The sequence below is a fragment of the Variovorax sp. 10N432 genome (genome assembly GCF_056394465.1).
This window is the reverse complement of the sequence record NZ_JBFTHX010000009.1, coordinates 1-57,671: the sequence shown is the minus strand read 5'-3', so window position 1 is coordinate 57,671 and position 57,671 is coordinate 1. Positions and strand designations below refer to the sequence as shown.

44 protein-coding genes and 1 tRNA gene (1 of these 45 running past the window's edge) are annotated in these 57,671 nt (G+C 62.7%); 27 read left to right on the top strand and 18 right to left on the bottom strand.

Annotated features, from left to right (window positions below; all coding sequences use genetic code 11):
• Positions 1 to 104 carry the final stretch of a hypothetical protein gene (locus AC1DF3_RS12920; protein WP_478139836.1) on the top strand. Its footprint begins 457 nt before the window's first position, so the window shows 104 of its 561 coding nt (coding positions 458–561); its start codon lies off the left edge, out of view; its stop codon occupies positions 102 to 104.
• Between the two features lie 6 nt (positions 105 to 110).
• On the opposite strand, the gene AC1DF3_RS12915 is transcribed toward AC1DF3_RS12920, so the two are convergent.
• The 9 genes from AC1DF3_RS12915 to AC1DF3_RS12875 all read right to left on the bottom strand — a co-directional run bounded on the left by AC1DF3_RS12915 (position 111) and on the right by AC1DF3_RS12875 (position 9,238).
• The gene (locus AC1DF3_RS12915; RefSeq protein WP_478139835.1) at positions 111 to 989 is read right to left on the bottom strand and encodes a sugar phosphate isomerase/epimerase family protein; all 879 of its coding nucleotides are present in this window, start codon (positions 987 to 989) and stop codon (positions 111 to 113) included.
• 8 nt (positions 990 to 997) lie between these two features.
• Positions 998 to 2,185: a dihydrodipicolinate synthase family protein gene (locus AC1DF3_RS12910; RefSeq protein ID WP_478139834.1), complete on the bottom strand. Its 1,188-nt coding sequence runs from the start codon at positions 2,183 to 2,185 to the stop codon at positions 998 to 1,000.
• Positions 2,186 to 2,198: 13 nt separating this feature from the next.
• Entirely contained in the window at positions 2,199 to 3,362 is a 1,164-nt protein-coding gene (locus AC1DF3_RS12905) for a Gfo/Idh/MocA family protein (RefSeq protein WP_478139833.1), read from the bottom strand.
• A 23-nt stretch (positions 3,363 to 3,385) separates the two neighbouring features.
• Positions 3,386 to 4,363 (bottom strand): tripartite tricarboxylate transporter substrate binding protein, encoded by a 978-nt coding sequence (locus AC1DF3_RS12900; RefSeq protein WP_286532805.1) that lies wholly within the window; start codon positions 4,361 to 4,363, stop codon positions 3,386 to 3,388.
• A gap of 34 nt (positions 4,364 to 4,397) precedes the next feature.
• Entirely contained in the window at positions 4,398 to 5,843 is a 1,446-nt protein-coding gene (locus AC1DF3_RS12895; RefSeq protein ID WP_478139832.1) for an enolase C-terminal domain-like protein, read from the bottom strand.
• 9 nt (positions 5,844 to 5,852) lie between these two features.
• Positions 5,853 to 6,635, bottom strand: coding sequence for an ABC transporter ATP-binding protein (locus tag AC1DF3_RS12890; RefSeq protein WP_478139831.1), 783 nt, complete (start codon positions 6,633 to 6,635; stop codon positions 5,853 to 5,855).
• A gap of 10 nt (positions 6,636 to 6,645) precedes the next feature.
• Positions 6,646 to 7,650: an ABC transporter substrate-binding protein gene (locus AC1DF3_RS12885; protein ID WP_286524367.1), complete on the bottom strand. Its 1,005-nt coding sequence runs from the start codon at positions 7,648 to 7,650 to the stop codon at positions 6,646 to 6,648.
• Positions 7,651 to 7,684: 34 nt separating this feature from the next.
• Entirely contained in the window at positions 7,685 to 8,458 is a 774-nt protein-coding gene (locus AC1DF3_RS12880; protein ID WP_286507517.1) for an ABC transporter permease, read from the bottom strand.
• Between the two features lie 132 nt (positions 8,459 to 8,590).
• Positions 8,591 to 9,238, bottom strand: coding sequence for a TetR/AcrR family transcriptional regulator (locus tag AC1DF3_RS12875; protein ID WP_286532809.1), 648 nt, complete (start codon positions 9,236 to 9,238; stop codon positions 8,591 to 8,593).
• Between the two features lie 107 nt (positions 9,239 to 9,345).
• Between AC1DF3_RS12875 and AC1DF3_RS12870 the strand changes: the two genes are divergently transcribed.
• A complete protein-coding gene (locus tag AC1DF3_RS12870; RefSeq protein WP_286532810.1) occupies positions 9,346 to 11,073 on the top strand; it encodes a thiamine pyrophosphate-binding protein in 1,728 nt (575 codons plus the stop codon).
• Between the two features lie 79 nt (positions 11,074 to 11,152).
• Here AC1DF3_RS12870 and AC1DF3_RS12865 read toward each other — a convergent pair whose 3' ends face one another.
• A complete protein-coding gene (locus AC1DF3_RS12865; RefSeq protein WP_286533111.1) occupies positions 11,153 to 11,578 on the bottom strand; it encodes an SWIB/MDM2 domain-containing protein in 426 nt (141 codons plus the stop codon).
• Positions 11,579 to 11,750: 172 nt separating this feature from the next.
• The gene (locus AC1DF3_RS12860; RefSeq protein WP_286524361.1) at positions 11,751 to 12,677 is read right to left on the bottom strand and encodes a DMT family transporter; all 927 of its coding nucleotides are present in this window, start codon (positions 12,675 to 12,677) and stop codon (positions 11,751 to 11,753) included.
• A gap of 27 nt (positions 12,678 to 12,704) precedes the next feature.
• Between AC1DF3_RS12860 and AC1DF3_RS12855 the strand changes: the two genes are divergently transcribed.
• Both AC1DF3_RS12855 and aceA read left to right on the top strand, forming a co-directional pair.
• The gene (locus tag AC1DF3_RS12855) at positions 12,705 to 13,103 is read left to right on the top strand and encodes a gamma-glutamylcyclotransferase family protein (protein WP_478139830.1); all 399 of its coding nucleotides are present in this window, start codon (positions 12,705 to 12,707) and stop codon (positions 13,101 to 13,103) included.
• A gap of 249 nt (positions 13,104 to 13,352) precedes the next feature.
• Entirely contained in the window at positions 13,353 to 14,684 is a 1,332-nt protein-coding gene (aceA, locus tag AC1DF3_RS12850) for an isocitrate lyase (protein WP_286532817.1), read from the top strand.
• Between the two features lie 238 nt (positions 14,685 to 14,922).
• Here the strand turns inward: aceA and AC1DF3_RS12845 are convergent, their stop codons facing one another.
• Entirely contained in the window at positions 14,923 to 15,885 is a 963-nt protein-coding gene (locus AC1DF3_RS12845) for a GlxA family transcriptional regulator (protein WP_478139829.1), read from the bottom strand.
• Between the two features lie 113 nt (positions 15,886 to 15,998).
• Between AC1DF3_RS12845 and AC1DF3_RS12840 the strand changes: the two genes are divergently transcribed.
• The 11 genes from AC1DF3_RS12840 (at position 15,999) to AC1DF3_RS12790 (ending at position 26,228) form a co-directional block, all read left to right on the top strand.
• Positions 15,999 to 16,310: a putative quinol monooxygenase gene (locus AC1DF3_RS12840; protein WP_286524358.1), complete on the top strand. Its 312-nt coding sequence runs from the start codon at positions 15,999 to 16,001 to the stop codon at positions 16,308 to 16,310.
• 220 nt (positions 16,311 to 16,530) lie between these two features.
• The gene (gene thrS, locus AC1DF3_RS12835) at positions 16,531 to 18,438 is read left to right on the top strand and encodes a threonine--tRNA ligase (protein WP_286524355.1); all 1,908 of its coding nucleotides are present in this window, start codon (positions 16,531 to 16,533) and stop codon (positions 18,436 to 18,438) included.
• Positions 18,439 to 18,537: 99 nt separating this feature from the next.
• Positions 18,538 to 19,161, top strand: coding sequence for a translation initiation factor IF-3 (infC, locus tag AC1DF3_RS12830; RefSeq protein WP_286507742.1), 624 nt, complete (start codon positions 18,538 to 18,540; stop codon positions 19,159 to 19,161).
• Positions 19,162 to 19,312: 151 nt separating this feature from the next.
• Complete coding sequence (gene rpmI, locus AC1DF3_RS12825) at positions 19,313 to 19,516, top strand: 50S ribosomal protein L35 (RefSeq protein ID WP_028253491.1); 204 nt, start codon at positions 19,313 to 19,315, stop codon at positions 19,514 to 19,516.
• A gap of 24 nt (positions 19,517 to 19,540) precedes the next feature.
• Complete coding sequence (gene rplT / locus AC1DF3_RS12820) at positions 19,541 to 19,900, top strand: 50S ribosomal protein L20 (protein WP_012747009.1); 360 nt, start codon at positions 19,541 to 19,543, stop codon at positions 19,898 to 19,900.
• Between the two features lie 134 nt (positions 19,901 to 20,034).
• Positions 20,035 to 21,111 carry a phenylalanine--tRNA ligase subunit alpha gene (gene pheS / locus AC1DF3_RS12815; RefSeq protein WP_286532821.1) on the top strand — a complete coding sequence of 359 codons (1,077 nt, stop codon included), beginning with the start codon at positions 20,035 to 20,037 and terminating at the stop codon, positions 21,109 to 21,111.
• A 23-nt stretch (positions 21,112 to 21,134) separates the two neighbouring features.
• Entirely contained in the window at positions 21,135 to 23,567 is a 2,433-nt protein-coding gene (gene pheT, locus AC1DF3_RS12810; protein ID WP_478139828.1) for a phenylalanine--tRNA ligase subunit beta, read from the top strand.
• Positions 23,564 to 23,935, top strand: coding sequence for an integration host factor subunit alpha (locus tag AC1DF3_RS12805; RefSeq protein ID WP_286532826.1), 372 nt, complete (start codon positions 23,564 to 23,566; stop codon positions 23,933 to 23,935). The genes pheT and AC1DF3_RS12805 overlap by 4 nt, the downstream gene beginning before the upstream one ends.
• 63 nt (positions 23,936 to 23,998) lie before the next feature.
• Positions 23,999 to 24,472 (top strand): MerR family transcriptional regulator, encoded by a 474-nt coding sequence (locus AC1DF3_RS12800; RefSeq protein WP_478139827.1) that lies wholly within the window; start codon positions 23,999 to 24,001, stop codon positions 24,470 to 24,472.
• A gap of 26 nt (positions 24,473 to 24,498) precedes the next feature.
• Positions 24,499 to 24,575, top strand: a tRNA-Pro gene (locus tag AC1DF3_RS12795).
• A 219-nt stretch (positions 24,576 to 24,794) separates the two neighbouring features.
• Complete coding sequence (locus AC1DF3_RS12790; RefSeq protein ID WP_478139826.1) at positions 24,795 to 26,228, top strand: tyrosine-type recombinase/integrase; 1,434 nt, start codon at positions 24,795 to 24,797, stop codon at positions 26,226 to 26,228.
• 31 nt (positions 26,229 to 26,259) lie between these two features.
• Here the strand turns inward: AC1DF3_RS12790 and AC1DF3_RS12785 are convergent, their stop codons facing one another.
• From AC1DF3_RS12785 to AC1DF3_RS12765, 5 genes are all read right to left on the bottom strand, one after another.
• The gene (locus AC1DF3_RS12785; protein WP_478139825.1) at positions 26,260 to 27,396 is read right to left on the bottom strand and encodes a hypothetical protein; all 1,137 of its coding nucleotides are present in this window, start codon (positions 27,394 to 27,396) and stop codon (positions 26,260 to 26,262) included.
• A gap of 183 nt (positions 27,397 to 27,579) precedes the next feature.
• Entirely contained in the window at positions 27,580 to 28,059 is a 480-nt protein-coding gene (locus tag AC1DF3_RS12780; RefSeq protein ID WP_478139824.1) for a hypothetical protein, read from the bottom strand.
• A gap of 32 nt (positions 28,060 to 28,091) precedes the next feature.
• Positions 28,092 to 28,790, bottom strand: coding sequence for a hypothetical protein (locus AC1DF3_RS12775; protein ID WP_478139823.1), 699 nt, complete (start codon positions 28,788 to 28,790; stop codon positions 28,092 to 28,094).
• Between the two features lie 31 nt (positions 28,791 to 28,821).
• Entirely contained in the window at positions 28,822 to 30,195 is a 1,374-nt protein-coding gene (locus AC1DF3_RS12770) for an NUDIX hydrolase (RefSeq protein WP_478139822.1), read from the bottom strand.
• A 51-nt stretch (positions 30,196 to 30,246) separates the two neighbouring features.
• A complete protein-coding gene (locus AC1DF3_RS12765; RefSeq protein ID WP_478139821.1) occupies positions 30,247 to 31,896 on the bottom strand; it encodes a hypothetical protein in 1,650 nt (549 codons plus the stop codon).
• Positions 31,897 to 32,059: 163 nt separating this feature from the next.
• Between AC1DF3_RS12765 and AC1DF3_RS12760 the strand changes: the two genes are divergently transcribed.
• The 12 genes from AC1DF3_RS12760 (at position 32,060) to AC1DF3_RS12705 (ending at position 55,787) form a co-directional block, all read left to right on the top strand.
• On the top strand, positions 32,060 to 32,992 hold the full coding sequence (locus AC1DF3_RS12760; protein WP_478139820.1) for a BrxR family transcriptional regulator: 933 nt from the start codon (positions 32,060 to 32,062) through the stop codon (positions 32,990 to 32,992).
• The gene (gene brxF / locus AC1DF3_RS12755; protein WP_478139819.1) at positions 32,985 to 33,443 is read left to right on the top strand and encodes a BREX-3 system P-loop-containing protein BrxF; all 459 of its coding nucleotides are present in this window, start codon (positions 32,985 to 32,987) and stop codon (positions 33,441 to 33,443) included. The genes AC1DF3_RS12760 and brxF overlap by 8 nt, the downstream gene beginning before the upstream one ends.
• Entirely contained in the window at positions 33,444 to 37,187 is a 3,744-nt protein-coding gene (locus AC1DF3_RS12750; protein WP_478139818.1) for a DUF6079 family protein, read from the top strand.
• 23 nt (positions 37,188 to 37,210) lie between these two features.
• A complete protein-coding gene (locus AC1DF3_RS12745; protein WP_478139817.1) occupies positions 37,211 to 37,462 on the top strand; it encodes an AAA family ATPase in 252 nt (83 codons plus the stop codon).
• Between the two features lie 32 nt (positions 37,463 to 37,494).
• Entirely contained in the window at positions 37,495 to 39,369 is a 1,875-nt protein-coding gene (locus tag AC1DF3_RS12740) for an RNA-binding domain-containing protein (protein WP_478139816.1), read from the top strand.
• An 86-nt stretch (positions 39,370 to 39,455) separates the two neighbouring features.
• A complete protein-coding gene (locus AC1DF3_RS12735; protein WP_478139815.1) occupies positions 39,456 to 42,236 on the top strand; it encodes a DNA methyltransferase in 2,781 nt (926 codons plus the stop codon).
• Between the two features lie 612 nt (positions 42,237 to 42,848).
• Complete coding sequence (locus tag AC1DF3_RS12730) at positions 42,849 to 45,701, top strand: DNA methyltransferase (protein WP_478139814.1); 2,853 nt, start codon at positions 42,849 to 42,851, stop codon at positions 45,699 to 45,701.
• A 98-nt stretch (positions 45,702 to 45,799) separates the two neighbouring features.
• Positions 45,800 to 48,508 carry a DEAD/DEAH box helicase gene (locus tag AC1DF3_RS12725; protein WP_478139813.1) on the top strand — a complete coding sequence of 903 codons (2,709 nt, stop codon included), beginning with the start codon at positions 45,800 to 45,802 and terminating at the stop codon, positions 48,506 to 48,508.
• Positions 48,505 to 50,499 carry a BREX-3 system phosphatase PglZ gene (gene pglZ / locus AC1DF3_RS12720; RefSeq protein WP_478139812.1) on the top strand — a complete coding sequence of 665 codons (1,995 nt, stop codon included), beginning with the start codon at positions 48,505 to 48,507 and terminating at the stop codon, positions 50,497 to 50,499. Before AC1DF3_RS12725 ends, pglZ begins: the two co-directional genes overlap by 4 nt.
• 5 nt (positions 50,500 to 50,504) lie before the next feature.
• On the top strand, positions 50,505 to 51,230 hold the full coding sequence (locus AC1DF3_RS12715; protein WP_478139811.1) for a hypothetical protein: 726 nt from the start codon (positions 50,505 to 50,507) through the stop codon (positions 51,228 to 51,230).
• Between the two features lie 190 nt (positions 51,231 to 51,420).
• Entirely contained in the window at positions 51,421 to 52,620 is a 1,200-nt protein-coding gene (locus AC1DF3_RS12710) for an IS256 family transposase (protein ID WP_478139810.1), read from the top strand.
• Between the two features lie 164 nt (positions 52,621 to 52,784).
• Positions 52,785 to 55,787 carry an ATP-binding domain-containing protein gene (locus AC1DF3_RS12705; protein ID WP_478139809.1) on the top strand — a complete coding sequence of 1,001 codons (3,003 nt, stop codon included), beginning with the start codon at positions 52,785 to 52,787 and terminating at the stop codon, positions 55,785 to 55,787.
• 67 nt (positions 55,788 to 55,854) lie between these two features.
• Here AC1DF3_RS12705 and AC1DF3_RS12700 read toward each other — a convergent pair whose 3' ends face one another.
• Positions 55,855 to 57,432: an NYN domain-containing protein gene (locus AC1DF3_RS12700; protein WP_478139808.1), complete on the bottom strand. Its 1,578-nt coding sequence runs from the start codon at positions 57,430 to 57,432 to the stop codon at positions 55,855 to 55,857.
• Positions 57,433 to 57,671: the final 239 nt, after the last annotated feature.

Here is a 57,671-nt window from a genome sequence, read left to right as displayed (position 1 = left end):
GCTTCACGCCGTACTGGTGGCTGATCCGTCCGGTCAGCGGATTGATCCGGCGCCGTCTGCTGGTGCGGATCGATGAAGCCGCCTTGCGGGCGCATCATCGATGAAGTCGTTCACACCGCGCTGCGATGCCGCTCGATGCAGGTGACCAGCGTCTCTTCGCCCGAGCGCTGCCACCAGTCCAGCGCCGAGAAGATCTCGACCTCGCTGAAACCCTCGAAGCCCGCCGCTTCGACCCAGCCGCGGATCTTGCGCAGCTCGACCACGCCGTCGCCCATCATCCCGCGGTCCGACAACAAGTCGCGCGTCGGCGTGAGCCAGTCGCAGACATGGTAGGCCAGCAGGCGTTCGCGGCCCGCCCGCGCGATCTGCTGCTGCAGCTTCGGATCCCACCACACGTGATAGATGTCCAACGCCACGCCCAGCATGCCCGAGCGTGCGGCGTCGAGTTCGTCGCACAGGTCGAGTGCCTGCTCCAGCGTGTTGATGCAGGCCCGGTCGGCCGCCTGCATCGGGTGCAGCGGTTCGATCGCGAGCGGCATGTCGACCTGGCGCGCGTAGTCGAGCGACGCCGCGATGCCGTCGCGCACCTCGCCGCGCGCGCGGCCGATGTCCTTGTAGGCGGCCTTGCCGTCGAGCGCGCCGGGGAGGGCGCCGACCACCAGCACCAGGCAGGGGGCGTCGAGCGTCTTCGCCTCGTCGATGGCACGGCGGTTGTCGTCGAGCGCGGCCCGCAGGCCGGCCCCATCGGGCGCCGGGAAGAAGCCGCCGCGGCAGTAGCCCGAGAGCCCGATGCCGTGGGCCTTCAGCTGCCTTGCGACTTTGGCCAGCCCGACGGCGGCGACCTGGTCGCGCCAGGGGCTGATCGCACGGATGCCGTGTTCGGCGCACTGGTCGATGATCCGGTCCAGCGGCACCTCGGCGCCGCGCTGCTTGCGGATCGTCGCGGTGTTGATCGACAGCCAGTCGTGGTTCTGCGAGAAGTCGCGCATGGCCGGCCTCACCCCTCGACGCCGTGCAGCGCCAGCAAGGTCTTCATGCGCCGCACCGCCAGTTCGGGCTGCTCCAGCAGGTTGGCCGCATCGGCGAGCCGGAACAGTTCCGCGAAATGCTGCAGCGAACGCGTGCTCTGCTGGCCGCCGACCATCGTGAAGTGGCTCTGGTGGCCATTGAGCCAGGCCATGAAGACCACGCCGGTCTTGTAGAAGCGCGTCGGCGCCGCGAAGATGTGGCGCGACAGCGGCACTGTGGGCCCGAGGATGGCGTGGAACTTCTCGACCTTGCCCTGCGCCAGTTCGCCCAGTGCCGCGCTCGCGGCCGGCGCGATGGCGTCGAAGATGCCCAGCAGCGCGTCGCTCTGGCCGTGGGTCTTCTCGCTGCCGTGGCCGTCGCCCGCGATCAGCTCGGCATAGTTGAAGTCGTCGCCGGTGTACATGCGAACGCCCGGCGGCAGCCGCCGGCGCATCGCGATCTCCTTGTCCTTGTCGAGCAGCGAGATCTTGATGCCGTCGACCTTGTCCGGATGGGCTGCGATGATGCCTAGCGCGGTGGCCATCGCGGCATCGACGTCCTTCGTTCCCCAGTAGCCCGCCAGCGCCGGGTCGAACATGTCGCCCAGCCAGTGCAGCACCACCGGCTGCTTGGCCTGGCGCAGGATGCGGTCGTACACCCGCTCGTAGTCGGCCGGGCTCTTCGCGACCCGGGCCAGCGCGCGGCTGGCCATCACGATCAGCTTGCCGCCCAGCGCCTCGATCGCCGCCATCTGCTCTTCGTAGCCGCGGATCACGTCATCGACGCTGCGGACCTCGTCGATGTTCAGGTGGTCGGTGCCGCAGCCCGAGGCCACCAGCGCGCCCGGCACGTCCTTCGCTGCATCGAGCGAGCGGCGGATCAGCTCCAGCGAGGTCGGCCAGTCCAGGCCCATGCCGCGCTGCGCGGTGTCCATGGCCTCGGCCACGCCCAGGCCCAGCGACCACAGGTGGCGGCGATAGCCGATGGTGGCGTCCCAGTCGACCGCGCTTTGCAGCCAGGGGTCGATGGCGGCCAGCGGGTCGGCCACCACGTGCGCCGCCGAATAGGCGATGCGGTTGAACTTGACGCCCGCGGGCGGCCGCACCGGCGCGCTGCCGCGCAGCGCGTACGGCGCCAGCGCGCCGCCGGCCACGGGGAGGGTGAGCGAGAGGGTCATGGCGATGTCCTCGTCAGATCTTCAGCGCCGGCACGTCGACCCAGCGCCGGTCCTTCCAGCTTTCGAGCGCGGTCTCGACCAGCTGAACGCCCTTGGCGCCTTCGGGCAGCGTCCACTTGTAGGGGGCGTTCTCGACCACGTGGCGGATGAAATGTTCCCACTGGATCTTGAAGCCGTTGTCGTAGACCTGCGAGTCCGGGATCTCCTGCCACTGGTCGAAGAAGTTCATGATCTGCTTCTCGTCCGGGTTCCAGACCGGTCGCGGCGTGGCGACCCGCGACTGCGCCCGGCAGGACGACAGGCCGGCGACCGCCGAACCGTCGGTGCCGTCGACATGGAAGGTCACGAGGTCGTCGCGGCGCACGCGCGTGACCCAGCTCATGTTGATCTGGGCGATCACCGGCTCGCCGTTGTGGCCCTTGAGCTCGCAGGTGGCGTAGGCGGCATCGTCGGCGGTCGCCTCGTAGGGCTTGCCGTCTTCGTCCCAGCGCTTCGGGATGTGGGTGGCACCGATGCACGACACCGACTGCACCTCGCCGAACAGGTTGTCCAGCACGTAGCGCCAGTGGCACATCATGTCGAGGATCATGCCGCCGCCGTCTTCCTTGCGGTAGTTCCACGACGGTCGCTGGATCGGCTGCAGGTCGCCTTCGAACACCCAGTAGCCGAACTCCAGCCGCACCGACAGCATGCGGCCGAAGAAGCCGGCGCGCCGCAGCATGTCGAGCTTGCGCAGGCCGGGCAGGAACAGCTTGTCCTGCACCGCGCCGTGCTTCAGGCCCGAGCCTTCGGCCAGGCGGGCGATCTCGACCGCCTCGTTGAGGTTGGTCGCGATCGGCTTCTCGCAGTAGACATGCTTGCCGGCGCGGATCGCCTTGGCCAGCAGGGTCGGGCGCATCTGCGTGGTGCCGGCGTCGAAGAAGATGGTGTCGTCCTTGTTCTCGAGCGCGGCGTCGAGGTCGCATCCCCAGCGCGCGATGCCGTGGGCCTTGGCCAGGGCCTCGATCTTCTCGGCGTTGCGGCCGATCAGGATCGGGTCGGGCATGACCTTGTCGCCGTTCGAGAGCGTCACGCCGCCCTGGGCGCGGATCGCGACGATGGAGCGGATCAGGTGCTGGTTCATGCCCATGCGTCCGGTGACGCCGTGCATGATGATTCCGAGTCGTTGTTGTGCCATGGGGTTCTCCGCTGTAAGTTGGCTTAGGGGGCTGGCGACAGGCCGGCGGCCTTCACCAGGGTGGCGTTGCTGGCGATCTCGTCCTTGATGTAGGCGTCGAACTGCTCGGGCTTGAGGGTCCAGGCGTCGGCGCCCAGCTTCAGGAAGCGCTCCTTGACCTCGGGGCTGGCGAGGGCCTTCGCGACCTCGTCGTGCAGCCGGTTGACAACCTCGCGCGGCGTCTTGGCGGGCGCCATCATGCCGATCCAGAAGTTGAACTCGGAGCCCGGCACGCCGGCTTCGGCGGTGGTCGGCACATCGGGCAGGGCGGCCGCGCGCTTCGGCGAGCCGACCGCCAGTGCCAGCAGGTGGCCTTCGCGGATCTGGCCGATGACCGGCGCGATCGGCGAGAAGTAGTAGTCGACCCGGCCCGACAGCACCTCGGTCACGGCGTCGGCCGAGCCCTTGAACGGGATGTTGGTGGCGTCTATCTTCGCCGCCAGCTTGAACTTCTCGGCGTTCAGGTGGGTCGCGCTGCCCTGGCCGGCAGAAGCGAAGTTGATCGTGCCCGGCTTGGCCTTGGCGGCGGCGACCAGTTCCTTCAGTGTCTTGATGTTCTTCGACGGCGAGATCACCAGCGCGTTCGGCAGGGTCGAGATCGGCGTCACGCCGGCGAAGTCGGCGACCGTGTCGAAGGGCAGCTTGGCGAAGGTCGAGGGACTCACCGTGTGCGACGACGAGTGGATCATGATCGTGTAGCCGTCCGGCGCGGCCGTGGCCACGGCCTGCTGGCCGATGGTGCCGCTGGCGCCGCCGCGGTTGTCGATCACCAGCATCTGGCCCATGCTGGCGCTCATCTTGTCGGTGATGGCGCGGGCGATGATGTCGGTGGTGCTGCCGGCCGCGAACGGCACGATCACGCGGATCGGCTTGGTCGGGTAGGCCGTTTCGGCGGCCGTGGCGGCGAAGGCGGCGCCGAGGGCGAGGCAGGCTGCGAGGCCGGCGCGTCGGGTGAAGGGCATGGAGTCTCCTTTGTGGCGGGGGTGAAGCGAGCGGCTACACGAGGGCAGGCGCTTGCGAGAGGGGTTGCAGGCTGTTGAAATCGGGGTCGGCGCCATGCGCGAAACCGGGTTGCGCCAGCGACCCGATCGCGATCCGGCCGCCGTGGATCGCGAGCCGCGGCGGTCCGCCGGCGCTTTCGTAGAGGTCGCCATGGGCCGCGGCGAAGGCCTGCTGCTCGGCGGCCGGGGCGTCACCGAAGCCGTCGACGTAGTGATGGCCGTTGCGCTCGCAGTGCACCAGGCCCAGCAGCGATGCCAGCGCCAGGTCCTGCTGCACGGCCAGGCCGGCCTGGCAGGTCAGGTCTTCGGCCGACATGAAGCAGCGGTCGCTGGGGTCGCGGGCCGTCAGGTTCCACTGATCGCAACGGGCGCGGTTGAGCACCGCCTTGTAGAGGCCCTTGCAGCCCTTGCTCGAGACGCCGCGCCAGCCGTGCGCGCGGCCGATCGGAAAAGCGTCGAGCGTGCCGTCCGCCTCGTCGAGCAGCAGCGGGGCCGGGGCGCCGAGCCCTGCCAGCGCGCTGTCCAGGCTGGCTTCGCGCGGCAGCGGCTGCTCGATGTAGAGCAGCGCGTCGGGCCGCGCGGCCAGCCGCGGCAGCGTGCGCAGGCCGGCGCACAGCGCCTGCAGCGCCGCCATGTCGGCGTACTGCTCGTTGCCGTCGAGGCTGAAGCGATGGCCGGGCGCGGCGGCGTCGAGCGCCTCCAGCACCGCATCGAGCCGCGCCAGGTCGGCGGCGGGGTCGCCGCCCAGCTTGATCTTGAAATAGCGGTGGCCGTGGCGGCGCACCACCGCGGGCAGGCTGACCGGCAGCCCGGCCGCATCCTCGGTGTCGCCTTCGAGCGCATCGAGCATGCCGATCGTGTGGCGGGCCTCGAGATGGGCGGCAGGCGCCAGGCGCGCCAGCCATCCGTTCCAGTTCCAGCCGCGCAGGTCGTCGGCCAGTGGCGTGTCACCGATGCCGACCAGGTTGCGCTGGAACGCGACATGCACCGGCACCTGCATGGCGCGGCACAGCGCGTCGAGCACCGCGCGATCGAGCACCGCCTGGCCGAAGCCGGTGGCCAGCGCGGTGAGCCCCGCGGCTTCGCCCTGCATCGTCAGCGCCTCGTAGTGCCGGGCGAACAGATCGAAGGCCGTCGCCGGCGCGCCGCGGGTGTAGGCCGCCGCGGCGGCTTCCAGCGCCAGCTGGAGGTGGCGGACGTTGTCGGCCTGACTCAGCCCTGGCCGCTTGTCGAACCAGCGCGGCACCATCAGCTCCGCGGCCCAGCCCTGGGCCGTGCCTTGCGCGCCGCAATCCACGGTGGCGCGCACGAACACCTGCGGGCAGCGGGTGAGCGTGACGGCGCCGAACTTGAACGGCAGGCGCAAGGTCATTGCGCGGACGCCGAAATCGACGGCGAGGATGCGCACGGCCGGCGCGCTGGGCGAGGCGGAAGCGGTCACGGCGAGCCGTCAGTGGGCGTCGAGCTGGCCCTGCGCGAAGAAATGCGCGCGCAGGGTCCGGGCGTAGGCAGCGAAGCGTTCGGTGCCCATGACGTCGAGCGGCCGGGGCCGCGGCAGGTCGATGTCGTAGATGGCGGCGATCGAGCCCGGGCGCTCGCTCATGACGATCACCCGGTCCGACAGGAAGATCGCCTCGGGGATGCTGTGCGTGATCAGCAGCACCGTCTTCTTCGAGGCCGACCAGATGCGCTGCAGCTCGAGGTTCATCTTCTCGCGCGTCATGGCGTCGAGCGCGCCGAAGGGCTCGTCCATCAGCAGCACCGAGGGATCGTGCAGCAGGGCGCGGCAGATCGAGGCCCGCTGCTGCATGCCGCCCGAGAGTTGCCACGGGTATTTGTTCTCGAAGCCGGCGAGGCCCGCCATCTGCATCAGCGCGCGCGCCCGCGCGCGCGCCGCGGCCTTGGGCAGGCGGCGGATCTCGGCCTGCAGCAGGATGTTGTCCTCGATGCTGCGCCAGGCCAGCAGCACCGCGCTCTGGAACACGATGCCGACGTCTTTCTGCGGCCCGGTGATGGGCTTGCCGGCCAGGGTCAGCGTGCCGGCGCTGATCGGCAGCAGCCCGGCCACCATCTTCAGCAGCGTGCTCTTGCCGCAGCCCGAGGGACCGACCACCGAGACGAACTCGCCCTCGCGGATCGAGAAGTCGAGCGGCTTGAGCGACTCGACCGGGCCGTCCTTGCTCTGGTAGGTCTTGGCGACGCCGCGCGCTTCGATGAGTGTGTCCAGGGCCATGGGAAGCAGGTCAGTTGGTCGGCAGGAAGTCGAGCGTGACGTAGTCTTCGGGCTTGCCGCGGGTGGCCGCGTCCATGCCGCCGTACTGCACTAGCAGGTCGAGCGAGTCGTTGACGTTCTTCATCGCCACCCGGAACGGCCGCTGGTTGGCGGTGTCCTTGGTGTGATAGAGGGCCGCGCTCTGCTTCATCCCGACGATCAGGGTGTCGCGCACGCCGGCCTTGGGGTTGGCCTTGAGCATCGCATCGACCGCCGCGGCCGGGTCTTTCTCGGCCGCTTCGGCTGCGCGCGTGGAGGCCCGCATGAAGCGCTTCACGAGGTCGGGGTTCTCGGTCAGCAGGTTCTTGTTGGCGATGATGCCGGAGCTGATCTGGTTGACGCCCGAATCGGCGAAGCGGATCGGCGTCACCGGCTTGCCGGTGGCGTCCTGCAGCTTGATCGCCTGGTCCATCACGTAGCCCAGCAGCAGATCGGCCTGGCCGGTGGTCACGGCATTGAGCTTGGTCTGGGCGTCGCCCGAGACGATCTTGACCTGGTCGGGCTGGATGTTGTTGACCTTGAGGAACAGCGGCCACATCTGCGACATCGAGTCGCCCGGCGTGACCGCCACGGTCTTGCCGACGATGTCCTTCGGCGCCTTGATGCCCTTCTCGCTGAAGCCCATCACCGACATCGGGCTGACCTGGAACAGCACGCCGGTCGACTTCAGCGGCGCCCCCTTGGCGGCGGCCTTGATCATGGTCGTGACGTCGATGTAGCCGAAGGTCGCCGAGCGGGCGGCGACCGCCTGGGCGGTCACGGCCGAGCCGCGGCCCTCCTGAATTTCCAGGTCGATGCCTTCATCGGCGTAGTAGCCGCGCTCCTTGCCGAGGAAGAAGGGCGCATGCTCGCTGTAGAGGTACCAGTTGAGCATCAGCGTGACCTTGTCCTGCGGCTTGTTCTGCGCCTGCGCGGGCGTCACGGCGAGCACCAGGGCGGCTGCGGCGCCGGCGATCAGCGAAGTCATCATCTTCATGCTTGTCTCCTTTGGGATGTTGTTGCGACGGAACTCACTGGACGTGGCGCTGCGAGGCGTGCCACGGAATCATCAGCCGCTCGACCCCGTCGACGGCGACGAACAGGATCACGCCGATGCTCGACAGCACCACCAGCGCGGCGAACATCAGCGGCAGGTCGAAGTTGCCGTTGGCGACCTGCAGCACGTAGCCGATGCCCGAGTTGGAGCCGACGAACTCGCCGACCACGGCGCCCACCACCGCCAGCGTGACCGAGACCTTGAGCCCGCTGAAGATCGCGGGCAGGGCCTGCGGCAGGCTGATCTTGAAGAAGGTCTGGAGCCGGCTCGCGCCCATCGAGCGGGCCAGGTCCAGCATGTCGGGCTCGACCGACTTGAAGCCCATCACGGTCGACACCACCACCGGGAAGAAGCCCAGCAGGAAGGCCGAGATCACCTTCGGGAAGATGCCGAAGCCGAACCACACCACGAACAGCGGCGCGATCGCCACCTTAGGAATGCTCTGCGAAAACACCAGCAGCGGATAGACATACGACTCCACCAGGCGCGAATAGGCGATCACCATCGCGATCGGGATGCCGATGACGATCGTGAGCGCGAAGCCGCCCAGCGTGGCGAGCGTGGTCTTCCAGCTCTCGGCCAGCAGGCGCGGCCATTCGGCGCCGAGCATCTTGACCACCTCCAGCGGCGGCGGGACCAGGTAGGCCGGGATGCCGAAGACGCGGATCGCGAGATCCCACAGCACCAGCAGCATCAGGATGAGCAGGAAGGGCCGGAGCGCGGGCGCGAGCAGAAGATTGCGGAGCATCGACAAAGGAGGTGGGTTGACCTGGAATCGAACGGCGGCGCCGCGCAACTCAATTCACCAAAAAGTGAATTAGCAATTCTAGGAACGCCCTCGTCGGCCCGTCAACCGGCGAGCCACTAGGAGATACCCGTATCAGCGCAGCACGTAGCCGAGCACCAGGTCGGTCATGTGCGACAGGCGCTGCGCCATCGCCTTCGGCGCCCGCAGGTCGCGTCCGAACACCGCCGACAGCGTGTCGTTGTTCGACAGGTAGAAATAGCACAGCGACGCGATCGAGATGTAGAGCTGCACCGGGTCGACGCCGGCCCGGAACAGGTTGTCGCGTCGGCCGCGCTCGAGCACGCCGTCGAGCAGGGCGACCAGCGGGGAGTTCATTTCCTGGATCCGTTCGGAGCGCTTGAGATGCGCGGCCCGGTGCAGGTTCTCGCTGTTGAGCAGCGTGATGAACTCGGGATGCTCGAGGTAGTAGTGCCAGGTGAACGAGACCAGCCGCCGGATCGCCTCGACCGGCTCGACCTCGTCGAGGTGCAGCCGCTGCTCGGCCTCGCGGATGTCGGCGTAGGTGCCTTCGAGCACCGCCAGGAAGAGGTCGTCCTTGCTGCCGAAGTAGTAGTAGATCAGGCGCTTGTTGAGGCCGGCGCGCTCGGCGATGCTGTCCATGCGGGCGCCGGCCAGTCCGCGCTGTGAGAACTCGTCGCGGGCGGCCTCGAGGATCGCGAGCTGCGAGCGGTCGGCATCGCGCGAGCGCGGTTCGGCCGCGGCCGGGGTGGAAGCTTTCATGCAGCGAATTTAACCAATTGGGGAATTAAGGCAAGCGGGCAGGGGGCGAACGGATAATCCGGCACATCCCCGTTGCATCCAGATCAGACAGAAAGAGGCGCCCTTCCATGAGTCCATCCCAACCTGCCGGCCACCTGATTGTCGAGTGCCTGGTCGAGCAAGGCGTCGAACTGGCCTTCGGCGTCCCCGGCGAGAGCTTCCTGGCGGTGCTCGACGGCTTCCATGCCTATGGCGATCGCATTCGCTTCATCGTCAACCGCCAGGAGGGCGGCGCGGCCTTCATGGCCGAGGCGCACGGCAAGCTGACCAACCGGCCCGGCGTGTGCTTCGTGACGCGCGGACCGGGCGCCACCAATGCCTCGATCGGCGTCCACAACGCCTTCCAGGATTCGACCCCGATGGTGCTTTTCGTCGGCGACGTCGGCAGCGACTTCCGCGATCGCGAGGCCTTCCAGGAGGTCGACTACGCCAGCTTCTTCGGCCCCAGCACCAAGGGCTTCGCCAAGCGCGTGGAGCGCATCGACGACGCCGACCGCATTCCCGAGTACGTGGCGCGAGCCTTCGCCACGGCCATGAACGGCCGCCCCGGCCCGGTGGTGCTGGTGCTGCCCGAGGACATGCTGCGCAGCATGACGGCCGCGCGGCCGCTCAGGCGGGTCGAGCCGGTGGCCGCCTGGAGCGACCCCGGCGCGCTGCGCACCCTGCGCGAGCTGCTGCTGAAGGCCGAGCGTCCGCTGGTCATCGCCGGCGGCGGCGGCTGGACGCCGCAGGCGGCGCAGGCGCTGCAGCGCTTCGCCGAGAACTGGAAGCTGCCGGTGGCGAACGCCTTCCGCTTCCAGGACACCTTCGACAACCACCACCCGCAGTACGCGGGCGATGTCGGCATCGCGATCAATCCGAAGCTGGCCGAGCGCGTTCGCCAGAGCGACCTGATCCTCGCGATCGGCCCGCGCCTGGGCGAGATGACCACCGGCGGCTACACGCTGCTCGAAGCGCCGAAGGCGAAGCAGACGCTGGTGCACATCCATGCCAGCGCGGAGGAGCTCAACCGCGTCTACCAGGCCGACCTGGCGATCAATGCCGGCATGGCCTCGGCTGCGCGCAGCCTCGAGGTGCTGAGCCCGCCGCCGGAGCTGCCCTGGGAGGCCTGGGCCGCGGCTGCCCAGGCCGACTACCTCGCCAACCTCGAACCGCAGCCGCTGGCCGGCCTGCCGCCCGACGCGCCGCGCGGCGAGGTCGACATGGTGGCGGTGGTGAAGCTGCTGCAGAAGCACCTGCCGGAAGATGCCGCGATCACCAACGGCGCGGGCAACTTCGCCAGCTGGGTGCATCGCTACTTCCGCTACCACGGCCTGGCCAAGGGCCACAAGACGCAGCTCGCGCCCACCAGCGGCGCGATGGGCTATGGCGTGCCGGCGGGCATCGCGGCCAGCATCGCGACCGGCCGCATCGCCTTCACGATCGCGGGCGACGGCGACTTCCTCATGAACGGCCAGGAGCTGGCCACGGCCTCGCAGCACGGCGGCAAGAGCATCATCGTGCTGCTCAACAACGGCATGTTCGGCACCATCCGCATGCACCAGGAGCGCGAGTACCCGACCAAGGTCAGCGGCACCGCGCTGCGCAACCCCGACTTCTGCGCCCTGGCGCGGGCCTACGGCTATGCGGCCGAACGCGTGACCGCGACCGCGCAGTTCGAGGCGGCGCTGCTGCGCGCGCTGGCGGCCGATACCGGGACGCTGATCGAGATCCCGCTCGATCCCGAGGTCATCACCACGCGCGGCACCCTGAGCGCCATCACCCGATCGGCACAGGCGCAGGCCGCGGGCCGCTAGGGCGAACACGCCGCCGGGGCGAAAAAAAAGCCGGCGGCTGCCGGCTTTCTTGAGGCAGGCGCGCGAGGCGCCCACGGGCTCACTTGACGTGCTTGCCGATCAGCGAAGCCAGTTCGAACATCGACACTTGCGGCTTGCCGAAGATTTCCTTCAGCTTGGCGTCGGCGTTGATGTTGCGCTTGTTGGCCTTGTCCTGAAGGTTGTTCTTCTTGATGTAGTCCCACAGCTTGCTCACCACGGCGGTGCGCGGCAGAGGCGTCGAGCCGACCACGGCGGCGAGGGCCGGGCTGGGCGTCAGTGCCTTCATGAACGCGGCGTTCGGGGTGCGCTTCTTGGCGGGAGCCGCCTTCTTCGCAGGAGCAGCCTTCTTTGCAGGAGCAGCCTTCTTGGCGGGTGCTGCCTTCTTTGCAGGAGCAGCCTTCTTCGCCGGTGCAGCCGCCTTCTTGGCCGGAGCGGCCTTCTTTGCGGGAGCTTTCTTGGCCGGAGCCTTCTTTGCAGTTGCCATGGTTGAATTCCTTTTTTGGTTGGACACTTTCACCAATGAAAAGCAGTGTCTCCATCGGCATTGCGGATGCTAAAGGAGAAGAAACGCGTTTCCAAGGGAAAAAGAGACTTTTTCATTGGGAGCTGTTGTTTTTTCAGAGGGGAGAAGCGGTGCCGTTCTCCTCGGAGCGGCCTCAGTTGCGGCGCGAGGGCCATGTCGCGAGCACGACGCCGAGCAGCGCGAGCGCGAACGCGACCCCTTGCATGGTGCTCAGGCGCTCGCCGAGGACCAGCACGCCGACCACCGCGGCGCTCACCGGCAGCATCACCGTGAACACGCCGGCCTGCGAGGCCGGCACGCTCTTCAGGCCGGTCATCCAGAGCCACACGGTCCAGATGCTCGCCGCCAGCGCATAGACGAACAGCAGGCTCCAGAGGCCGATCGACACAGCGCCGAAGTCGAAGCGCAGCGCGAACCAGATGCCGAAGGGCGTCGACAGAACGAAGCCCCAGAGGTTGATCAGCGAGGAGATGCGCTTGGGTCCGAGCCGTCCGGTGAGCGACTTGCCGATCACCGCATAGGCGGCCTCGCAGACCACCGCGCAGAACACCAGCAGGTTGCCCAGCCAGGGCATCGAGGCGCCGGCCGCGGGCCCGGCATGCGCGCCGGCCGGCGCCGGGGCCAGCGCGAGCAGGCCGATGCCCAGCGCGGCGCAGGCGATCGCCAGCGCGACCCGCGTCGTGATGCCCTCGCGCAGGAAGACCCGGCTGCCGATCGCCACCACCGCCGGGATCGACGCCATGATCACGCCGGCCGACACCGCACTCGTCAGGCTGACGCCGAACAGCATGCAGATCGAGAACAGGAAGTTGCCGAGGAAGGATTCGAGGAAGACCAGCCCGCGGGTGCGGCGGGTCATCGGTGCCTCTCCGGGCGGCCGCCGAAGCCAGTGCGGCATCGCCAGCGCCGCGATGCCGAAGCGCAGCCATGCCAGCAACAGCACCGGAAAGGCGGCAACCAGGGGCTTGGAGAGGGCGACGTAGCTGCCGACCAGCGACATGCTCAGGGCGAGGCAGCCATAGGCCACCAGGCGGCCGGGTGCGTGGGATGCGGTGTTCAATCGAGGCGTCGTTCCGAGGATGATTCGATGATGCCTGATTCACCCTCGACACCTCGCCATGTCTTCGTCTACGGCACCCTGCGCGCGGGCGGCAGCAACGACATCGCCCGTTTCTCGCCCGCCCCGCAGCGCATCGCCGACGGCGTGATCGCCGGCACGCTCTACGACCTGGGCGCCTATCCTGGCGCGGTGCTGGGCGGCGAGGGCAGGGTGCAGGGCGAGATCTACCGCATCACGCCGGCCCTCGAGGCGCAGCTGGATGTGCTCGAAGAGGTTGGATCCGGAGACACTGGCGAGTACATCAAGCGCGAGGTCCAGGTCCGCGCGGCCGGGGCGGCGCTGGCCTGCCTGGTCTACGAGATCCATCCCGATCGCGTCGCAGGACGGTCGGTGATCGCCAGCGGCGACTGGTTCCGGCGCGACTGAAATCACCTTTCGTGCGCAGGGTTTCACGCGTGAAAAGCTCGCTTCGCATTGTGAAAAGGTCTGGTGCTGCGCTGCAATATTTTTTCTCAATACGAGAAAATTAATTTTGCATTGAGAAAAACGTCTGTAAGTCGTTGATTTTGCTCATGCAAAAATATGTCTTCTATAAGACATAAGAGTCTGGCTCTGACTTACAGTAAAGCCCAAGACGCGACAGCGCCCACCTCTCAATCAACCCTCGGAGTGACCATGCCCCAGACCCTCACAGAACAACTGAGCCGCGAACAGCAGATTGCCGCCCTCGAAAAGGATTGGGCGACCAACCCGCGCTGGAAGGGCGTCAAGCGCGGCTACAGCGCCGCCGACGTGGTGCGCCTGCGCGGCTCGCTGCCGATCGAGCACACGCTGGCACGCCGCGGTGCCGAGAAGCTGTGGGAGAAGATCAACGGCGACGCCAAGAAAGGCTACGTGAATGCCTTCGGCGCCATCAGCGCCGGTCAGGCGATGCAGCAGGCCAAGGCCGGCCTCGAAGCCGTGTACCTCTCGGGCTGGCAGGTCGCTGCCGACGGCAACACCTCCGAAACGATGTACCCGGACCAGTCGCTCTACGCCTACGACTCGGTGCCGACCATGGTCCGCCGCATCAACAACACCTTCAAGCGCGCCGACGAAATCCAGTGGGGCCGCGGCGTCAATCCGGGCGACAAGGAATTCATCGACTACTTCCTGCCGATCGTGGCCGATGCCGAAGCCGGCTTCGGCGGCGTGCTGAATGCCTTCGAACTGATGAAGAACATGATCGCCGCGGGCGCCGCGGGCGTGCACTTCGAGGACCAGCTGGCCGCGGTGAAGAAGTGCGGCCACATGGGCGGCAAGGTTCTGGTGCCGACGCAGGAAGCCTGCGAGAAGCTGATCTCGGCGCGCTTCGCGGCCGACGTGATGGGTGTTTCGACCATCGTGCTGGCGCGCACCGATGCCGAGGCCGCGAACCTCATCACCTCCAACCACGACGCGAACGACAAGCCCTTCCTGACCGGCGAGCGCACGCAAGAAGGCTTCTACCGCGTCAAGAACGGCCTCGAGCAGTCCATCAGCCGCGGCGTCGCCTACGCGCCCTATGCCGACCTCGTGTGGTGCGAAACCGGCGTGCCGGACATCGGCTTCGCCCGCGAATTCGCGCAGGCCGTGCATGCCGCCTGCCCGGGCAAGCTGCTCTCGTACAACTGCTCGCCGTCCTTCAACTGGAAGAAGAACCTCGACGACAAGCAGATCGCCTCGTTCCAGGAAGACCTCTCGGCGCTGGGCTACAAGTTCCAGTTCATCACGCTCGCGGGCATCCACATCAACTGGTACAACACTTTCCAGTTCGCCCACGCCTACGCCAACGGCGAAGGCATGAAGCACTACGTGAACATGGTGCAAGAACCCGAATTCGCGGCGCGCGACAAGGGCTACACCTTCGTGTCGCACCAGCAGGAAGTCGGCGCCGGCTACTTCGACGACGTCACCACCGTGATCCAGGGCGGCTCGTCCAGCGTCAAAGCGCTGACCGGTTCGACCGAGGAAGAGCAGTTCCACTGAGAACTGACGGACGCTGATTGACAGCCCCGCGTGAGTGATCGCGCGGGGTTTTTTGTCTCATCCAGAAGCTCCGGGGTGCGTGCCGAGGGGTGCTGCCGAGGATGAACCACCGGCTTGACGGCTCACGCCGATGGTGTGCTCTGCGCAGCGAAATAAAGGAGGAGCCCGAAGGGCGGGGGACATTCGCGGAGCAGAGCACACCGTCGGCGTGGGCCCGCCCCAATGCTCGATTCAGAAACTAGTCCGCCACGCGCAGATCGCGCACCCCGCGGCCCAGCCGCTGGCGCAGCAAGGCGCGCAAGGTGACGCCCTCGGCATAGCCCACCAGCGTCGCGATCTGCTCCAGGCTCTTGTCGCTGGTCTTCAGCAGGTGCACGGCGCGCTCGACCCGCAGGTCCTGGAAGTACGACAGCGGCGTCTTGCCCAGCACCTGCTGCATGCGGCGCGCCAGCGTGCGCTTGCTGGTGCCGGCGGCGCTGGCGGCCTCGTCGAGCGAGAAGCCCTCCGCCAGACGGCCGCGGGCCCAGCGCTCGAAGCGCTCGACGGTCGCGTCCGAGTGGCTCAGGTGGTCGGTGATGACGTAGGCGGACTGCGAAGGCCGCGAGTCGACGATCAGGTACTTCGCCACCAGCGCGGCGAGCTCGGGGCTGGCCTGTCGCACCAGCAGCAGCGCCATGTCGACATGGCTCAGCGCGGCACCCGCGGTGACGAAGGCGCYGGAGCTGACCAGCATGCGGGACTCTTCGAGCCGGACCGCCGGATAGCGCTGGCGGAACAGGTTCGACAGCCACCACGTGGTGGTCGCGCCCTGGCCATCGAGCAGGCCCGATTCGGCGAGCACGAAGGTGCCGATGCAGGCGGCGGCGATCCGCACTCCGCCCGCCGATTGCTCGCGCAGCGCGGCCGTGGCGTCGGCGATGTCGCGCCGCTGCAGCGCCACCTGGAGCCCGTCGGGCATCTTCTCGCCGATCGCCGGGATCACGGTCCAGTCGGGCGTGCCTGCCTGGCCGGCCGGCAACACCGGCACGCCGAGCCCCTGCGCGGTGCGCACCTTCCGCCGCATGCCGATCAGTGCGACCTCGAACGGCGGTACCGCGAGGCCGAGCATGCCGGCCAGCTCGTTGGCGGTGCCGAAGACGTCCTGCACCGTCGCCAGCCCGGTATCGAACACGCCATCGAGTGCGAGGATGTTGATCTTCATAGCAATAACGATAGCAAAGATGTCAAAAATGCCAATAGGGCGAATCCGTGGCGGGGCCTAGAGTGAACGCCGGTCGACGCAATCTCGCGCAACCGCATCCACCGGAGACTTTCATGATCAAGTACGCACTGTTCGCCCGCCTCGAAGCCAAGCCGGGCAAGGAAGCCGAGGTCCAGCAGTTCCTCGAAGCCGGCCTGGCCATGGCGCGCGACGAGAAGACCACGCCCATCTGGTTCGCGCTGCGCCTGTCGCCCAGCGTCTTCGGCGTCTTCGACGCCTTCGAGGACGAAGCCGGCCGCCAGGCCCACCTCAGCGGCCCGATCGCCCAAGCCCTGATGGCGAAGGCGCCGGACCTGTTCGCCAAGCCGCCGTCCATCGAGCCGATCGAGGTCCTGGGCCTCAAGAACGCCGCCGCTGCGAGCTGACGGCGCTGCGGATAGAATCTGCGGCTCCATCTCAGCACCCCACAAGAGCGAGAAAGGCACCCTGGTTATGACACCGCGAACTACACCGCACGCAACGAGCGGTCTTTTCCCCGAAGGAAAAGGCCGGTAGGCCGCGCGCGCCGGAAATCCCCGGCCCATCAACCAGAGCAAAGCGCGGTCTCGTACCGCGCTTTTTTGTTTTTCTCGACGAGGTTTTCCAATGATCCAGATCACGCTTCCCGACAACTCGCAGCGCGAGTTCCCCGGCCCGGTTTCGGTGGCCGACGTTGCCAAATCGATCGGTCCCGGGCTGGCCAAGATGACGGTCGCCGGCAAGGTCGACGGCCGGCTGGTCGACGCCAGCGACATCATCGACCACTCGGCGAAGCTGCAGATCATCACGCCCAAGGACGACGAGGGCCTCGAGATCATCCGCCACTCGACGGCCCACCTGGTCGGCCACGCGGTGAAGCAGCTCTACCCGACGGCCAAGATGGTGATCGGCCCGGTGATCGACGAAGGCTTCTACTACGACATCTCATACGAGCGCCCGTTCACGCCCGAGGACATGGAGGCGATCGAGAAGCGGATGCGCGAGCTGATCGCGCAGGATTACGACGTGGTCAAGAAGATGACGCCGCGCGACGAGGTGATCGACGTCTTCAAGTCCCGCGGCGAGGACTACAAGCTGCGCCTGGTCGAGGACATGCCCGACGAGCAGGCGATGGGCCTCTACTACCACCAGGAATATGTCGACATGTGCCGCGGCCCGCACGTGCCGAACACGCGCTTCCTGAAGGTCTTCAAGCTCACGAAGCTGGCCGGCGCCTACTGGCGCGGCGACGCCAAGAACGAGCAGCTGCAGCGCATCTACGGCACGGCCTGGGCCGACAAGAAGCAGCTCGACGACTACATCAAGCGGATCGAGGAAGCCGAGAAGCGCGACCACCGCCGGCTCGGCAAGGAACTCGACCTGTTCCACATCGACGAGGCCGCGCCGGGCCTGGTGTTCTGGCACCCGAAGGGCTGGTCGATCTGGCAGCAGGTCGAGCAGTACATGCGCAAGATCTACCGCGAGACGGGCTACCAGGAGGTCAAGGGTCCGCAGATCCTCGACAAGAGCCTGTGGGAGAAGACGGGCCACTGGCAGAACTACCGCGAGAACATGTTCACGACGGAGTCGGAGAAGCGCGACTACGCCCTGAAGCCGATGAACTGCCCGGGCCACGTGCTGATCTTCAAGTCGGACCTGCGCAGCTACCGCGACCTGCCGCTGCGCTACGGCGAGTTCGGCCAGTGCCACCGCAACGAGCCATCCGGCGGCCTGCACGGCATCATGCGGGTGCGCGGCTTCACGCAGGACGATGGCCACGTGTTCTGCACGGAAGACCAGATCCTCGAGGAATGCGTGGCCTACACGGCGCAGCTGCTCAAGGTGTATGCCGATTTCGGCTTCACGGACATCCTCTACAAGGTCGCGACGCGGCCCGACAACCGCATCGGCTCCGACGAGCTGTGGGACAAGGCCGAGAACGCGCTGATGGAGGCGTTGCGGCGCTCGGGCGTGGAATTCGTCATCTCGCCGGGCGAGGGCGCCTTCTACGGCCCCAAGATCGAATACACGCTGCGCGACGCGATCGGCCGCCACTGGCAGTGCGGCACGATGCAGGTTGACTTCAACATGGCCGAGCGCCTGGGCGCCGAGTACGTCACGGAATCCAGCGGCCGCGCCCACCCGGTGATGCTGCACCGCGCGATCGTCGGCAGCCTCGAGCGCTTCATCGGGATGCTGATCGAACACCATGCCGGCGCACTGCCTGCCTGGCTCGCTCCGGTGCAGGTCGCGGTGCTCAACATCAGCGAAAACCAGGCCGATTACGCCGGGGAAGTTGCCAAAACGCTGCAGAATCAAGGGCTTAGGGTGGCGCTCGACCTGCACAACGAGAAGATTACGTATAAAATACGGAAGCATTCGTTGCAAAAGCTGCCTTACATCCTCGTCGTAGGCGACAAGGAAAAGGAAGCAGGTGCCGTCGCAGTGCGCGCCCGGGGCAATCTTGACCTCGGTGCCATGTCGGTGGAAGCGTTCTCCCAAAAGATCGCCCACGACATCCAACACAAGCTTTGAATTTGAACGAGTTCAAGGGCTGATTTTTTGATCAGGGGGCTTGTGGGCGCGGACTTTGAAGGCAATCGCTACATTTTTTTGTAGCATATTGTTTTAAGGATTCTGACCATCGCTACTGCATTCCGCGACCGCCGCCACCGCGAGGAACGCCAACACCGCCTGAACCGGGAAATCATGGCCCCGGAAGTCCGCCTGATCGGGCCCGAGAACGAGCCATTGGGTGTAGTGAGTCTCGCCGAGGCCTTGCGCCTGGCTGGTGAACAAGACGTCGACCTGGTCGAAGTCGTCGCGGCGGCCAATCCGCCCGTCTGCCGCCTGATCGAGTACGGCAAGTTCAAGTACCACGAGCAGAAGAAGGCGGCCGAGGCGAAGTCGAAGCAGAAGGTCATCGAGGTCAAGGAAATCAAGTTCCGGCCGGGTACCGACGATGGTGACTACAACATCAAGATGCGCAACATCCGGCGCTTTCTTGAGGATGGTGACAAGTGCAAGATCACGCTGCGGTTCCGCGGTCGTGAAATCACCCACCAGGAACTCGGCCTGGCGCTGTTGCAGCGCATTCGGGACGAACTCGCCGACCTGATCGTCGTCGAGCAGTTTCCGAAGCTCGAGGGCCGGCAGATGATCATGATGATCGCGCCGGGCCGCAAGAAGGCGGGTGGGGCGGCCAAGCCGGCTGCCGATGCGGCGGCAGCGCCGACGGCGGCGCCCGCGGCTGCCTGAGTCCGGCGCAAGCCGGCAAGTTGTTGCAGGGATTTCGCTGTGGCCTTTGCCTTCGGGTGAAGGCGGCGGCGGGATGAAGAAGTGTCTCGGGGCCAACAAGCCCGCGGAGTTTCCGCGGCGCCTCACGAGCACAAACTAAAGGAGCATTCACATGCCCAAAATGAAGACCAAGAGCAGCGCGAAAAAACGTTTCCGCGTTCGTCCCGGTGGCACCGTCAAGCGCGGTCAAGCCTTCAAGCGTCACATCCTGACCAAGAAGACCACCAAGAACAAGCGCCACCTGCGCGGTGCCACGGCAGTTCACGAGACCAACATGGTTTCGATGGCCGCCATGTTGCCCGGCAGCGGCATTTAATCCAGACGAACAAGGAGTACACACATGCCTCGCGTCAAACGTGGTGTAACGGCTCGCGCCCGCCACAAGAAGGTTCTCGCACTCGCCAAGGGTTTCCGCGGTCGCCGCGGCAATGTCTTCCGCATCGCCAAGCAGGCGGTGATGAAGGCGGGCCAATACGCCTACCGTGACCGCCGCACCAAGAAGCGCGTGTTCCGTCAACTGTGGATCGCGCGTATCAACGCCGCCTCCCGTGAACTGGGCCTGACCTACAGCCAGTTCGCCAACGGCATCCGCAAGGCGGGCATCGAGATCGACCGCAAGATGCTGGCCGATATCGCTGTGCACGACAAGGCCGCTTTTGCCGGCATCGTGGAGCAGGTCAAGGCCAAGCTGGCTGCTTGATCCTGCACAGCAGAGCGCCGTCCCCGGACGGCGATTTGCGCCCACGTCAAGGGCTGGCGCTTGAAAGGGCTCCAGCCCTTTTTTCATCCCGCGGCAGTCCTCGCATTTCTTTTTTGATCTCGAAGAATTTCTCCATGAACGAGCTGGACTCCCTGGTCGACACCGCCCGCGCCGCCTTCGCCGAAGCGAAAGCCCCGGCCGAACTCGAGAACGCGAAGGCGCTGTTTCTCGGCAAGGCCGGCCGCATCACCGAGCTGATGAAGGGCATGGCCGCGCTCAGCGTCGACGAGAAGAAGACGCGCGGCGCCGCCATCAACGTCGCCAAGCAGGCCATCGAGGCCGCGCTCACCGCGCGCCGGCAGCAACTGGCCGACGATGAGCTCGCGGTGCAGCTGCGCGCCGAGGCGCTCGACGTCAGCCTGCCCGGCCGCCGCCGCGTGGGCGGCGGGCTGCATCCGGTGAGCCGCACGCTGGAGCGCATCGAGGCGATCTTCTCCAGCATGGGCTTCGACGTCGCCGACGGCCCCGAGGTCGAGAGCGACTGGCACAGCTTCACCTCGCTCAACAACCCGCCGAACCATCCGGCGCGCTCGATGCAGGACACCTTCTACGTCGACATCGACGGCGAGGACGGCGTGCCCTACAACCTGCGTCCGCACACCAGCCCGATGCAGGTGCGCTATGCGAACCAGCATGTCAAGAAGTACGCCGCGCAATTCGAGGCCGCGGCCGCCGACACCACCGGCACGGTCAAGGCGCCCGAAATCCGCGTGATCGCGCCGGGCCGCACCTACCGGGTCGACAGCGATGCCACGCACTCGCCGATGTTCCACCAGTGCGAAGGCCTGTGGCTGGGCGAGAACGTGAGCTTCAAGGACCTGAAGGTCGTCTTCACCGATTTCTGCCGCACCTTCTTCGAGAGCGATGACCTGGTGCTGCGCTTCCGCCCGAGCTTCTTCCCCTTCACCGAGCCGAGCGCCGAGATCGACATCCAGTTCCAGAGCGGTCCGCTGGCCGGCCGCTGGCTGGAGGTCGCGGGTTCGGGCCAGGTGCACCCGAACGTGGTGCGCAACATGGGGCTGGACCCCGAGCGCTACATCGGCTTCGCCTTCGGGATGGGGCCGGACCGGCTCACGATGCTGCGCTACGGGGTCAACGACCTGCGCCTGTTCTTCGACGGCGACCTGCGCTTCCTGAGCCAATTCCAATAAACGACTAGAACGAGTACGACGAGATGCAATTCCCCGAGTCCTGGCTGCGCGAATTCTGCGACCCGCAGCTCAGCAGCGAAGCCCTGGCCGAGACGCTCACGATGGGCGGATTCGAGGTCGAGGAGCGCCGGCCGGTGGCGCCGCCGTTCAGCAAGATCGTGGTCGGCGAGATCAAGGAAGCCGTCCAGCACCCGAACGCCGATCGCCTGCGCGTGTGCCAGGTCGATGCCGGGCAGGGCGCCTTGCTCAACATCGTCTGCGGCGCGCCGAATGCGCGCGTCGGCATCAAGGTGCCGCTGGCGCTGGTCGGTGCCGAACTGCCGCCGGGCGAGGACGGAAAGCCCTTCCTGATCAAGCTCGGCAAGCTGCGCGGCGTCGAGAGCCAGGGCATGCTGTGCTCGGCCCGCGAGCTCCAGCTCAGCGACGACCATGGCGGCCTGCTCGAGCTGGCCGCCGATGCGCCGATCGGGGCCGACATCCGCGAGGTGCTGAAGCTCGACGATTCGCTGCTGACCCTCAAGCTGACGCCGAACCTGGCGCATGGCCTGAGCGTCTACGGCATCGCGCGCGAACTCGCTGCGCTGACCGGTGCACCGCTCAAGAAGCCCGCGATCGCGCCGGTGCTGCCGGCCTTCGACGACAAGCTGGCGGTCAAGGTCGAAGCGCCCGAGCTGTGCGGCCGTTTTTCGGGCCGCATCGTGCGCGGTGTCGACACGAAGGTCGCGACCCCGGCCTGGATGGTCGATCGCCTGGCGCGCTGCGGCCAGCGCAGCGTGACGCCGCTGGTCGACATCTCGAACTACGTGATGTTCGAGTACGGCCAGCCGACCCACATCTTCGACCTCGACAAGATCCATGGCGGCCTCACGGTGCGCTGGGGCCGTCCGGGCGAACAGCTCAAGCTGCTCAACGGCAACACCGTCACGGTCGACGCGAAGGTCGGCGTGATCGCCGACGAGCGCGAGGTCGAGTCGCTGGCCGGCATCATGGGCGGCGACGCCACCGCGGTCTCGGACGACACCCGCAACATCTACATCGAGGCTGCCTTCTGGTGGCCCGAGAGCATCCAGGGCCGCTCGCGCCGCTTCAATTTCTCGACCGATGCGGGACATCGCTTCGAGCGCGGCGTCGACCCGAGCCGCACCGTCGAGATCATCGAGCGCATCACGCAGCTGGTGACCGAGATCTGTGGCGGCGTGGCCGGCGCTATGGACGACCAGACCCTGCGCCTGCCGGAGGCCCGGCCCGTGACACTGCGCGTGGCGCGCGCGGCGCGCGTGATCGGCATGCCGCTCACGCAGGCGCAGTGCGCCGATGCGCTGCGCCGGCTCTCGCTGCCGGTTGCGGAGGGCGATGGCACGCTGGTGGTCACGCCGCCGCCGCATCGCTTCGACCTCCTGATCGAGGAAGACCTGATCGAGGAGGTGGCCCGCCTGATCGGCTACCAGAACCTGCCGACCACGCCGCCGCTGGCCCCGATCACCGCGCGCCTGCGGCCGGAGGCCGAACGCAGCCGGTTCTCGGTGCGCCATCGGGTGGCTGCGCTGGGCTACCAGGAGACCATCAACTTCAGCTTCGTCGAAGCGCATTGGGAACAGGAGCTGGCCGGCAACGCCGACCCGATCAAGCTGCTGAACCCGATCGCCAGCCAGATGAGCGTCATGCGTTCGTCGCTGCTCGGCTCGCTGCTGCAGGTGCTGAAGTTCAACCTCGACCGCAAGGCGACGCAGGTGCGGGTGTTCGAACTCGGCCGCGTGTTCCTGCGCGACGCTTCGGTCGCCACCACCGACAGCACCGTCAAGGGCGTCCACCAGCCGATGCGGCTGGCCGGCCTGGCGTGGGGCGATGCGGCCCACGGCCGCTGGGAAGGCAAGGCCGAACGGGTCGACTTCTTCGACATCAAGGGCGATGTCGAGGCCCTGCTGGCGCCCCGCGTGCCGACCTTCGAGGCGACCGAACACCCGGCGCTGCACCCGGGACGGGCGGCGCGCGTGCTGCTCGACGGCCGCGAGATCGGCGTCGTCGGCGAGCTGCATCCGCGCTGGCGCCAGAAGTGGGACTTCGCCCAGGCGCCGATCCTGTTCGAACTGGCGCTCGATGCGGTCACCGCACGCCCGGTGCCGGTGGCGCAGCCGGTGCCCAAGCAGCAGCCGGTGGAGCGTGATCTGGCGCTGGTGGTGGCCGAGGCGGTGACGCACGACGCGCTGATGGGCGCGATCCGGGCCGCTTCGGACGCCAGCCTGCTGCGCGATCTGGCGCTGTTCGACATCTACCGACCGACCGTCGGCCGCGACGGCGCGGTGGTGGGCGGCGGCCTGGCGGCGGGCGAGAAGAGCATGGCCGTGCGGCTCAGCTTCAACAGCGACAGCGCGCTGACCGACGAGCAGGTCGAAGCGGCGGTGCGCAAGATCATCGATCAACTGGGCGCCCGGCTCGGCGCCCGACTGCGGGTATGAACGGCATGGATTTCACGCTCGAGGCCCTCGAAACGCCGGCGCTCACCAAGGCGCACCTGGCCGACCTGCTGTTCGAGCAGATCGGCTTGAACAAGCGCGAGTCCAAGGACATGGTGGAAGCCTTCTTCGACCTGATCGCTGGCAGCCTGATCGAAGGTACCGACGTCAAGATCTCGGGCTTCGGCAATTTCCAGATCCGGGTCAAGGCGCCGCGGCCGGGGCGCAATCCGCGCACCGGCGAGGCCATTCCGATCGGCGAGCGGCGCGTCGCGACCTTCCACGCGAGCGCCAAGCTGAAGGAACAAATCCACGGAAGCATCGGCGCCGCGGCGCCGCAAGAGGTGGAATGGAGCGTCGGCGCCGAATAACATTGGTGCTCCGTGCGCCGGTGGAGTAACCTATGAGGTTTCGCTCGCACTGTCTTGATTTCAATGGAGAAAACACTCCCGCCGATCCCCGTCAAACGCTACTTCACGATCGGTGAGGTGGGCGAGTTGTGCGGTGTCAAACCGCACGTGCTGCGCTACTGGGAGCAGGAGTTCACACAGCTTCGCCCGATGAAGCGGCGCGGCAACCGGCGCTACTACCAGCACCACGAGGTGCTGATGATCCGCCGCATCCGCGACCTGCTCTACGACCAGGGCTTCACGATCAGCGGGGCGCGCAACAAGCTGCAGGAACTGGTCCAGACCGAGCGCGACAGGCGCCGCGCCGGCGAGGTTCCACTCGAGGGCATGGAGGCGATCGAGATCGACCAGGAAGAGTTCGACGCCGCGGTGCAAGATGGCATCGAGCCGCCGCCCGAGGGCGTCGAAGCACCGGGTCGCACCATCGATCTGTCGCAATTGCTCTACTTGCGGCGCGAACTGACTGAAATTCGTGAGCTGCTCGGCGCGAGTCACTGATTTCGGGCGGCTATAATCGAGAGCTTCGGTGTGTGGCGCAGCCTGGTAGCGCACTTGCATGGGGTGCAAGGGGTCGAAGGTTCGAATCCTTTCACACCGACCAATACGATGTCCAAGGGCGTCCGGTTTCATCCACCGGACGCCCTTTTTCATTGGGAAAACAGGAAATTGGCGTCCAGCGATGTCCAACCCGATCCGTTGACTGCCGACGCCAGACCGGGGAACATTCCGGGGAACAAGCCGGGGTAGTCGCAGAAACCGGGGGAGTTGTTCCCCGGTCCTCATTGGGAGGTCGACGTTCCCCGGTCGGAGTTGCCCTACCGTGCTGACCGAAATCCAATGCAAAAACGCAGCCTGCCCGGCCGAGAAGAAGCGCGTACGTTTCACCGACGCGAATGGGCTCTATCTGGAGGTCAGCCCGGCGGGGTCCAAGAGGTGGTTCTGGAAGACCTACGCCGACGGAAAGGAAGGACGCCTTGCCCTGGGCAGCTATCCTGATGTGACGCTCAAATCTGCACGTCTCGCTCGTGATGCGGCCAGGCGTGACCGAGCCGATGGCATCGACCCGGTCCAGGCACGCAAGCTTGCAAAACTCAAGAGCGTGGTGGCGGAAGGCGAAACCTTCAAGGCGACGGCTGAGGAGTGGTACGGCAAGAACGTTTCCCGTTGGAGCAGCCACTACGCCATCCGCGAAAAGCGGAACCTCGAAAAGGACCTGTACCCGTACTTCGCCGATCGGCGTGTCAGCGAGATCGAGCCTGTCGAGTTGCTGGCCGCTTTGCGCCGTGTTGAGGAGCGCGGTGCGCTCGACGTTGCGGGCCGAGTACTACAGACCGCTCGAGCTGTTTGGCGCTACGCAGTTTCCACGGCGCGGGCACCGCGTGACATCACCGGCGATCTCAAAGGCGCATTGACTCCGCACAAGAAGCGGCACTTTGCTGCTATCACGGATCCGACCAAGCTGGGTGAGTTGATTCGTGTGATCCGTGGATATCAAGGCGGCCCCATTGTGCGTACCGCATTGCAGTTGGCCCCGCTACTCTTTCAGCGTCCCAACGAGCTGCGCGGCGCTGCTTGGGCGGAAATCGACTTGGACAAGGCCCTATGGACCGTGCCTGCCGTACGGATGAAGCGTCGCATCGACGGAAAAGAAAATGGCGATCCGCATCTAGTCCCACTCCCCACGCAAGCGGTGGATTTGCTGCGTAAGTTGCACCCTCTCACCGGCCGCGGCGTGTTGGTTTTTCCTGGGGAGCGCAGTCATGATCGACCGATCTCGGACAACACCCTGCGTGCCGCGCTTCTGACGCTTGGTTATGGCCCGACCGTTCAGACAGTTCACGGCTTCAGGGCGACGGCGCGAACGTTGCTGGCGGAGGTCTTGGAGGTCGATCCCTTGGTGATCGAGGCGCAGCTGGCCCATGCGGTGAAGGATGCGAATGGACGCGCGTACAACCGTACGCAGTACGTCAATCAGCGAAGCCAAATGATCCAGCGGTGGGCTGACTACCTCGATGCACTAGGGGAGGGGAGTCGCGCAACCACCGAATCCACCGTACAAGCGGCGCAGGAAGCCGGAAAACGCGAGAACGTGGGCGGTTCGGCGCGCGACTTCAGCCGTGTTGCGGATGCAGACAAATTGGACGGTTCGCCAACTAAGGGCCGTGGTCAACTGACGAAGGAGCGGAAAGGCGGTGAAAGCATGGCGGAACTCTTCGCCCAGGCGATTGCCGGGGGTATTGGTAGGGCGCGATAGGTACGGCGAAGGCTCTGCTTGCCCTACATCCTCACTCGAATTCAGACGCCAACTGCTGCATCTCGCGCGAAGGCGCTCGGTGGCTGACGAGCCGCACCTCGATACCGAAGTTGCGCGCCTTTGACAGCGCGCGACGCAATGCATCTTGGATCCATTGCTCTTCGTTGCCAAATGCACCGCCCCCGAGTCGAGTGAGCAGCACGATGTTCGATGCGCCGCGACGTGCGTTCAGCTCCGCCGCCAAGAGAGTCGCCTCGTATGCGGCTTCGAGCACCAGCGATGCAAAGGCGGCCCAGTGCCTGGAGGGCACATCACTGTAGGCTACCGGCAGCGCCGAGCAGAAGACCTGCGACACCTGTGGGCGCGGCGCTGCCGGGGCATCCGTCACCTCGACATCGCTGTGCACGCCGATGCGAAGCTTGCCCCGTAGGGCGTCAAGCGCGTCGTCGTCTATTGATCCCAGATGTTGCGTCAGCTTTTCGAGACCGTCGCGGGAACACATCGCATAGCCGTTGCGCATCGTCCAGAGCGATGCAATCGGCTGGTGAAGCGCCTCGCTTAGTGCTTGACCGAGGTCGGCGAGCCCATCGAGTTGACTGCTGCGCGTTTGGCCAATGCCTTCCGAGGTCGGTGCGAAGTAGTTGCGAAAGATCGTTGCGGCGCCGGCCGCGATGGCGCACGCCGGGCCCTGCGTCGGATCACTTTGGTAGATCGTGACGCCATCCTCAGGCGTCAGCCTCGGCGACGCCATTTCGAGCAGGTTGAACTGTGATGCGACCTGGAACAGGGCGCCGGCATGTTCCGGCGCCACATGCATCGCTCGGACGTCGCCGCTGAGCAGGCGCACTCTCAGCCGACCGCCGCCGGTGGCCGGTGGTTCGCCTACGCGAGTGCGCAGGTCGTCAAGAGAAACCAACTCAAGTTGGCCGATGCCATGCCGGGCGCCTGTAGCGGTGGAGACCAGCATGCCGTCTTCGATCGCGAGCCGGCCGCGCGTTTCGTCATACGTGGTCTCGCAAAATCCGGTGAGTCGTTCGAACCAATCCATGGTTGTCCTGTTGTCCTTTCGCATGTCAAGCGTCGATAGCAGCGCTGGCAGTCTAGTGGCCGCTCGAATCTGCCAGTCCATGCCACCGCGATCGGACAGCGTGGCAGGATCAGGATTCATGACAGCGAGATCTGTACATCTGAACCCTGTCTTCGGTGTTGCGCCGGCGGAGCGCCGATCGTGTCGGCAGTCGCGGCTTGTTCATGTAGATGAGGGCCGGATTTCAGTTCGTCAGTATCATTCGATACCACTGCGTGAGAAGCGAACCGCAAGCGTCATTGGATGCCCACACCACGGCGAAGATCAGCGGTTGACGGCATCTTCTGGTGCCCACAAGGGCCGAGTCTCGGGCAGCGTCATCTCGGCGAAGTAGTGGAGCAATGCCGATGGCGCTTGAGCATGGTCCCGGCTCGGGAGCGCTCGCACGGCGCGCAACACGTCGCGGACCACATTGTCGTTGGCCAATAGATGCGGCATGAGGACATGGTGGAAGTACCGAGTCCATTTTTCATCCTGTCGCTGCCCCGGTTCGAGAGCCAGATCCTCCTGCGGTGAGTAGAACTGCTCGACATATCTCTCGGTCAGAACAGCCATGGGCTCGAGCAAAGGCTCATGATCGACGGGGGTGCCAACGCCGAAGGACGCCAGGGCATCCAGTGCCGGACTGTGCACTTCGAGCAAGTGGGCTGCTTTGAGAAATTTGCTTCGGCAGGCCATGATGAGCGTAAGCAGCATGGACGCGGCCCTCTCGCGCTGGAACGCCCGGAGTTCATTGGTGTGCATGCCTACAGCCTCCTCGTGCGTTGCGTTCCAAGTCATTGTTCTGATCGCATTGACGAGACGATCAAGGGCCATCCTTCGGGGTAGCTTCCACTCGAGATGAAGGGCGAGACTGGCGCCTTGCTCTTGAACACGCGGGAGCCGATCAAAGGCTTCAGCGAAGGCACGGCCTTGAACCATGGGGCCCACGCCCTTGCCATGATGAAGATTGCACCCCGGTCCACGAGACCTTCGACAAACCTGGCGATCGGTTCACGGCTAGGGAACTGGCTCAGTGCTGTCCCTAGCTTGTTGTTCCCCGGCCACTTCTTGCTCGCCCAGGGACATAGCTCCACCTTGAGCATCGTTCGGCTAATTTGCTGCAGCGAAAGGCCCTCCAACTGGAGATGGCGGAAGACTTCTTCGTGGTAGTAGCTGCGCGTGGCTGGATGGATATGTGTCCCAGCCACTGAAAGAGGGAAGTCTGGGTGCGGCTCATAGTGCGTCCGCCGGGTTGCGCCATCACCATAGCTGGGGTTGGCTTGCAGGTAGACAACAGGCGCCCGGGGATCGCCGTCGTAGCACAGCGCGCCCAGGTCCTCGCGCAAACGCCAACCTTCCACTTCCCTTCGCTTCTCAAGCGATGACGCTCGAGATACTTCATCGTCCACCAGTTCGTTGTAGCGTTTCACAGACGGTAGGTCCATCGCTTCGAGCGAGGACGGACTAATCAGGTCAATCGAAGTGGCATTCATTAGATCGGCTGTGTCTTTTGAGGGCAGTGGACTAGTTTGGCTGCGATGCGACCAGCACATAGGCGTCCAGAACAGCCTGATCCCCTGGGTGGGTGAGCAACTTCCGCAACGTCGACACTCGCGCCAGCATGACGGCCTGACTCTCCCACCCTGCTTCGGATGGCGTGCCGCCGACGCGCGATGCCAGATAGAAGCGCGTGTAGGTCGTTGCCCGCCTGACATCGCAAAGCATCGCGTCGAGCCGGATGCGCAAGCCGGCTTCTTCGAAGACCTCAACCAAGGCCGTCGCCGACGTTGAATGCCCATCAGTCCTTCCCTTTGGGAAGGTGTACTCGTGGCCGCCAAACCGGTTTGTGGGGGCGACGCACCACACTCGGCCATCCGTCTCGACGACAACGGCACCGGCGGCAGGCTTGAGCCCTGGCGGGCAAACAAAAGGCGGATCAGCAGCCAATGCCATGCGATCAGCCAATTCTTCCCAGGCGCCCTTTGTGCTCGGCGCATCTTTCCAAGGCACGAAGCCGACGCCATTCAGCGAAGGGGGTAACGTACCACCAGGCACCACGAGAGCCATTGCCGTTGGGATGGTCCAGTCGCTGGCCGGACTGGATCTGTGTGGCTTTGTGATCTCTACGGGCTGACCTGCATTGTTCAGGTGAGGGTGAAAGGTGGTCATGGCTTTCGCCGCGGGATGTCCTGCATGGTGCACAGCCAGCTCCGTGGCTACGAGGGCAGCTCTCCGTGCAACAAGTTCGCTCTGCGCCCGCCATGGATGAATCTCAGCGTCGTCCTGGCTGATGCCAAGCCCCTTTTCCCAAAACGAAAGGTAGGCTTCCCCGCGATCGGCGGAATAGAAATTTCCGTTGGCAGCAGCGCAATCGAGCGCGTATTCCCAGTTGTTCTCCCGCATGCACACGCCGTGTTCTGGATGCGGAATCTGACCGAGGGCGACGAGATGCCTGGCACTTTGGGCATCAAGCGGGCGAAAGACCGCCACTCGGAGCCGCCCGTCGTCGCGAGGGCTGACTGCAGCGATCAGCGAGTTCTCACGCTGAATCGTCACCACCTTCCCGTTGAGATCGACCGAACCAATCTCCAACCACCAATGGTCGCCAACTGCCGCCACAGTCGTCTGATCCCTATCCGAAGTCAGGAGATCAGCGAGCCTGTCCATGGAACCCTCGAGCGTCAACCAACAGGCAGAACGCTCCGCGCGATGCTGCAGCCCGTGCAACATTGCGGCCAGTGGAAGCTCGCCTGCATCGATCGCTGGCGCGTTGAACTCAGCGACAGGGAAGGGGTAGACGATGTCCGGTAGACCGTAGCGCGCCAGCACTTGGGGGTTGAGGCGGTGGTCAGCAAAGGTTGGCATGGAGTTCGAAGGGTTGAGGTGCTGATCGAACACTGCGTCGCGTTCGCCTTGAGGTTCTTTCGAAAAGTCTTCCAGTATTGCAACTCAAGCCGCGCCGATGATCGATTCCATCTCGGTCCTCTGTCCCGTGGTGATCAGGGTCCAGAGGGCTCGGCACTTGTCCTGCGGATCTGCCGAATTTCCTTCAAGTCGCTTGATCAGTTGTAGTTCCTCCTCGGCGCGCTGCATTGCTTTGCGACTACCGTATTCGGCGACGAGATCATCCCCGGCGACGTTCATCGCACCGACGAGGGCGTCTTCGTTGGTATGTAGACCCTGCCAGAAGAAGCGGTTGGTCATGGCCGCACGCGGAAATTCTGCGATGCCCCTGAGCAGGGCGAAGGCTTGGCTCCAGGGCGAAGACCATTCAGAGCTTTGCAAAGGATTGAAGGCAATGGACGAATAGGTCATCGTCGGGATCAGCTTGTTCGCTCTTGTCTTGTCCAACCTGGCCTTAAGTTCATCGAGGATGCTCTGGACTGCGTCGTCAGGTATTTTTCCGCCCGGGTGGTAAACCGTGTACATCTCCTGTGCGTCCGCGCGGATGCGATCGCGCTGCGACAAGAGAAACGATTCGACGTCTCGGTCAACGGCCTTGCCAAGCAATTCTTTGGCCTCTTCGTTTGCAGCGGTGAGCGCTTGCTCGAACAGGGGAATGGCCTGTTTGGGCACCCAGCGCGTGCCGTCAGCTAGCGCGAAGGAAAAACGAGGTAGCAGCTCCCCGGACGCCCTTCGCAGCCTTTCGATCTTCTTGAGGGTGGATTCATCGAAGGGCGCGACCTTCATCGATGTTCTCGCACTCACCATTCCGCGCTGACGGAAGCTCTCCACTCCAAACCAGGAGGGCTTCACGGGCGCCTCGAGCGGGGGGACGCGGCTCAACTTGTCAATCGACACCAAAAGGCCGTGCGAATAGACCCGCGCGATCGATTGTGCGAGGCCGTCGAGCTTCGGGATGCCGATTGCCTCGGTGGGCGAGGGAATGCGGTGGTCGTTCTGGTCCATGAGGACCATTTCGCCAGACTCTGGATCGATCTCGGTCCGTACCGATGGCGCGGTCCCGCGCCCATGTTTGAAGCACTCCTGCCGGTAGTCCTCCCATAGAAGAGCGGCTTCGGGGTCACCTTCGGGAAGTTTCATGCGAGGTATCGCGGCGATCATCTCGGTGTCAAGTTCACCGGCGACGCTCCATAAATAGTCAAACCACGTTCGGCAGGCTTCGAGCGTAGGTGCAGAAACTAGCGACGCGAGGTTTGCCTGTGACGGCGACGTTGGGGCAAACCCGATGTTCTCGGTCGGACCGGTGACAACTGCCGCTTCGCCGTCCAAGCCACAGATACAAAGCAGGTTGGAGGAACGGTCGAGCAAGGATGCCTCAGGAAAAATCCTGAAGGCTGCACGATCCCCATGACGCGCAGCTAGACGCAGCAGGCACTCCAGGTCCGAAGTCGACGTTTGGCATGCGGGGTAGATGCTGATGACGAGCCGGAGCTTGGTGTCGCTGTTGTTGGAAAGGTACCCTTCCATCCAATCCACGGCCCTTGCATCAATCCCAGACGCGACCCCGAATACGTGTGTGGCAGCCTGCGCGGCGACGTCAAAGGGGAGGCCCCCCGCCGCATAGAAGCCCGTGCCTGCACTGACCCGCGGCTCGGGCCACACAAAAGGCAATTGAGGTGCGATGGGCTGGTTCAATTGAGGGGTCGCTGCGCCCGTGAGACGACGAGGCACTCGCGAGCGCTGCTTGTTATAATGATGATCATCATGCGACGGATATGATCGTCAAAAATATTCGGTGACAGCATTGTTAGCGAGCCCTATACTTTTGGCAACATTTGTTTCGCGTCGCGCCAATCAGATGTCGATTAACCAGCTCGCCGAACTCACCCAATCACAGCGCGACCGACTTGCGTTCGTGGAGTTGCGCGTCCGTTTTGTCGGGGAGATTCGCCGGCACGACCTGGTAGCTCGTTTCTGCATCCAGTCGGCCGCAGCCACCCGTGATCTGGCCCTCTATAAGGAGCTGGCCCCGGGCAACATCGACTACGACCCGAAGGGCAAGTCCTACGTCCTCGGCCCTGCATTCCGTCCAATTTTCGATGTCCCCGCGGAGAGGGTGCTGTCCTGGCTGACACAAGGATACGGCGATGGAGAGCCCCTGCGGCTCAAGGCATGGGTGGCCAGCGAAATCCCTTCGCGCCTTACGCATCCCGACCTGAACGTGTTGGCGAGCGTGACCAGAGCGATTCATGGCGAATGCCCGCTGAGCATCGAATACCACTCCATCACGAGTGGCCGTACCTCGCGCGAGATCGTTCCATTTGCGCTGATCGACAACGGCCTCCGCTGGCATGTCCGAGCCTTTGACCGGAAGAACCAGGAGTTCCGGGATTTTGTGCTCACCCGGATAAGGCGCCCGATCGTGCAAAAGGGGCTGCGGGTCGAGCCTCATGAGAGTAGTGACCAAGACATCCAGTGGAACCGCATCGTGGAGCTCGAACTGGTGCCGCATCCGGATCAGCCTCGGCCCGAGATTGCTGCGATGGACTACGCCATGCAGGGCGGGATCCTGCGAATGAAGCTGCGTGCCGCGATGGCGGGATACATCCTGCGCAGGTGGAGCGTGGACTGTTCGCCAGATCACAGTTTGCGAGGTCATGAGTACAGGTTATGGCTGAAGGACCCGCTGGCCCTTTACGGGGTGAAGAACGTTATGCTGGCGCCGGGCTACCGGTCTCCCGATCAACAAAGCCACGAACCCGTCGGATTGATCGGAGGATCAGGTGATTGAAGCGTTGGAGCGCTTGGTTGATGAAGTTGGGGCACGACAAAGCAAGCTCGTGTTGCTCATCGGTGCGCCTCAATCGCACAAGACGGCATTGTTGTATTCGCTGGCGAAGAGACGGGATGTCGCGCCTTTGAACGTCGGCGCAGAGCTGGGCAATCGGCTTGCGGGCATGCCGCAAAGGCAGCGACACCTTCAAACCACAACCATCCTCCGCGAACTTGCCGATCAGCATGCCACTGGCGATTTGCTGCTGCTGGACAACATCGAACTCCTATTCGATCGGTCCCTCCAGCTCGATCCACTCGATCTGCTGAAGCGGCATGCGCACGCTAGGCGCGTCGTGGCGGTTTGGCCGGGCGAATTGCGTGAGGGGCGGCTGACATATGCCGACATGGGCCATCCAGAACATCAGGACTATGGCCTTGCAGGCCTGGTCCCCTTCGAAATTCAGTAGTTGGAAGAAGAGGAATACATGCGTTACGGTGATCTCATTCAATTCGAACCGATCGAATCGGTCATTCAGCTGCTCGACGCCAATCGTCCGGACGAGGCCAAGAAACTCGTCGCGACCTACGTCATGTCCGACGACATGGCCGAGCGGATCGCGAAGCAGATGATTCCGCAACTCTCCTTCGACGAGTCTGTCGACCACATGGGTGTGCTGGTGGTCGGCAACTACGGCACTGGTAAGTCGCACTTGATGTCAGTGCTGTCTCTTGTTGCTGAAGACGCGGCCTACCAGCCCATGATCCGCCACCCCAAGGTTGCGGAAGCAGCGGAAAAAATCGCGGGCAAGTTCAAGGTGCACCGCATCGAGATCTCCAGCCAGATGTCGCTGCGGGACATCATTACCCAGGAGCTTGAGCTCTTCCTTGAAAAGAACGGTGTCAGCTACTCGTTCCCGGCTGCCGACAAAGTGGTCAACAACAAGGCGGCGTTCGAGGAAATGATGGCCGCGTTCGCCGAGGTGCACCCCAACCACGGGGTGCTGTTAGTGGTCGACGAGTTTCTCGACTACCTGCGGTCTCGCAAGGATCACGATCTGGTCCTGGACCTGTCGTTCTTGCGTGAGATCGGTGAAGTCACCAAGCACCTACGTTTCCGCTTCGTGGCCGGCGTGCAGGAAGCCATCTTCGACAGCAACCGTTTCCAACACGTCGCCGACAGCCTGCGCCGTGTGAAGGACCGCTTCACCCAGGTGCTGCTGGCTCGGCAGGACGTCAGCTTCGTGGTCGCCGAGCGCCTGCTGAAGAAGACCGCAGACCAGCAGAACAAGATCCGGACCTACCTCACCAAGTTCGCCAAGTTCTACAGCTCAATGAACGAGCGCATGGACGAGTACGTGCGGCTGTTCCCCGTTCACCCGGAGTACATCGGCACCTTCGAGCGGCTGATCTTCACCGAGAAGCGCGGCGCCCTGGTTACCCTGCGCGACCAGATCCAGGCCGTCCTGAATGACGAGGTTCCCAGCGATCGCCCGGGGCTCATCGGGTACGACAAGTTTTGGGACACCGTGACTTCCAACTCGGTGCTGCGCTCCGACCCCAGCATTGGCCCCGTCCTGAAGGTGTCCGAGGTCCTGGCCGAGCGCGTGCTGAAGGCCTTCACCCGTCCGGCCTACAAGCCGATGGCGCAGCGGGTCATCGCCGGCCTGTCGGTGCATCGGCTCACCACGGGCGGCGACATCTATGTGCCGGTCGGACCGACCGCTGCCGAACTGCGCGACACACTGTGCCTGTACCAGCCCAACATCGAGGACTTGGGGGGCGATCCGGCCGACGATCTGCTCACGGCCGTGCAAACCACCCTGCGAGAGATCGTCAAGACGGTCAACGGCCAGTTCATTTCCAAGGCGCCGGACACGGAGCAGTACTACCTCGACCTCAAGAAGGACGTCGACTACGACGCGCAGATCGAAAAGCGTGCGGAGGCCCTGTCGGATGACGCACTGGACCGCGCCTACTATGGCGCCATCAAGCAATTGATGGAACGCACCGACGAGAGCACCTACGTCACGGGCCATCAGATCTGGCAGTACCAGATCGAGTGGCAAGACCGCCGCGTCGACCGGAATGGCTACCTGTTCTTCGGAGCCCCGAACGACCGGCCCACCGCCCAGCCCGAGCGCGATTTCTACGTCTACTTCATCCAGCCCTTTGAGCCACCGCGTTTCCGCGACGAGAACAAGTCCGATGAGGTGTTCATCCGGCTCAAGGGCCTGGACGACGCCATCAAGCGCCACCTGGCCTTCTACGCCGCAGCACAGGACCTTGCCTCCACCGCCAGCGGTGGCGCCAAGGCCGTCTATCTGGACAAAGCCAAAGACGCGCTGCGCGACATGAGCAAGTGGCTCCAGGAAAAGCAGATGACTGCCTTCGAGGTCACGTACCAGGGCAAGTCCAAGACCCTGCAGGACTGGGCCAAAGGCGTCTCCATCCGCGACAAGTTGCGGCTGGGATCGGATGAGCGCGCCAACTTCCGCGACATCGTCAATGTCGTCTCCGGCCTGGCGCTCAACCAGCAGTTTGCCGAGGTCTCGCCTGAGTACCCGACCTTCCCGGTGCTGGTCACCGAGTCCAACCGCAAACAGTTGGTGAGCAATGCGCTGAAGGCACTGGCCGGCGGCACCCGCACCAAGGACGCCAATGCCATCCTCGACGCGTTGGACATGCTCGATGGCGACCGCATCGAGCCGGGGCGCTCACGGTATGCGCAGGAAGTGTTGAGCCGCCTGAAGGCTAAGGGACATGGTCAAGTACTGAACCGTGGTGAGCTGCTGAACGGACAAACCGAGGTGGAGTATTTCCATCCGGTGAAGTTCCGATTGGAGCCAGACCTGCTGGTGGCCGTGCTGGGCGGCCTCGTCTATTCCGGTGACATCGTCTTGGCGATCACTGGCGACAAGATCGACTCCGGCAAGATTACGCTGCTTGCTGAGCGAGGTCTCGAAGAGCTCAAGCAGTTCAAGCATGTCGAATCGCCGAAGGAGATCAACGTCGCTGTTCTGCGGTCGTTGTTCGAACTGCTCGACCTGTCGCCCGGCTTGGCGCAACTGGCCACGCAAGGCTCTGAGGAACCCGTCAAGCAGCTTCTCGATGCCGTCTCCAAGCTGGTTGGCCGTGTCTTGACTGCGGGCACCGACCTGCAAGGCAAGCTTTCTTTTTGGGGCAAGCCCCTGCTCACGGAGGATGAGATCAAGGACTGGCGGAACCGCTTGGAAGCGCTCAAGGTTTTTACCGAGGGCCTGACGCCGTACAACACGGTCGGCAAGCTGAAGAACCTGCGCATCGGTTCCGACGACATCGATGCTCAGAGGAAGAACCTCGAGGTCCTGGCCGCCGTCGAAAAGCTTCTGGATCTGGTGACGGAGTTGGGCGGCACAGCCGCCTACTTGTCGCACGCCGAAACGGTGCTTTCCAGCGATCACCCGTGGGTCAAGCAGGCACAGAGCACCCGCACGGACATCTTGGACAAGCTCGCGCTGGATCGCAATGCGCAACATGCCGCTGAGTACCGGCAGACCCTCGCTCAACTCAAGAAGAACTACCTCAACGCCTACATCGCCCAGCACAGCAAGGCGCGCCTAGGCGTGGCCGAAGAAAAGTCCAAGTCCGCATTGCGTAAGGACTCTCGTCTGGTTGCGATGCGAGCCCTGGCCGGCATCGCGCTGATGCCCACCGTCCAGCTCACCGCCTTCGACGACAAGCTCGACAAGCTCAAGGGTTGCCCATCACTGGTGGAGTCGGAGCTGTCTGCCAGCCCCTACTGCCCACACTGCAGTTTCCGCCCTGCCAACGAGCAAGGCGATTTCCTGCCGGCTGCCAATGTGCTGAAGCAACTGGACGAGGAACTGGACCGTTTGCTCGATGGCTGGCAGCAAACGCTGCTCGACAACCTGGACGACCCAATTATTCAAGCTAACCTTGACCTACTGAAAACATCCGATCGGGAATTGATCAGGAAATTCGTCGCGTCGAAGAAGCTGGCCGACCCAGTCACCCCGGATTTTGTCAGCGCCGTTCAGGAGGCATTGTCAGGACTGGAGAAGATCGGCGTCAGCGGCGATGACATCAAGACGGCCCTGCTGCAAGGCGGATCACCAGCCACACCGGACGACCTGCGCAAGCGGTTCGAGACCTTCCTGAATGACCGCTGCAAAGGCAAGGACGCGAGCAAACTCCGATTCGTGGTGGAGTGATCGTTGCATCATCAAGTGGAACCATGACAACCACCAACAGCAATTCCATCCGCCCGGGGAGCCCCATGCTTTTGCATGCCGTCCATCTGTCGAACTTCCTGAGCTTCAGCGAAAACGCCGAACCTCTGGCCCTTGGGCCGCTCAACGTAGTGACCGGACCTAATGGCTCCGGCAAGTCGAACCTGCTGGAGTCCATCGACCTGCTGCGCTCCGCGCCGGGAAAACTGCTCACGCCCATCCGCGAAGTCGAGTGCCTCACGGTGAAGATGCAGTGATATGCGCCAAGCAAGAATCGGCTGGTCGGCAAATGACGCGTGACGAACTCATCGCAGCGCTGAACTCCATCGAGTGGACCGATGTCGAGTTCAAGGAAGCCACCTGGGAGGTGCCCAGGAGCGCGTTGTCCACCGTGAGCGCCTTCGCCAACTCCGAAGGTGGTCACCTGGTGTTTGGAGTCAAGGAGGCGAACGGAACGTTCAAGGTCGCCGGCGTGGTGGACGTGGACAAGGTGCAGAACACCTTCCTCGGGCAGGTTCGCGACCTAAACAAGATCAGCGCGCTCCTTCCGATCACCGCCAGCGCCCACCAGATGCCCGAGGGTGTCGTGCTGGTCTTCTTTGTTCCAGAGGCAGCCAGGAACCAGAAGCCGGTTCACTTGGAACGCAATCCAAGGAACTCCTACATTCGGCGGGGCGGCCGGGACGATGCGTGTACGGCTGACGAACTGATGCGCCTCATGCGAGACGCATCTCCCACCCGCTACGACGCCGATCCACTGGCGCTGGACATCGACCGCTGTTTCGACATTACGTCCGTCCGCTGGTACCGGGAGATGTTCAGCAGAAGCAACGCCGGCCGCGACGATGCCGATGATGAACTGACGTTCCTGCGCAAACGCGGCTTCATTGTGGAGCAAGACGGCAAACTGATGCCCACGCGGGCGGGCCTGCTGGTACTGGGTGCGGCCGAGGTGATGCCGCAAGTGCTGCCCCGCATGGTGGCGGATCTACAGCTCTACCGCCATGCAGCGGCAGAGTACTCACCGACCACGCGCTGGGCAGACCGCGTGGCAGCGGAAGGCAACTTGGTTCAAGCCTGGCGCACGATCGTCGAGTTCTACTTCCGCCACAGCGAGCGTCCGTTCTCCATCGATGCGCAGACCCTGCGCCGCAGCGACGACCCGCCTGACTACGTGTCGTTCCGCGAAGCGGCCATCAACCTGCTGATCCACCAGGATTTCAGCGACCACGGGCGAGTGCCGACCATCCGCATGTACCGAGACTGCACGGAATTGTTCAACCCTGGCGATGCGTTCCAGTCGCGCGAGAAGCTGCTGGACCCGGGCGACAAGGAGACGCGCAACCCCAGCATCGTGGGCGCCTTCCGCCGCATCGGCCTGTCGGACCAAGGGGGCACCGGCATCGGCGCCATCTTCGAGAGCTGGCGCCAACTGGGTTATCTGCCGCCTGAGATCGAGAATGACAAGGCGGAGAAAACCTTTCGCCTACGCCTGCCCAAGCAGAAGCTGCAGTCCGAAGCCCAATTGCTGGCGATGGCGAGCCTGGGTGTGCGCCTGACAGCGCACCAGGCGGCAGTGTTTGCCTACCTGCTGGTGCGTGGCGAGGCGGACGTGGCCGACATCAAAGGCTTGACCGGACTCAGTGGCCCCTATGCACGCGGGCTCGCAGAGCAACTGGCCTCTCAGGTCCTGGTCGAGCCGATAGCCGACGGCGACCAGCGCATCCGTCTGGTTTCCCACCTTCGGGAGAGGTTTGCCCCCAGTGGGTCGGAACCCGCGGCAGCAAAAGAAGGCGGCGATTCGACATACGCTGGTGCAGAACCCGCAGAACCCGCAGAACCCGGTACCAGACCGGCCTCCAAGGACATACCAAAGATGCAAAAGAGCATCGATCGGTTGAGTGACGCGCAGTGGAAGATCGTTGCGCACAGCGATGCTCCGCGTTCAATCAATGAACTCTTGCAGATCACAGGCTACCGACACAACGCGCACTTTCGGAAGACCCATCTCGGACCCCTCCTGGAGGCAGGCATCATGCGTATGACGAGCCCTGAGAAGCGCTACGTTCTCACCGACAACGGCATCCGATTGAAGGCGTGGCGCGCCTTGAACAGTCCGTCAGGACAGACCGATGCGCCGGCAACACCCGTTTCCAAGCCGTGATGACTTGCCTTCAGTTGCGCTGCACCGCCATACGACCCGGCTGCGCACCGGAGATAGCGCACCACGCGTGACTTTATGAAAAACATATGAACGACCTGATCAAGCACTCAGCGTCCAACGGCCCCGTGGAGTGCCTGGGCCAGAATTTCCCCAGCGATGGCGCGCGGCGGGCGCATTACCTTCAGCAACTTGCAGAGAAACTCAAGGATCCAGCGTTCCGGCGACAAAAAGGCTTCCCGAAGGGCACCGACGAAGCCATCCTGGCCATGTCAGACCCGCCGTACTACACCGCGTGCCCGAACCCGTGGCTCGCCGACTTCGTTACGCACTACGGCAAACCGTACGAACCGAGCGAGATGTACAGCCGCGAGCCGCTGGCTATCGACGTGTCGGTGGGCAAGACCGATGCGCTCTACAAAGCGCATTCGTACCACACTAAGGTGCCGCACCTGGCCATCGTGCCGTCGATCCTGCACTACACAAAGCCGGGTGACGTGGTGCTCGATGGTTTTGCCGGATCGGGCATGACTGGCGTTGCGGCGCAGTGGAGCGGCACGGCGCCTGCGGTGTACCGACATGAGCTGGAACTGGCTTGGAAAAGGGACGGTCGAGCGGCTCCGCAATGGGGTGCACGCCGTGTGGTGCTCAACGACCTGTCGCCAGCGGCCACATTCATTGGCGCCAACTACAACCTTCCCTTCGATGTTGAGGCCTTTGCCAAGGCGGGCAAGTGGCTGCTAAAGGAGCTGGAGAAGGACATCGGCTGGATGTACGAGACGTTGCACACCGATGGCAAGACCAAAGGGCGTATCGACTACACCGTTTGGAGCGAGGTGTTTAGCTGCCCAGAGTGCGCCGGCATTGTCAACTTTCTCGACGAAGCGCTGGAGCCGGAAAGCAAGCGGGTACGAGCTTCGTTTCCTTGCCCCCATTGCGGTGTCGAGCTCAACAAGGACAAATTGGAACGCGTCTTAGAGACGCGAACAGACCCAGCTACCGGCAAGGCATGGCAGCGGGTGAAGTTCAAGCCCTCACTGGTCGTTTATAGCGTCGGCAAGTCCCGGTACGAGAAGGCGCCTGATGAAAGCGATCTCGATATCCTCGGGAGGATCGAGGTATTGCCGCTGCCCGCGTCACTGCCAACCGATCGCTTTCCCATTGAGGACATGTACCACGGGTCGCGGATTGCGCCGAAGGGCTTTACGCATGTCCACCACTTCTTCCTAGCGCGGGCAGCTCAGGCGGTGGGGCGACTGTGGAAGCTCGCCAGCGAGCACCGAGACAGCAGAGTTCGATCGATGCTGTTGTTCATGGTCGAACAGGCGATCTGGGGAATGTCAGTCCTGAATCGCTATAAGACCATCATGCACGGCAGGACTGAAAGCTCGAATGTGAACCAGTACCTTTCGGGTGTCTACTACGTTCCGTCTCAGCACTCTGAAGTCTCGCCCTGGTACAACCTTTCTAATCGTCTGGAGCGACTAGCAAACAAGGCATTTTCCAGCCGATTCGCGAGGCCCAACGCAGCCTTCATTTCCGTTGGAACAGCTGCAAGACTCGGGCTACCTAACAATTCAATTGACTACGTCTTTACTGACCCGCCGTTCGGCGAGAACATTTACTACGCTGACCTGAACTTCCTGGTTGAGTCGTGGCATGGCGTGACGACCGATGCCCAACCAGAAGCCATCATCGACAAGTTCAAGAACAAGGCACTTCCCGAGTACCAGCACTTGATGCAGCGATGCTTCGCCGAATACCACCGAGTGTTGAAGCCAGGTCGCTGGATGACAGTGGTTTTCTCCAACAGCAAGGCATCGGTCTGGAATGCGATTCAAGTAGCCCTGCAGCAAGCGGGCTTTGTGGTGGCCGAGGTGTCGGCACTTGACAAGATCCAGGGCAGCTACCGCCAGATGACCTCCACCACTGCAGTCAAGCAGGATCTCGTCATCTCCGCTTACAAGCCGAATGGTGGCCTCGAACAGCGCCTTGCAGAGCGTGGCGCTACGCCAGACTCGGCGTGGGACTTCGTACAGACCCACTTGGGGCAACTCTCGGTGACCAAGGTAAAGGATGGCGCGCTGGAGTTCATCGTCGAACGCGATCCGCGCCGAATCTACGACCGCATGGTGGCTTGGTTCGTCCGCCATGACGCGCCAGTGCCGCTGTCCAGCGACGAGTTCCTCAATGGGATCCGCAGCCGATTTCCGGAGCGCGATGGCATGGTCTTCCTGCCTGTGCAGGTAGCGGCTTACGACAAGAAGCGCGCCCAAGTCGGCCAGGCCCCACAGATGGAGCTCTTCGTTAGCGATGAGCGCAGTGCCATCGACTGGCTGGCCGGCTTTCTAAAGTCCAAGCCTTTCACGTACCAGGAGCTGCACCCTGAGTTCATCACCCAACTAGGCGCCGGCTGGAAGAAGCACGAGACCCGCCCTGAGCTTTCGGCGCTGCTGGAGAACAACTTCCTCAAATACGACGGCGTCGGTGACGTACCCAGCCAGATCCACGCCTACCTCTCCAACGGCTGGCGCGACCTGCGCAACCTGGATAAGAGCGACCTGCAGCTTAAGTCCAAGGCGCAAGACCGCTGGTACGTGCCCGACCCCAACAAGGCACAAGACTTGGAGAAGAAGCGCGAGAAGGCGCTGCTCAAGGAGTTCGACCTGTACGTGGCTGCCACCGGCCGCCGCCTGAAGGAGTTTAGACTGGAGGTGTTGCGCGCCGGCTTCAAGGCCGAGTGGGGTCGCAAGGACTACCAGACCATCATCAAGGTGGCCCAGAAGATTCCTGAAGAGGCGCTGCAAGAAGACGAGAAGCTGCTGCTCTGGTACGACCAGGCGCTCACGCGCACCGAGGGAGGGGCTTGATGGCGAAGAGAGGCCAGACCTTGGTTGGGCAGGCCATAGCCGCGTGGTGATTCCAAGTGCGCCAATCCAGTAACTGGTCGCTCGCACGGCGTCGAACGCTGATGGCTGGGACCGCGTCAGGAAGCGTCATTGGAGCTGGCCCCACCGAGGATCAGGAATGGCGGCTGGACCATGAGCCCGGCACGTGGCGCACCTTCGCCAACCCGTCCAGCACCGTTAACCCCTGGATCACCACCGCTGGCCTCGGTCTCCCAGTTGTTGAACGCGGGATCACCGGGCCTTTGCCGTGTGTCTTTCGGGCGCCGATATCCCGCTGTGTTCTTTCGGCGTCGGCGTTATCGCCGCTCGTCCTCAAAGCCACCCGGCCACGTTCGACGTGCCGCCCCGTCTCGCGTTTGAACGGGCGCTTAAACACTTCCGTCACACCTTGGACGCATCGGGCTTCAAAGGTGGCCACCAAAAGTGGACTGGCCCAGACCAACGTGCATTCATGCTTCCAATGCGGGACCCGGTGAGCACGGGCGTCTTTAAGACGTTCCTGCACCATGTGGCATCGACAAAGCCATCTACGTGCGCCAAGTGCGCCCGAATCTCTAATCACAGGAACAAACTATGGCTGATCTATTTTCAAATGAACAACAGGCATCAGGACCGGTCGAATGTCTAGGCAAGCTGTTCCCAACCGACCGGGCCAGACGGGAGCACTACATCCAATTGCTAACGGAGAAGCTCAAGGATCCTGAATTTCGGAAGATCGAGGGATTTCCCATCGGCACGGATGAAGACATTCTAGCGCTGTCCGATCCGCCCTATTTCACCGCCTGCCCGAATCCCTTTGTTGATGATTTCATCCGGCATCATGGAAAGAAATATGATTCATCTGCGCCTTACAATAAAGAGCCATTTTTCGCTGACGTTAGCGAGGGAAAATACGATCCCCTGTACAAATTTCATCCTTATCATACCAAGGTTCCCCATAGGGCAATAATTCGTTACATTCTCCAGTACACATCGCCTGGCGACCTGATACAGGATGCCTTTGCCGGAAGTGGCGCAACTGGAATAGCAGCTCAACTTTGCGGAAATCGCGAAGTGGTGCAATCGCTTGGCTACAAGGTTGATTCGGAAGGAATAATATATAGAGAGGAGTCAAACGACGGCAAATCAAAATGGATGCCGTTCTCTATGTTGGGTGCTCGCAAATCCATCCTTAGTGACTTGTCTCCAATAGCCTGTTTCATTGCTTACACATATAACACGCCTGCGGACATACATCAGTTTCAACGTGCCGCCCGACAAATATTGAAGGAAGCGGAAGATGCGACCGGCTGGATGTTTCAGACTTTGCACAACCCTACCAACGATCAAATTCACAGTGCAATAACCAAGATTGAATCGGAAGAACGCCCCGATTGGCATAAAGTCTGCGTGGTCGGCAGAGTGAATTACACCGTTTGGTCTGATGTCTTTTCATGTCCGGAATGCGCCGGTGACGTTGTGTTTTGGAACGCTGCGGTCGACAAAGAGGGAGGGAAGGTAAACGATCAATTTCCGTGCCCATCCTGTGGGGCAAAACTCACTAAGCGGTCAATGGAGAGGAAGCGTTATAGATTTTTAGATCCCTATTTGGGCGAAATAGTTGAGCAAGCCGTTCAAGTTCCAGTCATGATCAACTATAAGGTTGGGAAAAAGCGGTTTGAGAAGATGCCCGATGCGGCAGATATGGCGCTGATCAAAAAGACAGAGTCAATTCGAACGAGTGATTGGTGTCCAACGTTTCAACTCCCTGTCGGATTTAATACCCGGCAGCCAATTGAATCGCACGGTTTGACTCACATTCACCAGTTTTACACAGGCCGAAATAGGATTGCGCTTGCGGCATTTAATGCGCGCTGTAAGCATCCGCTGCTTAAGTCATTAGTAACGACGGTTGCCTTTCGAATAACGAAGAGGTACGGGCTTACCTATCAGGCTGGCATCTGGGGAGCAGGTGGCGGCCCGACGAACGGTACCCTATATATTCCGTCGTTAGTCAAAGAGCTTAATATGTTTGAGATGCTTGACAACGCAATCTCAAAATGTGAATCAAAAGGTGAGATAACGGAAAATGAGAGCATCATATCCACTCAGTCAACTCAGGGAATGAAGATTCCCGCAAACTCGATTGACTATGCATTTATTGATCCGCCATTCGGTTCGAACATTATGTACTCGGAACTGAATTTCCTTTGGGAAGGGTGGATTGGTGCTCTGACCGATAATAAATTAGAGGCTATTGAAAGCAAGGCTCAAGCAAAGTCGTTGAATGACTACAGAAGACTCATGACCGACGGACTTCACAAAGTCTTTGAGGCACTTAAGCCGGGACGGTGGATTACTATTGAATTTTCGAATACTCAAGCTAGCGTGTGGAATGCAATTCAGACATCGTTGCAAGAGGCGGGTTTCGTAGTGGCAAATGTCGCCGCATTAGACAAGCAGAAAGGAAGCTTCAAAGCRATTACGACGACGACTGCGGTTAAGCAAGATCTGGTTATTTCCGCCTACAAACCCAACAGCGGGCTGGAAGAGCGTTTCGCCAAGGCTGGTGGAAACGAGGATTCAGCGTGGGATTTCGTGCGTACCCACCTGAAATACCTACCTACGGTAAAGGTCAAAGATGGCCAGTTAGAATTTGTCGCTGAACGCGATCCTCGGATCATTTTTGACCGCTTGGTGGCCTGGTTCGTTCGTCATAGTTTTCCGGTTCCCCTCTCCAGTCAAGAATTTCAGACAGGACTTTCACAGCGCTTTGCTGAACGCGATGGCATGGTCTTCCTGTCGGAGCAGGCAAGCGAATATGACAAAAGACGAATGCATGTCGCTAAATCACCGCAGATGGAAATGTTCATCGCCGACGAGCGATCCGCTATCGACTGGTTGTCCGATTTTCTGAAGAAGAAGCCTTCGACCTATCAGGAAATCCATCCTGAGTTCATTAAGCAACTGGGGGCTGGCTGGAAGAAGCACGAGGCCAAGCCAGAACTCTCGTATTTGCTGGAAAGCAATTTCCTGTGCTACGACCCTAAAAATAAGGATGGCATTGAGGTTCCATCGCAGATTCACGGCTACCTTTCGACAAATTGGCAGGAATTTCGCAATTTGGAAAAGTCAGACCCACGGCTAAAGGCAAAGGCGACGGACCGCTGGTTTGTGCCCGACCCGAGCAAAGCGCGCGATCTGGAAATGGTCCGGGACAAGGCACTGCTCAAGGAGTTCGATGCTTACCGTTCTTTTACAGGCCGTCGCCTGAAAACCTTCCGGCTGGAAGCGATGCGCACAGGCTTCAAGCATGCGTGGGGAAACCGGGACTATGCGACGATCATCGCTGTCGCGCAGAAAGTACCGGAGGAGGCATTGCAGGAGGACGAGAAGCTGTTGCTCTGGTATGACCAGGCGCTCACGCGTACGGGGGCCGGGGCCTGATGGCGGAGAGCGGCCAATCCTCAGTTGGGCACGAGGTCGGCGCGTGGTGCTGGCACGCGCGCCACGCGGCGCCTTGCCGCGTCGTGGAGAGGCAGGACGTGTGGGGCGAAACCGCCTACCGCGTGTGGCTGCCAACCAAAGACGCGGTGGTGCGTGCGCGCTCGCAGGACCTGGCCCAGCTCGACAGCATTCAACCCACAGTCGAGCGCATCCTCCACACCGCAGCAGCGGCCAAGCTGCTGGATGCCCTGGAGGACAACCTGTTGCTGGCACCGATCCAGTCCAGCGTGGTCCCGTTGCCGCATCAGCTCTATGCGCTCAACCGCGCGATGAGCCAACACCGTATTCGCTACCTTCTTGCGGACGAGGTGGGCCTGGGCAAGACCATCGAAGCCGGGTTGATCCTGCGCGAGCTGAAATTGCGTGGCATGGCAAAGCGCGTGCTGGTGGTGGCACCCAAGGGGCTGGTGCGCCAGTGGCAGGCCGAGATGCGCCTGCACTTTGGGGAGAAACTGCAGTTCGTCGACCCGGCCGAACTAGTTGCGTTCCGGCAGTGGCGCAACGATGAAGAAAACCTCTGGCGGCTCCACGACCAGGTGATTTGCTCACTGGACTCGGTCAAGCCGATCGAAGGCCGAAAGGGCTGGAGCCTGGAGCAGCTGAACAATTACAACCGCGAGCGCTTTGAGGACCTGATTTCGGCGTCGTGGGATCTGGTGATCATCGACGAGTCGCACCGCATGGGTGGCAGCACCGACCAGGTGGCACGCTACAAGCTGGGGGCCGCTTTGGCCGAAGCGGCACCCTACCTGCTGCTGCTGTCGGCCACGCCGCATCAGGGAAAGACCGACCAGTTCCTGCGCTTGATGCAGTTGATTGACCGGGAGTCGTTCCCGGATGAGGCTAGCGTCAGCCGAGATCGCGTGCGGCCGTTCGTCATCCGTACCGAAAAGCGCAATGCGATCGATGCGGAGGGTCAGCCGCTGTTCAAGCCTCGTGTCACCCGGCTCCAGGCCGTGGCGTGGCAAACCCGGCACGGCGCGCAGCAGCGGCTGTACGAGGCGGTCACCGACTACGTGCGCCATGGCTACAACCAGGCATTGGCGGCCAAGCAGCGCCACATCGGGTTCTTGATGATCCTGATGCAGCGGCTGGTGACGTCCAGCACAGCGGCCATTCGAACCACGCTGGAGAAGCGGCAGGCGTTGCTCAACGAGCCCCAGCCGCAAGCATCGCTGTTTGATTCGACCGAGATGGACGAGTGGGCTGAGCTTGACGGCCAGAGCCAAGTGGACATCGCGGTGCAGGCCTCGGGCTGGGTGCAGGAGAAGGCGGAGGTTGACCTCCTCCTGAACCTGGCCCGAGAAACTGAGGCCCAAGGAACCGACGCGAAGGCAGAAGCCCTGTTGGAGCTGATCTACAAGCTGCAGCAGGAAGAGAACGACCCGACCATGAAGGTCTTGATCTTCACGGAGTTCGTGCCAACACAGGCCATGCTGGCGGGCTTTTTGGAAAGCCGTGGCTTCTCTGTGGCCCTGCTCAACGGAAGCATGGACCTGGATACGCGCACCAAGGCGCAGCAGGCCTTCTCGCGGGAGGTTCGGGTTCTGGTCTCCACCGACGCTGGCGGCGAAGGTCTGAACCTGCAGTTCTGCCACGTCATCGTCAACTTCGACATGCCGTGGAACCCGATGCGCATCGAGCAGCGCATTGGCCGCGTGGACCGTATCGGCCAGCGCCATGTGGTGCGGGCCATCAACTTCGTTCTCGAAGACACGGTGGAGCACCGCGTCCGCCAGGTGCTGGAGACCAAGCTCGAAGTCATTGCCCAGGAATTCGGCGTGGACAAGGCCTCCGACGTGATGGACTCGGTCGAGGCAGAGGCGATGTTCGACGAGGTGTTCGTGCAGGGCCTGCAAGATCCCGGTTCGATCGACAAGGCGTGCGACGCTGTGATCGATCAAGTCCGCGGCAAGGTCGCCGACGAACGCAAGAACAGCGAACTGTTGGCGGATGCCCATGCGCTGGATGCCGACGATGCCCGCAAATGGCGCGACCACCCGGCGCAGTTTTGGCTGGAGCGCGCCATCACCTCCGGCTTGCCGGCACGTGGCGGCAGCGCCCTGAAGACGGGTGACGCTTGGCGCGTGAAATGGGTGGACAGCAGCGAGTCGGCGAAGGTTTGCTTTGACGCCAGGACGGCAGAGCAGAACCCCGACCTGGAATGGGTCACCTTGGAGGACCCTCGCGCCAGAGCGGCAATCAGTGAGCTGTCACGTTGCGTCGCAGGGCAGCCAGTTCCGGTGGTCAAAATCGCCGGCCTGCCCGAGGCTGTGCAGGGTGTCTGGTCGCTTTGGGAGATCAGCCTTTCCGCTGAAGGTCTCAGCAGAAAGCGCTTCCTGCCGGTCTTCGCAACGGACGATGGACGGACTTTTGTGCCCACGGCGAAGCGTATCTGGGACCTGCTGTTGACTGAGTCCGTCGAGATCTCGGGTGCCTCTTCCACCGAGCAGGCGGTGCAGTGGTTCGAGGCCTCCGTGACGGCTGCCAAGACTCAAGGCGAACGCCTGTTCTCAGAATTGCTCGAGGAGCACCGTTCACGGCTGAAGGAAGAGCGGGAGCGCGCCGAGTACGCCTACGACGCACGCTATCAGGCCATTGGTCGAATTGGCTTGCCTGCCGTTCGCGAGCATCGCCGCAAGCGGCTAGAGGCGGAACACCAGGTGCGGATGGCCTCGTTGGATGACGCAGAGGCCAGCGTGCCGGATCTCAACGCGGTGCTGATGCTTCGGGTGGGGACCGTATGAGTCCGTGGATTGACCGCATCCTCAACGAGTTTCCAGCAGACCTGGCCCGTCTGTGGATTGCAGCAGACCCTGACGATGTGCTGTTGGATGAGCAGGTGCTGTCGGGTCTGCGAGAACTTGGGTTCGAACTGATGCCGTTTGAGGACTCGGTGGCATTTCGCGCCGAGTATGAGGATCGATACCGCAGCGCTTGGGATCGTGGCGAAGCAGCGCCAGCCAGGGCCCTGGTGCTGCATCTGCGCGGCACCAACATCAGTGATCTGCCATGGGACTATCTGAGGCAGGCGCGCCCCGTGAGCCTGAGCCTTGCCAACCTGTTCCCGAAGCTCAGCTATCCCGTCGTTCGACAGATAGGTGCTGAACACCATGAGGCGCTGTTCACGGCGCAGGCAAAGCATGCATCGCAGGCCCTGGGCGAGTCCGCGACCAAAGAGTTCGTTCTGACCCACATCTTCAAGATTAGTCCGCACCTGATTTCGCGCCCCGAGGACCTGTGGCGAGAGTTGCTGCGGTTGCACTATCGCGATTCCGGTCTGCCGCTGGTTCTGGCAGACCACGTTGCGCACGTGCTTGGCGATCAGGCGGCGTTCAAGGATCTGCCGATCGGCGATCTGTTTGCCTCGAAAAGCACATTGCTACGGGTCGTGCAGGACGCTTGGTATCGCTACCTGTCGCGACTTGGACTGACGGGGGTGCGCACCGGTGAGCTCCCGCCAGCAGACTACATTGCCTTGGCCGATGTGCCGTTTGAGCACCCCGACGTGCGGGTGATTGTCGACTCCATGTTCCTGGACGGCCTGCTTCACCCGCTTGCGGTTCGGGGGGCTTCTTTCAGCGTCCCTGAGTGGGCGAAGGTGGGCATCGTCCAAGATCCGCTCGCACTGAGGAACCTTGTGGCCGAGGGCATCAAGGGCATTCTTCAGTCGCTGCCAACGCTGGAATCGTCTTACCGCGACTGGGCCAACGTGTCCCGCCGGTTCGGCGAGGTGCTTGCCCGGTTTCATGCCTTGGACACGGTTCGCGCCGAAGGGTTGAAAGCCGCAATCGCAGAGCTGCAAGCCACCACCGACGAACGTCTGCGGGAATGGGTGACCAAGCACTACGCCGACCTCCCTTCGTTGCCAGTCGCCAAGGGTCCGGTCATGGTGCACCATGTGCCACGCTTTCTTTCGATGCGGCGTGGTGCTGGCGAGGTCAAGATTGCTTTGCTGGTGTTCGATGGTCTTGCCGTTGACCAGTGGGTTCAGATCCGCGAGGCCCTAGCCAAACGAGCCCCCAAGCTCGGGTTCGAGGAAAGTGCATGCTTTGCTTGGCTCCCTACGCTGACGTCGGTATCCCGGCAGGCGCTGTTCTCCGGACTCAAGCCAAGAGAGTTTGCCGACACGATTGAGTCCACGTCGCCGGAGCCGATGCAGTGGTCACGATTTTGGCAAGACCATGGGCTGCGAGCCAACGAGGTCACGTATCGCAAGGGCATCAAGCGAACGAATCAGTTGGCGGAGTTGGACGTGGCCATTTCAGCACCATCGATCAAGGCCGCTGGCATTGTGGTGGACACGGTCGATGAGATCGTGCACGGCGCCGTGTTGGGCAAGCGAGGCATCGCTACCCAGCTTGAGAGCTGGTGTGAGGGCGGCTTCGTCGATCAACTGTTGTCGCTGCTCCTCGACAAGAATTTCCACGTCTACCTGACTGCGGACCATGGAAATGTGGAAGCGGTTGGTCAGGGACGGCCCAACCAAGGAGTTGTGCCCGAGCTCCGTGGGGAGCGCGTTCGGACTTACCGCAGCGAGACCCTCGTGATCGAGTCAGCTGCTGCAAATCCGAACACCTACCGCATTGATGTCGGTGGACTCCCGGCGAACTTCATGCCCTTATTCGCCGGCGGACGTACTGCCTTCATGCAACACGGAGAGCCCGTTGTCGTCCACGGCGGCATTTCGGTCGAAGAGCTGTTCGTGCCTTTCGTCAAGATTAGCTATGTGAGTTGAACTGAATGATTTCGACAGCCCCTCAAATTGGCTTCGATCGGTTCATCCAGCTGGACTGGGTGGCTACTGCGCTGAAAGTGCGTGCAGGATCGGCCAGTCTCGATGAGCTGAATGAGCTGCTGGATGTCGTCGGTCTTGGGAAAGAGGCAAAAGCGAAAACTAAAACAAAGTTGAATGCGTTAGCGCTTGAGCCGAGAGCCGAGCTGGCTGGCTTCGTCGACCGTGGCATCGCCATCTTTAAAGCCAATGACAATGTCAGCGAGCTGGCCGCTTTCGCTTGGGGTGCGACGATCGCCACTTATCCGTATTTTGGGAAGGTCGCCGAGTTCATCGGGCGCTTGACGTCGATTCAGGGGGATTGTGCCGTGTCCGAAATCCACCGCCGCATCAGCGAGGTGTACGGCGATCGCGAGGTAACCAAGCGAGCCACGCAGGCCGCTATTCAGACGCAAGGGAACTGGGGTGCAGTACAGCGCGTGGAGAAAGGCAAGCGGCTGATCCGCTTGCAAGCTAGAAGTCTCAAGAACGAGGAGATGGTTGCGTGGCTCGTCGAGGCAGCTCTGCGCTACCAAGGCAAGGCCATATCGCTGGCGACCTTGCAATCCTTGGCAGTCATCTACCCGTTCGTACTCGATCAGCCTCTTGGCTACCTGGTGTCGAACAGCTTGACGCTGGAGGTGCGTTCAGAGGGGCTGGGTCACCAGTTTGTCGCCCTGCGCAGTTTGCTCTAGAGGTGGGCCGTCACGTTGATGTCCCAGGAAGTGGTGTAAGTCTTCTTTCACTCGCTGCGCGGCAAGGCGCGTAGGGCGTAGCCCGAAGCGGCTTGCCGCGCAGCGACTGCTTCCTTCGGGAGGTGGTCACCGTGAAATCCGGATAAGTTTGAGGTGCGACCCACCAAACCTGTCCATAAAGGAAATCACGATGACCACCGCCACTATGGCATTAGCCGAGCTCGCCGAGAAGGGAGCCGATGTCGATGTCCTGCGCCAAATGGTGCAGTTCATGGCCCAGCGTCTGATGGAACTCGATGTCGAAGGCCGCTGCGGCGCCGCCTACGACGAGAAGAATCCCGCTGAGCGCCTCAACAGCCGCAACGGCTACCGCGAGCGCACCTGGGACACCCGAGCCGGCAGCGTCGAGCTGAAGATCCCCAAGCTGCGCCAGGGCAGCTACTTTCCCGAGTTCCTCGAGCCTCGGCGCACCGCAGAGAAGGCGCTCACCGCCGTCATCCAGGAAGCCTACGTTCAGGGCATCTCCACCCGCTCGGTGGACGACCTGGTCAAATCGCTCGGCATGAGCGGCGTCTCCAAGAGCCAGGTCAGCCGCCTGTGCGGCGAACTCGACGAGCGCGTCAACGCCTTCCTCGGGCGCCAGATCGAGGGCGACTGGCCCTACCTCTGGGTCGATGCCACCTACGTGAAGACGCGCGAGGCCGGGCGCATCGTGAGCGTGGCGGTGATAGTGGCCGTGGGCGTGAACACCGACGGCCAGCGCGAGGTGCTGGGCTTGAAGGTCGGGGCGTCGGAGGCGGAGCCCTTCTGGACTGAGTTCTTGCGCAGCCTGAACCGTCGAGGTCTTCGCGGCGTGAAGCTCGTGATCAGTGACAGCCACGAGGGCATCAAGGCGGCGGCAGCAAAGGTCCTGAAGGCCACCTGGCAGCGTTGCCGGGTGCACTTCATGCGCAATGCGCTGGCGCATGCCGGCAAGACGCAGCGGCGCATGGTCTCGGCCGCCATCGGCACGGTGTTCGTACAAGACTCGGCCGATGCGGCACGCTCGCAATGGCGATCGGTCGCCGACCAGCTCCGCGACAAGTTCCCAAAGCTTGGCACGCTGATGGATGACGCGGAGAACGACGTCCTGGCCTTCATGACCTTCCCGCGGGCGCACTGGACGCAGATCTACAGCACGAACCCTCTGGAGCGGCTGAACGCCGAGATCAAGCGGCGCACGAACGTCGTCGGCATCTTCCCCAACGACGCCTCGATCACGAGGCTCGTCGGCGCCATGATGATGGAGCAGAACGACGAGTGGTCGCTCAACCGACGCTACATGCAGTTGGAGGGCTTGCAGACCCTGAGCGATACTGCGCCCACTCGGCTGTCCGCAGTGGCACGCTGAGTACCGTGCAGCTCAGCCTTCTCCGGGCTGTGGACCTACACCACGGAATGGGACACGACCGCCGTCACCACAAAGCTCGACCACTTCGTTTATGGCAGTTGGATGCAAGAAGAACGACAACCGCCCAAGCTGACCCTTTTGATCAAAACCGGAGGAGATGAATCGTGAATCTGACCGAAGAAAAAAAGAGCGCTTACAGCGCAGGCGAAATCTCAGTACTGAAAGGCGTTATCGATTACGCAGAACGGATGATTTTTGCGGATAGGGACCTTGATGTACTGGGCGGCTTCGCGGACACCCACGGCTACGTTGCGCACTCCCAGGTGCCGCTTTACAAGCTGCTTCGCAAAAATGCGTATGCCAAGACGGTAGTTATCGAGACCGAGCTGAAAGGACGGATGGAGTATCGGTTAAGTCCAACCGAAGCCGTTTACCCGAATACGGCATCCGGCTATTGCACGCCTCATTCGCCAATCGGCCGCCTCGCAGCATTTGTGCAGCCAGGGTACGAGGGGCGAAGCAAACTTTGGGGCGACTACCGCATCATCGAGGTGCGGTCTTTTGATCGTTATGGGGGGCCAGAGTTCGAACCCAATGTGCGTAACTTCTTGCGTATGGGTGTTGACGGAGAGCACGGCCAGGGCCTCGTCGTAGACCTATCGAACTTCCTGGGCAAGAAGCGTCAGCCAAGAGCCCCGTTACCGTTGCCGGCGCCGGTAGCGGCCGTCGAACCTCTCGAGCCGACGACTGAGGCTGCGTCGCAAGCGTCTATTGAGTTGCCTCCCGCGGAGATCCAGATTGATCGGCTCACGGTTGTCGATGAGTCGGATGAGTTGGGCCTTGATTCGGAGATCGATGCCGCTGAAGATTGGAGCGCCGATGAGCCACCTGTCAAGGCGGAGGAGTATTACGGGCTCAGTGAAAGATTCTTTACACACCAGACCGTAGAACAAAACCAGATAATCGCGCGCTCACCAATAGGAGCGATGTTTGTAGAGGGTATAGCTGGGTCGGGAAAGACATCGGCCGCACTGGGCCGCACCAAAATGCTGACCACCTTCAACGCGGTGAACGTGAGCGACGAACAGGGCTTTCGCGAGATCGTGGGGGAGGAGCAAGACTATTGGTCTGCTGACTTTGCCGGGCAGTTTTCCCAAGAAGGCTCCATCGGCTTCGTGCGTACTGGCGAGCTGATCCAATACCTCCAGGAAACCTGTCGCCGGATCGACCTTCCTGACCTGCCAGTGAAGGAGTACAAGGAACTTCAAACCCGATTGCGTGAGCACCGTCGTTCGACCAGCAGTTCCGTGTCTGGGAGGCGCTGGTCTGGCTTGGTAGAAGCGCGTCAGGCGCAAGAGGCGACGACGATGAAGTGGCTGCATGCGGCCGATCGGGCGGTTGCACGTCAAATTGCGTCCCGTCTTGTTGACGCGCTGCCAACGGGCGCGAACATCGCCGAGCAGTTTGAGCACGATGAACGACCCAAGGTTCGTCGAGTCGCGGACGTCGCGCTAGAGCAGTTGAGGAGTGAACTAGAGGAAGTTGCCAAGGAATTGACGCAACCGGCCAGCGAAGGCACATTCCTCTTGGATCGCCTTGCCGTTCGACTACTGAACAAGTTGGAGGACGTTCGCAAGCGTGTGATGTCTCCAAAGGTCATCTGGACCAAGATCGAGGGGCGATCCCTTTTTGCAAATGACGAGAACGCGCTGGCTCGTGCGCTGATCGGGGTCAACGCAACGCTGTATTTGCGCTCAGGTCAGCGCCTTGTTTTCGTCGACGAGCACGGTCCATTGGACACGAGCCTTGAGCTGCTTAGTTCGGCCGGAGAGAGTTTGGAATGGTCGGATGAAACTCGCGGGTTGATGGCGGCCAACAAGGTCATTGTTCGCGATCCTTCTGGCAAGAATGCCTACGCCGTTCCATCTGACGTCAACCATCTATTCATACGTCTCTTGCCGGAGGCGACCGAGTTGTTGTATGTCCTCGTTAATGGTGAGCTTCGCCGGTTGCCGCGAGAGCCAGGCTTGGGCCGACGTCGGCTGCAGCTGCTCCCGGTTGAAGACACAAAGCGAGACGAGGATGGCGTCGCAGACGAAACTGAGGAAAATATCGAGGAGATCGTGCCGGGTCAGCCGCGGAAGGCAACACCCGATACCGTATTCAGTCGCTTGGTGCGGCGACCCATGCTGCAGCAGATGGCCAGCATGGCGGATCTCTATCTTTCCGCATTGCAGGTGTCGACTGATCAATTTCCTGATCCTAAGCTTGCGTCGCGCCTGAAGAGACAGCTTGAGACCTTCAAGCTCGCTGAGGAAGACGTCGACCTACTTCTGTGCCTTAGTCACCTGGTTGGACGCAACCTCAAGCAGGGCGGACTGCGGCAACTGCAGGAGCCGGCCTTCTATCAAGCAGTGTTCGTTGATGAAGTGCAGGACTTCACGGAGCAGCAGGTGTACCTCATGGTTGAGCAAGCCAATCCGAAGTACCGTGCGATCACCGTGGTCGGCGATATTGCGCAGAAGCTACATCACGGCAGCAGCATCGACCTTCGTGCTTGCTTTCCCTCTCAAGCACTACTGCATGTGCGGCTGACCGAAAATCTGCGTCAAGCGGACATGCCAGGATTGGCGCTATTCAGCTCAAGCTTTCGTTCAGTACTTCAAGGGGACGATCTGCCGTCGCAGACCCTGATCGAGAAAGCGCGCAAGCAGGGAGCGAGTCTGGTGCGCCCGAGGTTTTCCGTATGCGAAACTGAGTCCCAAATGGATGCGCGCATCGTCGGAGCATTGACAGAGGCAAAACGTCATCAGACCGTCGCTGTTCTCTTTCCCGATGCTGAGTCCGCCGTCAAGGCCTACAAGCGACTTGAGCAAAGCTTACGCGAAAGCATGATAGACGCTGAGTTGTCGGAGAAGGTGAATCTGGCGCGACGACACATTCGTCATTTTGCCAATGTTGCCAACGCCAAGGGGCTCGAATTTGACGTCGTGGTTTTGGCCGATTTAGATCACTACGATTTGGACAGCCGGTCACAGGTGAACCGGCTTTACGTGGGGATCACGCGCGCCCGTCAGAGCTTGGTCCTGTTGTCAGGGAGCAAGACACTGACGCCGGGCCTTGCCAAAGTTCGTGATCTGTATCAACAATTTGTGGGACAGCCCTGACGGCCCCGCAACTCGCCAGCTTCTTGGTTGGTGGTGAACGGGTGAACGGTCGCAATCGCAACCTGCATTAAATCGGATCTGGTGACGGCGTCGCTGGACCCAGCCATTCTGCCAATCGGATCCTTGCGTCATCGTTGGGAGTAATTTGCGTTTCGCGTGCCCAAGCCGATAGGATCACGCTCATCGAAGCGGCAACGAGATCCTGCGCCGCAGGGTACGTCTTGGTCGGATCAAGCCCGCCAAAGATCATTGCCTGCAAAACGGTGGCGACGCGGCGTGGTGAAGTGGGTCGTCCCCCGTCCGTCATCGCAGTGGCAACAGTGCGGCTGACTTCGGCGATTTCAAACGAGAGGGTGCCGCCCATATGGGGTCGCGCTGTTGCTAGGATGCGGACTAGGTCTGCCCCTTTCATTTCCGGCAACTCGGCGGCACGCAACATGCTAACTACCAAACGATCCCCGACCACCCCTGTGGGCGCCTCGTGTCGTGCCGGGTCATAAAGGACGATCGTGGTTCCGTTCTCCAAGACAGCGCGTTGCAGCGGTTCGATGTCCAACTGCTGCAAGAATGCCGCCAAAGTAGGCGCGTCGGCCCAGCCACTTATCAGCTGCGGCAATGCCTGACGCAACATCTGCGCAAGCTTGGACAGGTGCAGGGGACCCTTCGATTGAGCGACGGCACGTCGGACGACCTCCTCTGCAGCCCGTTTGAGTGCGTCCGGTGACAGCCGTTCAGGCGTCGATTCGCCGTTCGCAGCACCTACGTTCGAACTTGCAGGCGGTGCAGAGGGTGTCTGGCGCGCTGCCACGTCCGTGTGCGCTGCGCGCCCGCCGTCCCTTCGCTGCCGATCGATGGCCACATCGTTCTGGAAATCGAAGTCGATGTCGGCTATGTCCAATTCGCGCATGAGACTTCCGAAGGAGCCAGCACCATCCCATTTCCCTTCGCGTAGCCCCCCGAATTCGCGATGGAGAATCTGAGCCAAGGCCGGAAGTGCAACGGGCTGTTCGGCTTGCATGACCGTGCTGCGAACTCGATTCGCGACGCGGTTGCGAAGATCACTGATGGGGTTGATATCGACAGCAGCCTCATCTTGCATCGGCGGCTCTTCATCCTCGAGGGAGGTGAGTTGGAGCGCGTCGCGGAGAAAAGTCTGGATATCAATGACTCGATCCGCGGAGGCCTTGTACGACTCAGACATGGCGCCGGCAGCAAAGACGACTGTGCGTCTGTCGTGCCGTCGGAGCCGGCGCAACACCGGCGAGAAATCGGCGTCGGCAGAGAAGACGATGAACTCGTCGAAGTGCGTGCCATCCGCCAGGGCATCCATCGTGTCCAAGACCAGGTGGATGTCGGTCGAGGTCTTGCCCGTGGCCGTCATGGGCGGGCAGTCCACGATTTCGAAGCCCGCTTCATGGAACGGTCGCCGGTACTTTTGGTAGATGACAGGGTTGAGGTAGCAGCGTCGCACCAACACGCGGCGGCGACGGGGAGCGGCATCGTCGACGTTCTCGCCGTCGACTCCCAGCGTCAGCCAGTGCAACCAGCGCAGTGGCTGGCGGGAGAAGCGTTCGGCAGCTTCGGCGCTGATTCGTCGCAGGCCCGAGTAGACATTGTCGAAATCGACGAACAGGGCGATCTTCACTGGCTCTCCAAGTTGGCGTTGTATTTTTTCTGCGTCGGCGCGTGTGTGCTGTGCAGCCGACGATCGGTTCAAGCATTTTGACCGACGTCGGTGTTGGCGCCGGCCGAAAATTGACCCACCTGTGAGGGTTGTGCCGGTTCAAATTTGACCCGGGTGTTCAGCCTACCCTGCTGCTTTTTTAAGCGGTGGGGGAATGAGGATTGATCACCATGGCCATGATTGGCAAGGTCCTGCGGATG

Coding starts and splice junctions, on each gene's coding strand:
- AC1DF3_RS12710 (WP_478139810.1), top strand. CDS start 51,421: ATGACCACCGCCACTATGGCATTAGCCGAGCTCGCCGAGAAGGGAGCC.
- aceA (WP_286532817.1), top strand. CDS start 13,353: ATGCCCCAGACCCTCACAGAACAACTGAGCCGCGAACAGCAGATTGCC.
- AC1DF3_RS12880 (WP_286507517.1), bottom strand. CDS start 8,458: ATGCTCCGCAATCTTCTGCTCGCGCCCGCGCTCCGGCCCTTCCTGCTC.
- AC1DF3_RS12870 (WP_286532810.1), top strand. CDS start 9,346: ATGAGTCCATCCCAACCTGCCGGCCACCTGATTGTCGAGTGCCTGGTC.
- AC1DF3_RS12775 (WP_478139823.1), bottom strand. CDS start 28,790: ATGAATGCCACTTCGATTGACCTGATTAGTCCGTCCTCGCTCGAAGCG.
- AC1DF3_RS12760 (WP_478139820.1), top strand. CDS start 32,060: ATGTCGATTAACCAGCTCGCCGAACTCACCCAATCACAGCGCGACCGA.
- pheT (WP_478139828.1), top strand. CDS start 21,135: ATGCAATTCCCCGAGTCCTGGCTGCGCGAATTCTGCGACCCGCAGCTC.
- AC1DF3_RS12840 (WP_286524358.1), top strand. CDS start 15,999: ATGATCAAGTACGCACTGTTCGCCCGCCTCGAAGCCAAGCCGGGCAAG.
- AC1DF3_RS12780 (WP_478139824.1), bottom strand. CDS start 28,059: ATGCACACCAATGAACTCCGGGCGTTCCAGCGCGAGAGGGCCGCGTCC.
- AC1DF3_RS12865 (WP_286533111.1), bottom strand. CDS start 11,578: ATGGCAACTGCAAAGAAGGCTCCGGCCAAGAAAGCTCCCGCAAAGAAG.
- pglZ (WP_478139812.1), top strand. CDS start 48,505: ATGAGTCCGTGGATTGACCGCATCCTCAACGAGTTTCCAGCAGACCTG.
- AC1DF3_RS12745 (WP_478139817.1), top strand. CDS start 37,211: ATGACAACCACCAACAGCAATTCCATCCGCCCGGGGAGCCCCATGCTT.
- AC1DF3_RS12715 (WP_478139811.1), top strand. CDS start 50,505: ATGATTTCGACAGCCCCTCAAATTGGCTTCGATCGGTTCATCCAGCTG.
- AC1DF3_RS12800 (WP_478139827.1), top strand. CDS start 23,999: ATGGAGAAAACACTCCCGCCGATCCCCGTCAAACGCTACTTCACGATC.
- AC1DF3_RS12885 (WP_286524367.1), bottom strand. CDS start 7,650: ATGAAGATGATGACTTCGCTGATCGCCGGCGCCGCAGCCGCCCTGGTG.
- AC1DF3_RS12855 (WP_478139830.1), top strand. CDS start 12,705: ATGATGCCTGATTCACCCTCGACACCTCGCCATGTCTTCGTCTACGGC.
- AC1DF3_RS12905 (WP_478139833.1), bottom strand. CDS start 3,362: ATGGCACAACAACGACTCGGAATCATCATGCACGGCGTCACCGGACGC.
- rplT (WP_012747009.1), top strand. CDS start 19,541: ATGCCTCGCGTCAAACGTGGTGTAACGGCTCGCGCCCGCCACAAGAAG.
- AC1DF3_RS12785 (WP_478139825.1), bottom strand. CDS start 27,396: ATGAATCCTGATCCTGCCACGCTGTCCGATCGCGGTGGCATGGACTGG.
- AC1DF3_RS12740 (WP_478139816.1), top strand. CDS start 37,495: ATGACGCGTGACGAACTCATCGCAGCGCTGAACTCCATCGAGTGGACC.
- rpmI (WP_028253491.1), top strand. CDS start 19,313: ATGCCCAAAATGAAGACCAAGAGCAGCGCGAAAAAACGTTTCCGCGTT.
- AC1DF3_RS12875 (WP_286532809.1), bottom strand. CDS start 9,238: ATGAAAGCTTCCACCCCGGCCGCGGCCGAACCGCGCTCGCGCGATGCC.
- pheS (WP_286532821.1), top strand. CDS start 20,035: ATGAACGAGCTGGACTCCCTGGTCGACACCGCCCGCGCCGCCTTCGCC.
- AC1DF3_RS12900 (WP_286532805.1), bottom strand. CDS start 4,363: ATGCCCTTCACCCGACGCGCCGGCCTCGCAGCCTGCCTCGCCCTCGGC.
- AC1DF3_RS12805 (WP_286532826.1), top strand. CDS start 23,564: ATGAACGGCATGGATTTCACGCTCGAGGCCCTCGAAACGCCGGCGCTC.
- AC1DF3_RS12915 (WP_478139835.1), bottom strand. CDS start 989: ATGCGCGACTTCTCGCAGAACCACGACTGGCTGTCGATCAACACCGCG.
- AC1DF3_RS12735 (WP_478139815.1), top strand. CDS start 39,456: ATGAACGACCTGATCAAGCACTCAGCGTCCAACGGCCCCGTGGAGTGC.
- AC1DF3_RS12910 (WP_478139834.1), bottom strand. CDS start 2,185: ATGACCCTCTCGCTCACCCTCCCCGTGGCCGGCGGCGCGCTGGCGCCG.
- AC1DF3_RS12890 (WP_478139831.1), bottom strand. CDS start 6,635: ATGGCCCTGGACACACTCATCGAAGCGCGCGGCGTCGCCAAGACCTAC.
- thrS (WP_286524355.1), top strand. CDS start 16,531: ATGATCCAGATCACGCTTCCCGACAACTCGCAGCGCGAGTTCCCCGGC.